General features: G+C 73.2%; 57 protein-coding genes (1 of these 57 only partly in view). 33 read left to right on the top strand and 24 right to left on the bottom strand.

Annotated features, from left to right (window positions below):
* Positions 1-126 precede the first annotated feature (126 nt).
* From ACFQ87_RS15705 to ACFQ87_RS15730, 6 genes are all read left to right on the top strand, one after another.
* Complete coding sequence (locus ACFQ87_RS15705; RefSeq protein ID WP_218200151.1) at positions 127-399, top strand: phosphoribosyl-ATP diphosphatase; 273 nt, start codon at positions 127-129, stop codon at positions 397-399.
* A 60-nt stretch (positions 400-459) separates the two neighbouring features.
* Entirely contained in the window at positions 460-1,308 is an 849-nt protein-coding gene (hisG, locus tag ACFQ87_RS15710; RefSeq protein WP_380611313.1) for an ATP phosphoribosyltransferase, read from the top strand.
* A gap of 257 nt (positions 1,309-1,565) precedes the next feature.
* Positions 1,566-2,006: a PH domain-containing protein gene (locus ACFQ87_RS15715; RefSeq protein ID WP_380611314.1), complete on the top strand. Its 441-nt coding sequence runs from the start codon at positions 1,566-1,568 to the stop codon at positions 2,004-2,006.
* A 207-nt stretch (positions 2,007-2,213) separates the two neighbouring features.
* Positions 2,214-3,557 (top strand): hemolysin family protein, encoded by a 1,344-nt coding sequence (locus ACFQ87_RS15720; protein ID WP_380611316.1) that lies wholly within the window; start codon positions 2,214-2,216, stop codon positions 3,555-3,557.
* The gene (locus tag ACFQ87_RS15725) at positions 3,554-4,600 is read left to right on the top strand and encodes a hemolysin family protein (protein WP_380611318.1); all 1,047 of its coding nucleotides are present in this window, start codon (positions 3,554-3,556) and stop codon (positions 4,598-4,600) included. Before ACFQ87_RS15720 ends, ACFQ87_RS15725 begins: the two co-directional genes overlap by 4 nt.
* 98 nt (positions 4,601-4,698) lie before the next feature.
* Complete coding sequence (locus ACFQ87_RS15730) at positions 4,699-5,685, top strand: NAD-dependent epimerase/dehydratase family protein (protein ID WP_380611319.1); 987 nt, start codon at positions 4,699-4,701, stop codon at positions 5,683-5,685.
* A 49-nt stretch (positions 5,686-5,734) separates the two neighbouring features.
* On the opposite strand, the gene ACFQ87_RS15735 is transcribed toward ACFQ87_RS15730, so the two are convergent.
* Positions 5,735-7,669 (bottom strand): AAA family ATPase, encoded by a 1,935-nt coding sequence (locus ACFQ87_RS15735; RefSeq protein WP_380611405.1) that lies wholly within the window; start codon positions 7,667-7,669, stop codon positions 5,735-5,737.
* Between the two features lie 421 nt (positions 7,670-8,090).
* The gene (locus ACFQ87_RS15740; protein ID WP_380611320.1) at positions 8,091-8,723 is read right to left on the bottom strand and encodes a uridine kinase; all 633 of its coding nucleotides are present in this window, start codon (positions 8,721-8,723) and stop codon (positions 8,091-8,093) included.
* 213 nt (positions 8,724-8,936) lie between these two features.
* Here ACFQ87_RS15740 and ACFQ87_RS15745 point away from each other — a divergent pair, with 213 nt between their 5' ends.
* Positions 8,937-10,100 carry an acyl-CoA dehydrogenase family protein gene (locus ACFQ87_RS15745; RefSeq protein WP_380611321.1) on the top strand — a complete coding sequence of 388 codons (1,164 nt, stop codon included), beginning with the start codon at positions 8,937-8,939 and terminating at the stop codon, positions 10,098-10,100.
* A 101-nt stretch (positions 10,101-10,201) separates the two neighbouring features.
* Here the strand turns inward: ACFQ87_RS15745 and ACFQ87_RS15750 are convergent, their stop codons facing one another.
* Positions 10,202-10,666, bottom strand: coding sequence for a hypothetical protein (locus ACFQ87_RS15750; protein ID WP_380611322.1), 465 nt, complete (start codon positions 10,664-10,666; stop codon positions 10,202-10,204).
* A 380-nt stretch (positions 10,667-11,046) separates the two neighbouring features.
* Here ACFQ87_RS15750 and ACFQ87_RS15755 point away from each other — a divergent pair, with 380 nt between their 5' ends.
* The 5 genes from ACFQ87_RS15755 (at position 11,047) to fxsA (ending at position 16,092) form a co-directional block, all read left to right on the top strand.
* Positions 11,047-11,487 carry an Lrp/AsnC family transcriptional regulator gene (locus ACFQ87_RS15755; protein WP_045694655.1) on the top strand — a complete coding sequence of 147 codons (441 nt, stop codon included), beginning with the start codon at positions 11,047-11,049 and terminating at the stop codon, positions 11,485-11,487.
* Positions 11,488-11,518: 31 nt separating this feature from the next.
* Complete coding sequence (locus ACFQ87_RS15760) at positions 11,519-13,126, top strand: amidohydrolase (protein WP_380611323.1); 1,608 nt, start codon at positions 11,519-11,521, stop codon at positions 13,124-13,126.
* 42 nt (positions 13,127-13,168) lie between these two features.
* Positions 13,169-13,627, top strand: a complete 459-nt coding sequence (locus ACFQ87_RS15765; RefSeq protein ID WP_380611324.1) for an N-acetyltransferase — start codon at positions 13,169-13,171, stop codon at positions 13,625-13,627.
* Between the two features lie 181 nt (positions 13,628-13,808).
* A complete protein-coding gene (lnt, locus tag ACFQ87_RS15770; protein ID WP_380611406.1) occupies positions 13,809-15,458 on the top strand; it encodes an apolipoprotein N-acyltransferase in 1,650 nt (549 codons plus the stop codon).
* A 55-nt stretch (positions 15,459-15,513) separates the two neighbouring features.
* Entirely contained in the window at positions 15,514-16,092 is a 579-nt protein-coding gene (gene fxsA / locus ACFQ87_RS15775; protein ID WP_380611325.1) for an FxsA family membrane protein, read from the top strand.
* 174 nt (positions 16,093-16,266) lie between these two features.
* On the opposite strand, the gene ACFQ87_RS15780 is transcribed toward fxsA, so the two are convergent.
* From ACFQ87_RS15780 to ACFQ87_RS15790, 3 genes are all read right to left on the bottom strand, one after another.
* A complete protein-coding gene (locus ACFQ87_RS15780; RefSeq protein WP_355365562.1) occupies positions 16,267-16,641 on the bottom strand; it encodes an RNA polymerase-binding protein RbpA in 375 nt (124 codons plus the stop codon).
* Between the two features lie 276 nt (positions 16,642-16,917).
* Positions 16,918-18,549 carry a hypothetical protein gene (locus tag ACFQ87_RS15785; protein WP_380611326.1) on the bottom strand — a complete coding sequence of 544 codons (1,632 nt, stop codon included), beginning with the start codon at positions 18,547-18,549 and terminating at the stop codon, positions 16,918-16,920.
* Positions 18,550-18,658: 109 nt separating this feature from the next.
* A complete protein-coding gene (locus ACFQ87_RS15790; RefSeq protein ID WP_355669189.1) occupies positions 18,659-18,853 on the bottom strand; it encodes a hypothetical protein in 195 nt (64 codons plus the stop codon).
* A 384-nt stretch (positions 18,854-19,237) separates the two neighbouring features.
* On the opposite strand from ACFQ87_RS15790, the gene ACFQ87_RS15795 reads away from it, so the two are divergent.
* The 4 genes from ACFQ87_RS15795 (at position 19,238) to ACFQ87_RS15810 (ending at position 21,888) form a co-directional block, all read left to right on the top strand.
* Positions 19,238-19,630, top strand: a complete 393-nt coding sequence (locus tag ACFQ87_RS15795; protein WP_380611328.1) for an ankyrin repeat domain-containing protein — start codon at positions 19,238-19,240, stop codon at positions 19,628-19,630.
* 24 nt (positions 19,631-19,654) lie between these two features.
* Positions 19,655-20,170, top strand: coding sequence for a GNAT family N-acetyltransferase (locus tag ACFQ87_RS15800; protein WP_380611329.1), 516 nt, complete (start codon positions 19,655-19,657; stop codon positions 20,168-20,170).
* A gap of 29 nt (positions 20,171-20,199) precedes the next feature.
* Entirely contained in the window at positions 20,200-21,273 is a 1,074-nt protein-coding gene (locus tag ACFQ87_RS15805; RefSeq protein ID WP_380611330.1) for a serine hydrolase domain-containing protein, read from the top strand.
* Between the two features lie 114 nt (positions 21,274-21,387).
* Positions 21,388-21,888 carry an NUDIX domain-containing protein gene (locus ACFQ87_RS15810; RefSeq protein WP_380611331.1) on the top strand — a complete coding sequence of 167 codons (501 nt, stop codon included), beginning with the start codon at positions 21,388-21,390 and terminating at the stop codon, positions 21,886-21,888.
* 7 nt (positions 21,889-21,895) lie between these two features.
* Here ACFQ87_RS15810 and ACFQ87_RS15815 read toward each other — a convergent pair whose 3' ends face one another.
* The 3 genes from ACFQ87_RS15815 to ACFQ87_RS15825 form a co-directional block, all read right to left on the bottom strand.
* Positions 21,896-22,555 carry a vitamin K epoxide reductase family protein gene (locus ACFQ87_RS15815; RefSeq protein ID WP_380611332.1) on the bottom strand — a complete coding sequence of 220 codons (660 nt, stop codon included), beginning with the start codon at positions 22,553-22,555 and terminating at the stop codon, positions 21,896-21,898.
* 82 nt (positions 22,556-22,637) lie between these two features.
* Positions 22,638-23,453: a DsbA family protein gene (locus ACFQ87_RS15820; protein WP_380611333.1), complete on the bottom strand. Its 816-nt coding sequence runs from the start codon at positions 23,451-23,453 to the stop codon at positions 22,638-22,640.
* A gap of 145 nt (positions 23,454-23,598) precedes the next feature.
* On the bottom strand, positions 23,599-24,273 hold the full coding sequence (locus tag ACFQ87_RS15825) for a hypothetical protein (RefSeq protein WP_380611335.1): 675 nt from the start codon (positions 24,271-24,273) through the stop codon (positions 23,599-23,601).
* Between the two features lie 159 nt (positions 24,274-24,432).
* On the opposite strand from ACFQ87_RS15825, the gene ACFQ87_RS15830 reads away from it, so the two are divergent.
* Positions 24,433-25,311 (top strand): CHAD domain-containing protein, encoded by an 879-nt coding sequence (locus tag ACFQ87_RS15830; protein ID WP_380611336.1) that lies wholly within the window; start codon positions 24,433-24,435, stop codon positions 25,309-25,311.
* A 47-nt stretch (positions 25,312-25,358) separates the two neighbouring features.
* On the opposite strand, the gene ACFQ87_RS15835 is transcribed toward ACFQ87_RS15830, so the two are convergent.
* Positions 25,359-26,132 carry a uracil-DNA glycosylase gene (locus ACFQ87_RS15835; RefSeq protein WP_380611337.1) on the bottom strand — a complete coding sequence of 258 codons (774 nt, stop codon included), beginning with the start codon at positions 26,130-26,132 and terminating at the stop codon, positions 25,359-25,361.
* A 162-nt stretch (positions 26,133-26,294) separates the two neighbouring features.
* Between ACFQ87_RS15835 and ACFQ87_RS15840 the strand changes: the two genes are divergently transcribed.
* Together ACFQ87_RS15840 and ACFQ87_RS15845 are read left to right on the top strand one after the other, a co-directional pair.
* Positions 26,295-27,305: a slipin family protein gene (locus tag ACFQ87_RS15840; RefSeq protein WP_380611339.1), complete on the top strand. Its 1,011-nt coding sequence runs from the start codon at positions 26,295-26,297 to the stop codon at positions 27,303-27,305.
* A 74-nt stretch (positions 27,306-27,379) separates the two neighbouring features.
* Positions 27,380-27,832, top strand: coding sequence for a CBS domain-containing protein (locus tag ACFQ87_RS15845; protein WP_380611341.1), 453 nt, complete (start codon positions 27,380-27,382; stop codon positions 27,830-27,832).
* A gap of 85 nt (positions 27,833-27,917) precedes the next feature.
* Here the strand turns inward: ACFQ87_RS15845 and ACFQ87_RS15850 are convergent, their stop codons facing one another.
* Together ACFQ87_RS15850 and ACFQ87_RS15855 are read right to left on the bottom strand one after the other, a co-directional pair.
* The gene (locus ACFQ87_RS15850) at positions 27,918-28,328 is read right to left on the bottom strand and encodes a PaaI family thioesterase (protein ID WP_380611342.1); all 411 of its coding nucleotides are present in this window, start codon (positions 28,326-28,328) and stop codon (positions 27,918-27,920) included.
* Positions 28,329-28,360: 32 nt separating this feature from the next.
* Positions 28,361-28,981: a TetR/AcrR family transcriptional regulator gene (locus ACFQ87_RS15855; protein ID WP_380611343.1), complete on the bottom strand. Its 621-nt coding sequence runs from the start codon at positions 28,979-28,981 to the stop codon at positions 28,361-28,363.
* 73 nt (positions 28,982-29,054) lie between these two features.
* On the opposite strand from ACFQ87_RS15855, the gene ACFQ87_RS15860 reads away from it, so the two are divergent.
* Positions 29,055-29,567, top strand: a complete 513-nt coding sequence (locus ACFQ87_RS15860; protein ID WP_380611344.1) for a DUF1453 domain-containing protein — start codon at positions 29,055-29,057, stop codon at positions 29,565-29,567.
* A gap of 42 nt (positions 29,568-29,609) precedes the next feature.
* Positions 29,610-30,116 carry a hypothetical protein gene (locus ACFQ87_RS15865; protein WP_380611346.1) on the top strand — a complete coding sequence of 169 codons (507 nt, stop codon included), beginning with the start codon at positions 29,610-29,612 and terminating at the stop codon, positions 30,114-30,116.
* Between the two features lie 12 nt (positions 30,117-30,128).
* Here the strand turns inward: ACFQ87_RS15865 and ACFQ87_RS15870 are convergent, their stop codons facing one another.
* Positions 30,129-33,020, bottom strand: coding sequence for an FAD-binding and (Fe-S)-binding domain-containing protein (locus ACFQ87_RS15870; protein WP_380611347.1), 2,892 nt, complete (start codon positions 33,018-33,020; stop codon positions 30,129-30,131).
* Between the two features lie 120 nt (positions 33,021-33,140).
* Between ACFQ87_RS15870 and ACFQ87_RS15875 the strand changes: the two genes are divergently transcribed.
* Positions 33,141-33,767, top strand: a complete 627-nt coding sequence (locus ACFQ87_RS15875; RefSeq protein WP_380611349.1) for an HIT family protein — start codon at positions 33,141-33,143, stop codon at positions 33,765-33,767.
* Positions 33,768-33,773: 6 nt separating this feature from the next.
* On the opposite strand, the gene ACFQ87_RS15880 is transcribed toward ACFQ87_RS15875, so the two are convergent.
* From ACFQ87_RS15880 to ACFQ87_RS15895, 4 genes are all read right to left on the bottom strand, one after another.
* Positions 33,774-34,778 carry a glycosyltransferase family 2 protein gene (locus ACFQ87_RS15880; RefSeq protein ID WP_380611350.1) on the bottom strand — a complete coding sequence of 335 codons (1,005 nt, stop codon included), beginning with the start codon at positions 34,776-34,778 and terminating at the stop codon, positions 33,774-33,776.
* A gap of 200 nt (positions 34,779-34,978) precedes the next feature.
* Positions 34,979-35,656, bottom strand: coding sequence for a lytic transglycosylase domain-containing protein (locus ACFQ87_RS15885; RefSeq protein WP_380611351.1), 678 nt, complete (start codon positions 35,654-35,656; stop codon positions 34,979-34,981).
* A gap of 838 nt (positions 35,657-36,494) precedes the next feature.
* A complete protein-coding gene (locus tag ACFQ87_RS15890; protein ID WP_380611352.1) occupies positions 36,495-37,934 on the bottom strand; it encodes an amino acid permease in 1,440 nt (479 codons plus the stop codon).
* A gap of 251 nt (positions 37,935-38,185) precedes the next feature.
* Complete coding sequence (locus ACFQ87_RS15895; protein WP_380611353.1) at positions 38,186-38,407, bottom strand: hypothetical protein; 222 nt, start codon at positions 38,405-38,407, stop codon at positions 38,186-38,188.
* A 117-nt stretch (positions 38,408-38,524) separates the two neighbouring features.
* On the opposite strand from ACFQ87_RS15895, the gene ACFQ87_RS15900 reads away from it, so the two are divergent.
* Both ACFQ87_RS15900 and ACFQ87_RS15905 read left to right on the top strand, forming a co-directional pair.
* Positions 38,525-39,457, top strand: coding sequence for a Ku protein (locus ACFQ87_RS15900; protein WP_380611354.1), 933 nt, complete (start codon positions 38,525-38,527; stop codon positions 39,455-39,457).
* 47 nt (positions 39,458-39,504) lie between these two features.
* The gene (locus ACFQ87_RS15905) at positions 39,505-39,789 is read left to right on the top strand and encodes a hypothetical protein (RefSeq protein ID WP_380611355.1); all 285 of its coding nucleotides are present in this window, start codon (positions 39,505-39,507) and stop codon (positions 39,787-39,789) included.
* A 30-nt stretch (positions 39,790-39,819) separates the two neighbouring features.
* Here the strand turns inward: ACFQ87_RS15905 and ACFQ87_RS15910 are convergent, their stop codons facing one another.
* Both ACFQ87_RS15910 and ACFQ87_RS15915 read right to left on the bottom strand, forming a co-directional pair.
* Positions 39,820-41,208 carry an NADP-dependent succinic semialdehyde dehydrogenase gene (locus tag ACFQ87_RS15910; RefSeq protein ID WP_380611357.1) on the bottom strand — a complete coding sequence of 463 codons (1,389 nt, stop codon included), beginning with the start codon at positions 41,206-41,208 and terminating at the stop codon, positions 39,820-39,822.
* Positions 41,209-41,325: 117 nt separating this feature from the next.
* Positions 41,326-41,607, bottom strand: a complete 282-nt coding sequence (locus ACFQ87_RS15915; RefSeq protein ID WP_380611358.1) for a DUF6158 family protein — start codon at positions 41,605-41,607, stop codon at positions 41,326-41,328.
* Positions 41,608-41,759: 152 nt separating this feature from the next.
* On the opposite strand from ACFQ87_RS15915, the gene ACFQ87_RS15920 reads away from it, so the two are divergent.
* The 3 genes from ACFQ87_RS15920 to ACFQ87_RS15930 all read left to right on the top strand — a co-directional run bounded on the left by ACFQ87_RS15920 (position 41,760) and on the right by ACFQ87_RS15930 (position 44,708).
* Entirely contained in the window at positions 41,760-42,353 is a 594-nt protein-coding gene (locus tag ACFQ87_RS15920; RefSeq protein WP_380611359.1) for an ArsR/SmtB family transcription factor, read from the top strand.
* Positions 42,354-42,406: 53 nt separating this feature from the next.
* The gene (locus ACFQ87_RS15925; RefSeq protein WP_380611360.1) at positions 42,407-43,645 is read left to right on the top strand and encodes an MFS transporter; all 1,239 of its coding nucleotides are present in this window, start codon (positions 42,407-42,409) and stop codon (positions 43,643-43,645) included.
* Between the two features lie 64 nt (positions 43,646-43,709).
* A complete protein-coding gene (locus ACFQ87_RS15930; protein WP_380611361.1) occupies positions 43,710-44,708 on the top strand; it encodes an adenosine deaminase in 999 nt (332 codons plus the stop codon).
* Positions 44,709-44,776: 68 nt separating this feature from the next.
* Here the strand turns inward: ACFQ87_RS15930 and ACFQ87_RS15935 are convergent, their stop codons facing one another.
* The 4 genes from ACFQ87_RS15935 to ACFQ87_RS15950 form a co-directional block, all read right to left on the bottom strand.
* Positions 44,777-45,409, bottom strand: coding sequence for a vitamin K epoxide reductase family protein (locus tag ACFQ87_RS15935; RefSeq protein WP_380611362.1), 633 nt, complete (start codon positions 45,407-45,409; stop codon positions 44,777-44,779).
* The gene (locus ACFQ87_RS15940; RefSeq protein WP_380611363.1) at positions 45,406-46,200 is read right to left on the bottom strand and encodes a DsbA family protein; all 795 of its coding nucleotides are present in this window, start codon (positions 46,198-46,200) and stop codon (positions 45,406-45,408) included. The genes ACFQ87_RS15935 and ACFQ87_RS15940 overlap by 4 nt, the downstream gene beginning before the upstream one ends.
* Before the next feature lie 108 nt (positions 46,201-46,308).
* A complete protein-coding gene (locus ACFQ87_RS15945) occupies positions 46,309-46,968 on the bottom strand; it encodes a hypothetical protein (protein ID WP_380611364.1) in 660 nt (219 codons plus the stop codon).
* Between the two features lie 98 nt (positions 46,969-47,066).
* Positions 47,067-47,540, bottom strand: coding sequence for an SRPBCC family protein (locus ACFQ87_RS15950; protein WP_380611365.1), 474 nt, complete (start codon positions 47,538-47,540; stop codon positions 47,067-47,069).
* Positions 47,541-47,766: 226 nt separating this feature from the next.
* Between ACFQ87_RS15950 and ACFQ87_RS15955 the strand changes: the two genes are divergently transcribed.
* A complete protein-coding gene (locus ACFQ87_RS15955; protein ID WP_380611366.1) occupies positions 47,767-48,636 on the top strand; it encodes an Fpg/Nei family DNA glycosylase in 870 nt (289 codons plus the stop codon).
* Between the two features lie 58 nt (positions 48,637-48,694).
* Here ACFQ87_RS15955 and ACFQ87_RS15960 read toward each other — a convergent pair whose 3' ends face one another.
* Complete coding sequence (locus tag ACFQ87_RS15960) at positions 48,695-49,555, bottom strand: SAM-dependent methyltransferase (protein ID WP_380611367.1); 861 nt, start codon at positions 49,553-49,555, stop codon at positions 48,695-48,697.
* Positions 49,556-49,822: 267 nt separating this feature from the next.
* On the opposite strand from ACFQ87_RS15960, the gene ACFQ87_RS15965 reads away from it, so the two are divergent.
* The 5 genes from ACFQ87_RS15965 to ACFQ87_RS15985 form a co-directional block, all read left to right on the top strand.
* A complete protein-coding gene (locus tag ACFQ87_RS15965) occupies positions 49,823-50,680 on the top strand; it encodes a polysaccharide deacetylase family protein (protein WP_380611368.1) in 858 nt (285 codons plus the stop codon).
* Between the two features lie 188 nt (positions 50,681-50,868).
* Positions 50,869-51,195: a hypothetical protein gene (locus ACFQ87_RS15970; protein WP_380611369.1), complete on the top strand. Its 327-nt coding sequence runs from the start codon at positions 50,869-50,871 to the stop codon at positions 51,193-51,195.
* A gap of 147 nt (positions 51,196-51,342) precedes the next feature.
* Positions 51,343-52,425: a class I SAM-dependent methyltransferase gene (locus tag ACFQ87_RS15975; RefSeq protein WP_380611370.1), complete on the top strand. Its 1,083-nt coding sequence runs from the start codon at positions 51,343-51,345 to the stop codon at positions 52,423-52,425.
* Positions 52,426-52,598: 173 nt separating this feature from the next.
* Positions 52,599-53,471: a sulfurtransferase gene (locus tag ACFQ87_RS15980; protein ID WP_380611371.1), complete on the top strand. Its 873-nt coding sequence runs from the start codon at positions 52,599-52,601 to the stop codon at positions 53,469-53,471.
* Positions 53,472-53,684: 213 nt separating this feature from the next.
* Positions 53,685-54,288, top strand: partial view of a M1 family metallopeptidase gene (locus tag ACFQ87_RS15985; protein ID WP_380611372.1) — the 5' end (the start) only. 923 nt of this gene lie beyond the right edge of the window; the window shows 604 of its 1,527 coding nt (coding positions 1-604); it begins with the start codon at positions 53,685-53,687; its stop codon lies off the right edge, out of view.

Consider the following 54,288-nt stretch of genomic DNA (forward strand, 5'->3'; position numbering starts at 1 on the left):
GCCTCCCTCCACCCCACCCCCTACCCCACACCCAACCCCTCCCGACCTGCGCCCCCCCCCCCCCCCCCCCACGCCCCGGGACCGTTTACCGCCGGTCTGCCCGCACGCCGTATGGTGAGACCCATCATGGCTTCGAAGACATTCGAGGAGCTCTTCGCCGAGCTCCAGCAGAAGGCCGCCACCGGCGACCCCTCGTCCTCCCGTACCGCGCAGCTCGTCCAGCAGGGCGTCCATGCGATCGGAAAGAAGGTCGTCGAGGAGGCCGCCGAGGTCTGGATGGCCGCCGAGTTCCAGTCGGACGAGCAGACGGCGGAGGAGATCTCCCAGCTCCTTTACCACCTTCAGGTGATGATGGTCGCCCGCGGGCTGACGCTCGACGACGTCTACAAGTACCTCTGAACCCGACCCCCAAGCTCCCCGAGCACACCCACCTCCCAACAGGTAAGGAAGCAACCTCCCATGCTGCGCATCGCCGTCCCCAACAAGGGTTCGCTCTCGGGTCCCGCGGCGGAGATGCTCCATGAGGCCGGCTACCGCCAGCGGAAGGACCCCAAGGAACTCGTCCTCGTCGACCCGAACAACGAGGTCGAGTTCTTCTTCCTGCGCCCGCGCGACATCGCCGTCTACGTCGGCTCCGGCCGCCTCGACGTCGGCATCACCGGCCGTGACCTGCTGCTGGACTCGCACTCCAACGCGGAGGAGGTGCTCGCCCTCGGCTTCGCCGGGTCGACCTTCCGCTTCGCCCGCCCCGAGGGCGTGGACGTCAAGGACGTGACGGGCCTGGAGGGTCTGCGGATCGCCACCTCCTACACCGGCCTGGTCGAGCAGCACCTGGCCGACCACGGCGTGAAGGCGACGGTCACCAAGCTGGACGGCGCGGTCGAGACCGCGGTGCAGCTGGGTGTCGCCGACGTCATCGCCGACGTGGTGGAGACCGGCACCAGCCTGCGCAACGCCGGCCTGGAGGTCTTCGGCGAGCCGATCCTGATCTCGGACGCCGTGGTGATCCGCCCCAAGGGCGCGGGCGAGGACCCGCGGGTGGAGCAGTTCCTGCGCCGCCTGCAGGGCGTGCTGGTGGCCCGCCGCTACGTGCTGATGGACTACGACATCCGCGCCGAGAAGGTCAGCGCCGCGGTGGCGCTCACCCCCGGCCTGGAGTCGCCGACCGTCTCCCCGCTGCACACCGAGGGCTGGGTGGCCGTCCGCTCGATGGTGCTCCGCAAGGAGGCCCAGCAGATCATGGACGACCTCTGGAGCATCGGCGCCCGGGCCATCCTGGTCACCAACATCCACGCCTGCCGCCTCTGACCTGCTCGAACGGCCTGCTCGAACGGCCTGCTCGAACGGCCTGCCTGAACGGTCTGCTCGAACGGTCGGCCCGAGGCCTGATCTCCGGACCGCGGGCAGTGACCCGCCCGGCAGGCCGCGAGTGAAGAACGGTTCAATAGGGGCGGGGACGCCGACCGGTGTCCCCGCCCTTCGCCGTCAGCACCCCCGCTGTCAGCATCCTGGCCGTCAGCACCCGGCGCGCCGCACGCCGCCACCAGAACCACCGGAGACCCCACGTGTCCACGCCGCCCGTCCAGTTCCCCGTCACCTGGGCGCCCCGCCGCACCCGCGCGGTGCTGCTGCCGGTCTGCGCCCTGCTGGTGGTGCTGTTCGCCGTGCTGGCCTTCCTGCTGCCGGAGAACTGGCAGCTCAACGACCGGATCATGATGATCGGCAGCGGTGTGCTGTTCGCCTGCGTGGGCCTCATGCTGGCCCGCCCCCGGGTGCGTGCGGACGCGGAGGGCGTGACGGTGGTCAACTTCGTCCGCAGCCGCCGGCTCGCCTGGGCAGAGATCGTCCGGGTCAACTTCCGCCAGGGCGACCCGTGGGCCACCCTCGACCTCGCCGACGGCACCTCGCTCGCCGCGGTCGGCATCCAGTCCGGCGTCGGCAAGTCCCAGGCGATCGCGGACGCCCGCGCGCTGCGCGACCTGGTCGAGAGCCACGCCCAGGTCTGAGCGGGCCGCGGCCTGGCGGGTCCCGAACACGCTTCCTACCGTCGCACCGGTATGGTCTACGCTGGTAAAAGCAGGGCAAAGCTTCAGTCCTGCCCGAAAGCGACCTGAGTCGAACCGACCTGAGGAGTGACTCCCCCCCTCGATGGACGATCCGTCCAGTAGTACCTGCGCCGCCTCGCTTCCGAACCCCGGAAGGCAGGCGGCACTGTGATCACCGCCTGGCTGCTGTTGTTCGCAGCCGTTCTCCTGATCCTCGCCAACGGCCTCTTCGTGGCCGCCGAGTTCGCCTTCGTGACCGCCGACCGCGGCGCGGTGGAACGTTCCGCCGCGGCCGGCGACGCCAAGTCCGGCCGGGTCGCCAGGGCCCTGCGGCACCTCTCCTTCGAACTCTCCGGCGCCCAGCTGGGCATCACCGTCACCTCGCTGGTGGTCGGCATGCTCGCCGAGCCGGCCCTGTCGACCCTGCTCCGGCCCGTGATGGCGGGCATCGGCGTGCCCGACCCGGCCGCCCGCGGCGCCGCCGTGGTGATCGGCATGGCGCTGGCCACCTTCGTCCAGATGGTGATCGGCGAGCTGGTCCCGAAGAACTGGGCGATCTCGCGCCCGCTCCAGGTGGGCCGCGCGGTCGCCGCCCCGCACATGGCCTTCTCCTTCGTCTGCCGTCCGCTGATCAGCTTCCTGAACGGCACCGCCGACAAGACCGTCCGGGCCTTCGGCATCGAGCCGCAGGAGGAGCTGGAGCACGCCCGGACCCCGGCCGAGCTGGTCTCGCTGGCCCGTCACTCGGCCAAGGCCGGTGCGATAGACGAGGAGTCGGCGGCCCTGTTCGTCCGCACCCTGGGCCTCGGCGAGCTGACCGCGGAGTCCGTGATGACCCCGCGGGTCGACGTCTCCGCCCTCCAGCGCGACGCCACCGCCTCCGACGTGATCAACCTGACCCGGGCCACCGGCCTGTCCCGCTTCCCGGTCTACAGCGACAGCCTGGACGAGGTCACCGGCATCGTGACGCTCAAGGACGCCCTGGCCGTTCCGGCCGCCCGGCGCGGCCTGGTGCGGGTGGCCGAGCTGACCTCGCCGCCGCTGCTGGTGCCCGAGACCCTGCCCGCCGAACGGCTGCTCGACCAGCTGCGCCGCCTCCAGCCGATGGCCATCGTGGTCGACGAGTACGGCGGCACCGCCGGCGTCGTCACCGTCGAGGACATCGTCGAGGAGATCGTCGGCGAGGTGCAGGACGAGCACGACCCGGCCGACCGGCCCGAGCTGCTCCCGCTGCCGGCCGTCGACGGCCTGCCCGCCTGGGAGGCGGACGGCCGCGCCCGGGTGGACCAGCTGGAGGCCATCGGCCTGAACGCCCCCGACGGCCCGTACGAGACCCTGGCCGGCCTGGTCGCCGACCTGCTCGGCAAGCTCCCCGAGGTGGGCGAGCAGGCCGAGCTCCCCGGCTGGCGGTTCACCGTGACCGGCGTCGACCGGCACCGCACCAGTCAGGTCCGGGTGGAGCGCACCTCCGCGCCCGCGCTGTTCGACGAGGACGAGGAGGGGGCCCGGTGACCGTGCTGCAACTGGGCCTCGCCCTCCTGCTGCTGCTCGGCAACGCCTTCTTCGTCGGCGCCGAGTTCGCCGTCGTCTCGGTGCGCCGCAGCCAGATCGAGCCGCTCGCCGAGGCCGGACACAAGCGCGCCCGCGTCGTGCTGCACGCGCTGTCCAACGTCTCCGCGATGCTGGCCGCCGCCCAGCTCGGCATCACCGTCTGCTCGCTGGGCCTCGGTGCGCTCGCCGAGCCGACCATCGCCGCCCTGCTGGAGGGCCCGTTCCACGCGATCGGCGTCCCGTCCGGCCTGATGCACGCGCTCTCCTACGGGATCTCGCTCGCCGTCGTGGTCTTCCTCCACATGGTGATGGGCGAAATGGTGCCGAAGAACATGGCCATGGCCGGCCCGGAGAAGGCCGCGCTCTGGCTCGGCCCGCCGCTGGACCGGCTGGCCCGCTGGCTCGCCCCGGTGATCCGGCTGCTCAACGCCTGCGCCAACGGCGTGCTGAGGCTGTTCCGGGTCGAGGCCAAGGACGAGGTCGAGTCGGTCTTCACCACCGAGCAGCTGATGTACCTGCTGGTCGACTCCCGGGACGCCGGCCTGCTCGACGAGGATCGGCAGGAGCGCCTGGAGGACGCTCTGGAGATGGGCCGGCGACCGGTCACCGACGTGCTGCTGCGGCCCGAGGAACTGGTCACGGTGGACCCCAAGGTGACCGCCGCCGAGGTCGAGGCGCTCGCCCTGCGCACCGGCTTCTCGCGCTTCCCGGTCACCGACGGCGACCCGGCAGGCCACGGCTACCTCGGGTACCTCCACCTCAAGGACATCCTCGACGTGGAGGACCCGTCGGTGCCCGTCCCGGCCCGCCTGTGGCGGCCGATCACGGTGCTGCGCGGCGGCCTCCCGCTGGACGACGCCCTCGGCGCGATGCGCCGGGCCACCTGCCACCTGGCCGCCGTGCTGGACCAGGACGGCCGCACGATGGGCGTGGTGATGCTGGAGGACGTGCTGGAGGAGCTGGTCGGCGAGATGCACGACCCCGACCACCGCACCACCGCCTGAGGTTCCCGCTTTCGCTGACGGCGTGTCCGCCCGCGGCGATTCCGCCCAGAGCGTTCAGCGGTTCCCATGCCGGCCACCCTCGGAGCAGGGTGGTCGGCATGAGACTTCTGCTGCTGGGTGGAACCGAGTTCGTCGGACGCGCCGTCGCCGAGGAGGCCGTGGCCAGGGGCTGGGAGGTGACGGCCCTCAACCGCGGCACGCAGCCCGCGCCCGAGGGCGTGCGGGTGCTGGCGGGCGACCGCACGACCGAGGACGGCCTCGCGGCGCTCGCCACGGGGGAGTGGGACGCGGTGGTGGACACCTGGTCCTGGGCCCCGGCGGCGGTGCGCGACAGCGCCCGGCAGCTGTCCGGCCGGGTCGGCCATTACGCGTACATCTCCAGCCGGTCGGTGTACGACTACCCGCTGCGGGCCGGGGCGGACGAGACGGCGCCGGTGGTCCCCTCCTCCCCGGACCTGACCGGCGAGGTGGCCTACGCGGAGGCCAAGCGCGGCGCCGAACTGGCCCTGGAGGCGGAGTACGGCGGGCGCGCCCTGCTGGCCCGCGCCGGGCTGATCCTCGGCCCGTACGAGAACATCGGTCGACTGCCCTGGTGGCTGAACCGGATCGCCCGCGGCGGCCCGGTGCTCGCCCCCGGCCCGCGCGACGCGGCGCTGCAGTACATCGACGCCCGCGACCTCGCGATCTGGACCCTGGACGCGGTGGCGGCCCGCCTGGGCGGCCCGTACAACGTGGTCAGCCCGGCCGGCCACACCACCATGGGCGAACTGCTGGCGGCCTGCGTCCGGGCCACCGGCTCGGACGCCGAACTGCGCTGGACCGACCCGGAGCGGATCCTCGCGGCGGGCGTCGAGCCGTGGACCGAGCTGCCGATCTGGCTCGCGCCCGGCGAGCTGTACGACTTCCTGCACGGCGCCTCGGTCGCCCGCGCGGTCGACGCCGGGCTGCACTGCCGCCCGGTCGCCGAGACGGTCGAGGACACCTGGGCCTGGCTGCGCTCCATCGGCGGCGACGCCCCCCAGCGCGCCGACCGGCCGAACGTCGGGCTCGACCCGGAGCGCGAGGCGAAGCTGCTCCAAGGGTGAGGTCGTAGGGGGAGCGGGTGAGGGAGCCAGTCGTAGGGGGAGCCGGTCGTCAGCCCCGGCCGTCGATCAGCTCCCCGTAGGCCTGCACCAGGTCCGGGAGCCGCAGCGTCGCCAGGTCCTCCCGGCCCGGCGGCTCGCGCAGCAGCGACAGCCGCAGGTCCCGGTAGGCGCAGGACTTCTCGTACAGGGTGCGGATGAACCGGCCGTTGCCCAGTTCGTCGATCCAGCCCTCGCGCACCACGTGGGTGCAGATGCTGGCCAGCTCCTCGGCCGCGTCCTCGTCCCAGCCGTCGCCGTCCCGGCCGGCCAGTGCCGCGCCGATCGCGGTCAGTTCGTTCGGGCGGTAGCTGGGGAAGTCGACCCGGGTGGTGAAGCGGGAGTTGAGGCCGGGGTTGGTGGCGAGCAGCCGGTTCATCCCCTCGGGGTAGCCGGCCAGGATCACCACCAGCCGGTCCCGGTTGTCCTCGGCCCGCTTCAGCAGCACCTGCAGCGCCTCGTCGCCGTACGCGTCGCCCTTGGTGTAGCCGGAGTTGGAGAGGCTGTACGCCTCGTCGATGAACAGCACGCCGTCCAGCGCGGAGTCGATCAGGTCGTTCGCCTTGACGGCCGTCTGGCCGAGGAACTCCCCGACCAGGTCGGCTCTTTGGGCCTCCACCAGGTGGTCGCCGGAGAGCAGGCCGAGGGCGTGGAAGACCCGGCCGAGGATCCGCGCCACGGTGGTCTTGCCGGTGCCGGAGGGACCGGAGAAGACGAAGTGCCGCTTCGGTGGCTGGACCGGCAGGCCCTGTTCGGCGCGCAGCCGACTCATTCTCAACTGGGCTGAGAGCGCCCGTACTTGGCGTTTCACCGGCTCCAGGCCCACCATCAGTGAGAGTTCGGCCAGTGCCGCGTCCAACTCCCGTTCGTCGCCCTCCGGTTGGTCGGGCGCGGCCGAGGGCGAGGGCGTGACCCGGGGCTGCACCTCGCCGCGGACCGGCAACGGCACGGGTGCGGCGGGGCCGATGGGGCCGGCCGGGAGGCCCGAGCCGGACCGCTCCCCGGCCGCCTGCGGCGCGCTGCCGCCCGTCGGCCCGGCCGGGGCGCCGTCCGCCACACCGTCGGTGACGCCGTCCACCAGGCTCGCGTCGACCGAGGGACCGCCGCCAGGCGAGGCCGTCCCGGTCCCGAACTCCTCATCGTAGAGCGGCCCTTCGGAGTACCCGGTGTCGTCCCGGTACCCCGGTCCGGCCGTCTCCACCCCGCCCGAGCGCCCGCCCGCCAGCAGCCCGTCCGCGAGCGCGTCCTCCGCCGCGATGGCCGCCAGCCGGGTCGCGGTGTCCATGAACGCCGGATCCGCCCGGTGCACCGCCCGGTACAGCGGCAGTGCCGCCGCACTGCGTCCGGCCCCCTCGTACGCCCGGGCCAGCCAGTACCGCAGCTCCTTGCGCTGCGGCTGCTCGGAGCGGCAGCGCGCCAGCGAGGCGGCCAGCGGCGCCTGCGCCTGGGCGCACATGTCGAGGCGGACCCGCGCCATCCCGGCGAACAGCCCGGCCTCTATGCCCAGCAGCGGGTCGTCCAGGAGGTGGTCGGTGTCCCGGATCAGCTGCTCCCAGTCCTTGAGCAGATAGGAGCGGCAGGCGTACAGGAACCGGGCGGAGGGGTCCTCGCTGGGTGCCGGGCACTGCTCCAACGCCCGGTCCAGCTCGGCCAGGTGGCGGCCGTCCAGCCAGTGCGAGGCGTGCGCCAGCGCGAGGTCGCGGGCGTCCTCCAGGACGGGTTGCACCCACCATCCCAGCCAGTACCAGGAGCTGAGCGGGCGCCGGTGCAGCCGCCGCTGCTCGCCGAAGCGCTTCTGGTGGCGGTACATGGCCAGCAGTGCCGCCGAGGTGTCGCTGCGCAGGGCGTGCAGGCCGAGCCAGGCGTCGGCCATGCCCGGGTCCAGCCGGACGGCGGCCCGGAACTCCTCCTCGGCGCGGGCGTAGGCGCCCGCCGTGTAGGCGTCCATGGCACGCAGCCAGGCGCGGTCGGCGAGCCGGTCCGGGCCGCCCGCCGTGCTGTCGGAACTGTCCACCGTCGTCACTCACGCCCCCCGCGGTGTGGCCCGGGGCTCGGCCGGCGGTTCGCCTCAGCGTTGCCGGGCCGGTGGTCGGAAGCCCCCGGGGCGCATATGCGCCTGCCAGGAATCGTACCGGCGCGGGGCTGATCCGGAAGGGTGTCGCACGGGGTCAAATGGGATCGCGCACGCGGTCGTTGAGCGGTCGGATGGCTGAAAAGCCGGGCAGTACCGACGGCGGGACGCGACGTGGGCGGGGGCCGGACGACGCCCCCGGCTCACGGGGGAACAAGCCGGGGACGCCGGGTCCGAGGCGGCCGGAACGCTGTGTTCCGGCGGCTGATGAGAACCTAGATCCTGGTGATGTCGCAGGTCAAGGGCTTGTTGAAGATTCACCGACGGTGCTCGGCAGGATCCGTCCGGTCACCCCGTCCACGCGCGTGGCGGCGTACGGGCGGCTCGGGTCGGCGGCGAAGTGCGCCGCCTCCGCCCGCGCCCAGCCGGCCCAGAACTCGGCCAGTTCCGGACCGTCCCGCTCCTCGCCGCGCCGCCGGGCCGCGACGGCGTCCAGCTCCATCCAGACCACCCGGGCCAGCCGGGGGCGCACCTCCCGGCGCCCCGCGCCGACCCCCTCCACCAGCACCACCGGGGCGGCCGGCACCGCGGCGGTGGTCGCGAAGCGGCGCAGCGTCCAGTCGTACACCCGGTACGCGGCGTCCCGGCCGGCCGCGAGCGGCTCCAGCACCTGCTCGCGCAGCCGCCCGGTCCACTCGAAGAACTCGGTGTGGGTGGCCAGGTCGTCGAGGTGGACCACCGGCGCCCCGTCGAGTGCCGCCGCCAGCCGCCCGGCGAAGGTGGTCTTGCCGGAGCCCGCGTGCCCGTCCACCGCGACCAGCCGCACCGGTCCGCAGGAGGGCGGCAGCGCGCGCAGCTCGGCGGCGAGCGAGGTCAGCGGATCGACGGTCGCCGACGTACGGGGGGAGGGGAGGGTTCCGGAAACAGCCACAACGTCAACCCTACGGTGCCGTAGCCCACCACTGCGGACAGTTCATCTGTGCTGGTCGTGACGGCGGCGTGGGTTTCGGGCATACTCGCCTTCGCCACGCCTGTGAACGGCCGTTCACCGCAACCCGGTGCCGGTCGGGCAGACCTGCCACACCCCGCGCCGGACCAGCCGACACCCTCGGTCCTGCGCCCGATCGAGGAGGCGACCGCCGCCATGACCCCCTCCCCCGTGAAAGCCGTGGAGCGCCAGCTGCCGAGCGAGGAGGCCCACGAGCTGCTGAGCCTCACCCGGGACCTGGTCCAGCGCGAGCTGCAGCCGCGCGCGGCGGAGGACGAGGCCGCCGGCCGATTCCCCCGGGAGGTCTTCCGCACCCTCGGCGAGGCCGGCCTGCTGTCCCTCCCGTACGACGAGAAGTACGGCGGCGGCGAGCAGCCGTACGAGGTGTACCTGCAGGTGCTGGAGGAGCTCGCGGCCGGCTGGCTGGCCGTAGGCCTCGGTGTCAGCGTGCACACCCTGTCCTGCCACGCGCTGGCCACCTTCGGCAGCGATGAGCAGCGCGAGCAGTGGCTGCCCGGCATGCTCGCCGGCGAGCAGCTCGGCGCCTACTGCCTCTCCGAGCCGCAGTCCGGCTCGGACGCGGCCGCCCTGCGCACCCGCGCCGACCTGGACGGCGAGGAGTACGTGGTCAACGGCACCAAGGCGTGGATCACCCACGGCGGGCAGGCCGACTTCTACAGCGCCCTGGTGCGCACCGGCGTCGAGGGTCCCAAGGGCATCAGCTGCCTGCTCGTCCCCGGCGCCCAGCAGGGCCTGTCGGCCGCTCCGCCGGAGCACAAGATGGGCATGCGCTCCTCGCCGACCGCCCAGCTGCACTTCGACGGTGCCCGGGTCTCCCGCGACCGACTGATCGGCGAGGAGGGCCAGGGCTTCCAGATCGCGCTCGCCGCGCTGGACTCCGGCCGTCTCGGCATCGCCGCCTGCGCGATCGGCGTCGCCCAGGCCGCGCTCGACCTCGCGGTGGACTACGCCCGCACCCGGCGCCAGTTCGGCCGCCCGATCGCCGAGTTCCAGGGCCTGTCCTTCATGCTCGCCGACATGGCCACCCAGATCGAGGCCGGGCGCGCGCTCTACCTGTCCGCCGCGCGGCTGCGGGACGCGGGCCGGCCGTTCTCCAAGGAGGCGGCGATGGCCAAGCTGTTCTGCACCGACACGGTGATGCGGGTGACCACCGACGCCGTCCAGGTGCTCGGCGGCTACGGCTACACCCAGGACTTCCCGGCCGAGCGCTTCATGCGCGAGGCCAAGGTGCTGCAGATCGTCGAGGGCACCAACCAGATCCAGCGGCTGGTGATCGGCCGCCACCTCACGAAGGCCTGACGAACCTTCCCCGATACGGCCTGCGGCCGTCACTCCAGGGTGCGGAGTGACGGCCGCAGGCGTTCTCGACGGAGCGTCAATTCACGTACGGCGGGCGGCGGTCAGCGCCGCACCAGCCGTCGGCGCTGCTCCGGGATGACCGGCCGTGCGGCCTGGGCCGGACCGGCCGCGCCCCGCGCCGGACGGTGCACCAGCGCGTGCGAGAACGGCTGGGTGCGCCAGTCGAGCTCGCTCGGCAGCTTGAACAGCGCGTTGAACCCGGCCGACTCGGCGTCCTCCGCGGCCTCGACCTCCGCCAGGTCGTCGGTCGGCGCGCCCGAACCCGGGCAGATCGCGGGGGCGAAGGGGTTCCAGGCGGTGGGGAGCAGGGCGTGCTGCGGCAGCCGTTCCTCGTCCGCCACCAGGGCGATCGGACGGCGGCACTCGGGGCAGTGCACCCGGAAGATGTCCCAGGTCTCGACCTCGACGAGGTCGCTGCCCGGCGCGTGGTCGACCGCGAGGTCGTCGCGGCCGGTCACATCGTCGGTCTCGTCGGCGTCCAGCACACGCTGGTCAGTAGCAGGCATGAGGATCCCCCTAGGATCGGGCCCGGCGTGGTCGCTCAGGGCCACAACCAGCACTTCCCTGCGATTCGGGCTCATAACCCTGCGGTGATGTGCACCGTGATGCACCGGGTGTGTCCTTGGCCACATCGCGCGCCACATTCATCCGGCACTTGCCCGCCTGACACCTGCAGTCCCCCAGCGATCCGCCCGCTCGCCTCCGTGCGCCCTTGACCCGGCGCCGACGTGCGCCCTCCTGCCCGCCTTCGGGCAGGAGGGGCCCGCCCTCCGGCGCTCGTTCCTCGCTCGTCGCTCGGCGCATTCGGCGCCGGCGCGCCCTTCGGCTCGGGCCGGTGTGCCACCGCGTGCGCTCCCGTGCCCCCGGGCGGGTAGGTTTGCGCACTGTGGAGGATCTCGACCAACGCATCGTCCAGCTGCTCCTAGAGGACGGCCGGATGAGCTACACGGACCTGGGCAAGGCCACCGGCCTGTCCACCTCGGCGGTGCACCAGCGGGTGCGCCGCCTCGAACAGCGAGGGGTGATCCGCGGCTACACCGCGATCATCGACCCCGACGCCGTCGACCTGGCGCTGACCGCGTTCATCTCGGTCAAACCCTTCGACCCCAGCGCCCCGGACGACACCCCGGAGAGACTGGCAGGCCTGCCCGAGATCGAGGCCTGCCACAGCGTCGCCGGCGACGAGAACTACATCCTCAAGGTGCGCGTCGGCGCCCCCGGCGACCTGGAGGACCTGCTCGCCCGCATCCGCAGCGCCGCCGGCGTCTCCACCCGCACCACCGTCGTGCTCTCCACCCCCTACGAGGCCCGACCCCCGAAGCTCTGAGGCCGAACCGGTGGGGTGCAGACTTAGCGGCATGACCGAACGCACCCCCCGGACCGTCCTGCTGCGCGGCGGCGCCGTCTACAGCCCCGCCGACCCCTTCGCCACCGCGATGCTCGTGGAGGGCGAGCACATCGCCTGGGTCGGGAGCGACGGCGCCGCCGAGGCGTACGCCGCCACCGCGGACGAGATCGTCGAGCTGGACGGCGCCCTGGTCACCCCCGCCTTCGTGGACGCCCACGTCCACGCCACCTCCACCGGGCTGGCGCTCACCGGCCTCGACCTCACCGGCAGCCCCTCGCTGGCCGCCACCCTGGCGGCCGTCACCGCCTACGTCGAAGCCCGGCCCGAGTCCGGCGGGGTGCTGATCGGCCACGGCTGGGACGAGAGCGGCTGGCCCGAGGGCCGCCCGCCCACGCTCGCCGAGCTCGACGCCGCGGCCCATGGCGCCGCGCTCTACCTCTCCCGCACCGACGTGCACTCCGCGCTCGCCACCACCGCGCTGCGCACCCTCACCGACGGCCTCGCCGAGCGGCCGGGCTTCGACGCGGAGGGTCCGCTCACCAAGGACGCCCACCACGCCGTCCGACAGACCGCGCTCGGCCACCTCACCCCCGAGCAGCGCCGCAGCGCCCAGCGCGCCACCCTCGCCCGCGCCGCCGAACTCGGCATCGGCGCCATGCACGAGTGCGCGGGCCCGGAGATCTCCTCGGAGGCCGACCTGGCCGCCCTGCTGGAGCTGGCCGCTGACCACGAGGGCCCCGAAGTCTTCGGCTACTGGGGCGAGTTGGGCGGCGTCGAGACCGCCCGCCGACTCGGCGCGGTGGGCGTCGGCGGCGACCTCTTCGTGGACGGCGCGCTCGGCTCGCGCACCGCCTGCCTGCACACCCCGTACGCCGACGCCGAGCACACCGGCACCGCCTACCTGAGCGCCGAGCAGGTCGCCGACCACGTCGCCGCCTGCACCAAGGCCGGGCTGCAGGCCGGTTTCCACGCCATCGGCGACGCCGCCGTGGCGGCGGTCGTCGAGGGCGTCCGCGCGGCCGGCGAACGGGTTGGCGCCAGCCGGGTCAAGGCCCTGCGCCACCGCGTCGAGCACGCCGAGGCCCTGGACGACAAGGCCATCGCCGCCTTCGCCGAGCTCGGCCTCACCGCCTCCGTCCAGCCCGCCTTCGACGCCGCCTGGGGCGGCCCGGACGGCATGTACGTGCAGCGCCTGGGCGCCGAGCGGGCCGCCGCGCTCAATCCCTTCGCCGCCCTGCTGCGGGCCGGCGTGCCGCTGGCCTTCGGCTCGGACGCCCCGGTCACCCCGCTCGACCCCTGGGGCACCATCCGCGCGGCGGCCTTCCACCAGACGCTGGAGCACCGGATCTCGGTCCGCGCCGCCTTCACCGCCCACACCCGTGGCGGCTGGCGCGCGATCGGCCGCGACCAGGACGGCGTGCTGGTCCCCGGCGCGGTCGCCAGCTACGCGATCTGGGCCGCCGAGGAACTGGTCGTCCAGGCCCCCGACGCCCGGGTGGCCGGCTGGTCCACCGACCCGCGCTCCGGCACCCCCGGCCTGCCCGACCTCACCCCGGGCCGCGAGCTGCCCACCTGCCTGCGCACCGTGGTCCGCGGCCGCACCGTGCACCAGCGCTAAATCGGATGAGACGGCGGGCCCGGCGCGCTTAGGTTGATCGTCATGACGACCGACCCCCTGGTGCCCGCCGACTTCACCGTCCCGCGCGAGCTGCTCGCTCCGGAGTTCCGCCTGGAACCCCTGGGCGAGCAGCACAACGACTCCGACCACGCCGCGTGGACCGGCAGCATCGACCACATCCGCGCCACCCCCGGCTGGGCAGGCCGCGGCTGGCCGCCCGCGGGCGGAATGCCGCTCGACCGCAACCTCGACGACCTGCGCCGCCACGCCGCCGACTTCGAGGCCCGCACCGGCTTCACCTACACCGTCCTGGAACCGGACCGGGACGAGGTGATCGGCTGCGTCTACATCTACCCGGACCGCGAGGACCCGTCCGTGGTCTCGGTCAGCTCCTGGGTCCGGGCCGACCGTGCCGAGCTGGACGCCCCGCTGTACCGGGCCGTCTCCGGCTGGCTCGCCGAGCACTGGCCGCTGCGCGAATTCCGCTACGCCGAACGCTGACGCGAGCGTGGGCGGGCCGGGGGAGAGGGCCTGGGGAGAGGGCGGGGAAGAGCGCCGGGGGAGCGGGCCGGCGACGGGGTCGGCCGTACCACCCTGACCTCACGCGACACCGACGTTCCGGGGTACCTTCTTCGGACAGCGTCCGAACAGCAAGCCCCAGGAAGATGGTGCGCCGGTGGCCATTCCCGTCACCCAGGAGCGGTCCGGGACCGCTCCGGAGCCGCAGGACCCGGCCCCCACACCAGGCAAGCCCGGCCGCGCCGCCCGCGCGCTCGCCAAGGTCCGCTCCGGGCTGCCCCGGACCGGCCTCGCCGCACTGGCCGGCCTGCTGCTCGCGCTCGCCTTCCCGCCCTACGACCTCTGGCCGCTGTCGCTGCTCGGCGTCGCCGCCCTCTCGCTGCTCACCCGCGGCCGCACCTTCCGCCAGGGCCTGTGGACGGGCTTCGCCTTCGGCCTGCCGTTCTTCCTGATGCTGCTCAGCTGGCTGCGGGTGGTCGGCTGGGACGCCACGGTCGGCCTGTCCGTCGTCGAGGCGCTGTTCCTGGCCCTGCTCGGCGGCGCGCTGGCGCTCACCTCCCGGCTGCCCGGCTGGCCGCTCTGGGCGGCCTGCCTGTGGATCACCCAGGAGTGGGCGCGCGACCGGCTGCCGCTCGGCGGCTTCCCCTGGGGCCGGCTCGCCTTCGCCAACACCGCCACCCCGTACACCCCGCTGGCAGCGATCGGCGGCGCGCCGCTGGTGACCTTCGCCGTCGCCCTGTCCGGTGCCCTGCTGGCGTGGGCCGCGCTGCGTCTGCGCGGGCCGCGCAAGGCCCCCAGGGCGGCCGCGCTGGCGTCGCTCGGCGCGGTGGCCGCGCTGCTGGCCGGTTACCTCGTGCCGGTGCCGACCGCCGCGAACGACACCGTCAAGGTCGCCATCGTCCAGGGCAACGTGCCCAACCCGGGCATGGACTTCCTGGGCCGCCCGATGATGGTCCTCAACAACCACGCCTCGGCCACCGAGCGCCTGGCCGCCGACATCCAGGCCGGCAAGCTCCCGCGCCCCGACGTCGTGATCTGGCCGGAGAACTCCTCCGACCTGGACCCGTTCAGCGACCCGCTGGCCCGCCAGCGCATCGACGAGGCGGTCCAGGCCGTCGGCGTGCCCACCCTGGTCGGCACCCTGGTGGACGGCCCGGACGCCCAGCACGTCCAGAACGAGGGCATCGTCTGGGACCCGGTCACCGGCCCCGGCGCCTCCTACACCAAGCAGCACCCCGTCCCCTTCGGCGAGTACGTGCCCTTCCGCGCCCAGCTGATGAAGGTGATCACCCGCCTCCAGCGGGTCGCCCGCGACTTCTACCCGGGCGACCACAACGGCGTGATGCAGCTCGGCCCGGCGAAGATCGGCGACGTGATCTGCTTCGAGGTGGCCTACGACGAGATCGTCCGGGACACCGTGGACAGCGGCGCCCGCGTCCTGGTGGTGCAGACCAACAACGCGACCTACGCCGAGACCGGCCAGCCCGAGCAGCAGCTCGCGATGAGCCGGCTGCGCGCGGTCGAGCACGGCCGGGCCGTCCTGATCGCCGCCACCAGCGGGATCAGCGCGGTGATCGCCCCGGACGGCACGGTCGAGCAGCGCACCCAGGAGCTGACCCCGGCGGAGCTGTCCGCGACCGTCCCGCTGCGTGACGGCACCACGGTGGCCGACGAGGTCGGCGCCGCCCCGGAGTGGACGCTGGCGATCGGCGGCCTGCTGGCCTGCGGCGCTGCCGTGCTGGTCGGCCGCCGCAAGAAGGCCGCCGTCGGAACACCCGCCACCGGGGAATCGTTGGACCAGGTGGTGCCGTAGCCGACCCGGACCTCCCGTGCGGCGCGCAGAGCACCGCTTGGAGTGGATTCGTACCGTGACCCAGCAAGCTACCCCCACCCGTCCGGCCCCGCGTAGCAGGATCCGACGGGTGCTGCCGCTGCTGATCACCGCCTGGCTGGTGCTGGAGATCTGGCTGCTGGTCCTGGTGGGCTCGTGGCTGGGCGGCTTCGCCGTCCTGCTGCTGCTCATCGCCGGCGGGGTGATCGGCGGCTCGCTGATCAAGCGGGCCGGGATGAAGGCGCTGTCGGCGGCCATCGAACAGAGCAAGAACCCGCAGTCCCAGCAGCCGCAGACCGGTACCAGCATGACCGTGCTGGCCGGGCTGCTGCTGATCATCCCCGGCTTCCTGTCGGACCTGGTCGCCCTGAGCCTGCTGTTCCCGCCCACCCGGGCACTGTGGCGGGCCGCCGGGCGCCGGGTCGCGGACAAGGCGCTGCGCAGCACCTCCACCGTCGGCGCCGACCCGTTCGCGGACGCGATGCGGCTGCAGGAGCAGATGCGCATCCACCGCCCGGACGGCAAGGTGATCCAGGGCGAGGTGGTCGAGCCGGGCGCCGGCCCGCGCGGCCCGCAGGGCCCGGACACCACCTACCGCCCGCCGATCACGGGCTGAGCCGGCCGAGCCGGCCGCGCCGCACCTACCGACACGGGCCGCCCGACCGGGCGGCCCGTTGCCGTTCCCAGGCCCGTACCGGTTCCCCCGTACCGCTCCGGACAACGCGAAAGGGACCCTGGTGACCAGGGTCCCTTTTCGCGTCCTCCCGCCCAGCGGCGGGAGAGAGGTGTGTCAGGCGCTCTTACGGGTGTCCCGCGGGTGCACCGCGAGGTTCATCCCACCGGAGCGGAGCACGGCCAGCCGCTCGGCCAGCACCTCCTCCAGCTCCTCGCGCGTCCGGCGCTCCATCAGCATGTCCCAATGGGTGCGCGTGGGCTTGACCTTCTTCTCCTCCGGCTCGTCACCGTCGAGAAGTGCCGCCTCCTGCCCACAGAAGCGGCATTCCCAGGTCGCGGGGATCTCCGCCTCGACCGAGAAAGGAACCTCGAAACGGTGTCCGTTCTGACATGCGTACTCGACGGTCTGGCGGGGAGCCAGATCGATACCACGGTCGGTCTCGTAGCTAGTGGCCCCGAGTCGCGTGCCGCGGAGAGCTCGCTCGCTCATGAATCGTGCCTCCCGGGCTTATGGCCCACAGGACTAGTGGTCGCTGTTCTTCGTCGTTCGGTCAACGCTCGGCTTCCGACGAAGATTCCCGTCCCGGGACATGCGTCGTCTGTCGTGCCGCCCCTGTTTGTACCCACCAGCGCCCGATTTGTCACATCTGGCCGGCGATATCACTCCAGGTGTCACCTATTTCACATCTGGTGATCGGTCGGCCTTTCCGTGTCGAGCGTACCGGGGCGGGATTCGACGGCGGTCGCCGCCCCCTCTTTCCCGTGTTCAGGAGATCGGTCGGGAACGGATCATCGGCTCGGCCTTGCCGAGGTCGACCGGGTGGACCGGGTGGACCGGGTGGGCTTCGGGCGCGCCGTCGGCCGGGACCGCCGGCGGGTGCTCCGGGCGGGGCGGCGTGCCCGGGGCGGCCTCGGTCCTGCTGTCGCGGTGCGGCAGCAGGGCGATCACCGCGTCCCGCAGCTGCGGCGGGGCCTCGTCGTCCAGCGGGTCGACGGTGGCGGGCACCTGGAGGCGGACCGGGGAGCCGTTGCCGATCCGGGCGTAGCCGCGGCCGGTCGGGGCGTGTGCGGCGGGCACGATGTCCAACGCTGCGCCGAGCGCGGCGAGGCCCTCCTCGGGCCCGGCCGGGCCGAGCAGCACCCGGGCCCGGGTGGTGGTCCGGACGGTCGGGGTGAGCCGCTCCCGGGCCTCGATGTCGTCGGCGATCACCACGGTGACCCGGGCGGCCCGGCCGTGCCGCAGCGGCAGCTCCAGCAGGTCCTGCGGGTCGGGGCGGCCCTCGGCGTGGGCGAGCTCGCTCAGCTCGGTCGGGTGGTCCAGCACCAGCCACAGCGGCCGGGTGGCGTCCTCCGGCGGGGTGGTCCCGGCGTGCCGGGCGGCGTTCAGCACGGCGAGCCGGCGGTCGGTCTCCTTGGCGGCCCACTCCAGCGCGGCCAGCGCGCCGTGCAGGCTGGTCTCCACGGTGTGCACGCCGGGCCGGTTCACCAGGCAGGCGTGCTCCCCGGTGCCGGCGCCGTCGATCACCACCAGGTCGGCGTACGGGAGGGCCTGGAGCGCGAGCGAGCGCAGCAGGCTGGAGGTGCCGTAGCCGGCGACCCCGAGGGCCAGCAGGTGTGGCTCGGAGGAGCGCGGGCCGGTGCGCCAGACCACCGGCGGCTGCTGGGCGATGGTGCCGCCCTGGCTGACCGGGATGGTGCGGGCGGTGCCGTCCTCGTCGGTGAAGCCGAGCACGATCTCGCCCGGGGCGGCCACGAACCGCTGGGCGACGATGTCGGTGGCCAGCGGGGCCATCGCGGCGATGCGCAGCCGGTTGGACTCCTCGTCCCAGTCGAACCGGTACTCCCGGGCCCGCCCGGCCTTGCCCTGGACCACCTGCTCGATCCGCGCCCGGGCGGCCGGCTCGGTGTCGGTGAAGTACGCCGGGTAGCTCAGCTCCAGCCGGGAGAGCCGGCCCTCGCCGTCGAACTCCCAGGAGCTGAAGGCGCTCTTGTAGCTGCCCTCGAAGTGGTACAGCGGGTTGGCGTCCTCGGGCCCGCACAGGTACGGGGTGAGCGCCGAGTAGAGGGCGCTCAGCTTGATCTCGGCGATGTCGGGCGCGGGCGGGGCGGGAGCGGCTTTGGGGGGCCGGCCGGCCCAGGCGGAGCTGGCCATCAGGGCGATCAGTGCGAACAGCAGGCCGTGCGGCAGCAGGTAGATGCCGATCAACGTCGCGGCGGTCAGGAACAGGGTCGGGCCGCGGCGATCCGGCGGGGTGGCCTGCCAGCGGGTCCTGGCCCAGTCGGCGTGGTGACGCAGGCCCCGGCCGATCACGGCGAGCGGGGCGAACATGTCGGAGGCGTGGTCCCCGGCGGTTCGGGCGATCTCGCGGCCCTTGGTGAGATGGCGATGGAGCGGCATTCCGTGACTCCCCGGGCGAGTGGGACGGGTGGGGTGAGGGGACTGCTCGGGTACGACGGGGCCCGGGGCGGTGGGATCCGCGCCCGGGCCCGTACGGGGAGTGGCGGTCCTAGAACTTGATGCCGCCGAGCAGGCTCGCCAGGCTGGCTCCGCCCGCTGTGATGCTCGGGGCGATCGAGGAACCGGCGATGTAGAAGCCGAAGAGGGCGCAGACGATGGCGTGCGACATCTTCAGGCCGTCTCTGCGGAAAAACAGAAAGGCAACGGTGCCGAACAGGACGAGCGCGGAGACATTGAGGATCACGTTCTGCTCCTCGGGGAGGGGGCGGGGACAGTGTTACTTAAAGTGCCCTAATCGTGACAAAAAGTAATAGCTGATGGAACGGTGCAAACGGGTGGTTCTGCCGTTCAATGCCGCCCGGGAGAACGGACGGGGGTATGCGAACCGGCCGGGATGGGGGCCTTGTGTCGCACGGATTCGGTGCGGGAGGCATTCCCGGGGAGTGGGCGGGAGGTTTCCGGGGGCTCCGGAAAGTTCGCTCGAACGGCTGCGCAACCCGTGCGGCCGCGCGTCCCACCGGTGCCGCCGTCATCCGGAATCCGGACACCGGCTGGCCCGGGTTCGCGCCGGCCGATACGGTGCGGTACGCACCGCCCCCTCGCCAGTTCCCAGGAAAGGCAGCCCGCCATGACCGATGCCCCCGACGCCGAGGTGATCGCGCTCGCCGGGAAGCTCTTCGACGCCGCCCGGGCCGGAGACACCGACACCCTGACCGTCGCTCTCGACGCGGGCGTCTCCGCGGACCTCACCAACGGCAGCGGCGACACCCTGGTCATGCTCGCCGCCTACCACGGCCACACCGCCACCGTCGAGGCGCTGCTCGCGCGCGGCGCCGACCCGAACCGTGCCAACGACAAGGGCCAGACCCCGCTGGCCGGAGCTGTCTTCAAGGGCACCACGGACGTCGTGGACGCCCTGCTGGCCGGCGGCGCCGACCCGAAGGCCGGCTACCCCTCCGCCGTCGAGGCCGCCGCGATGTTCGGCAAGGCCGAGCTGCTCGCCCGGTTCGAGGGGCGCTGAGGCGGGGTCGTAGGCTTTCAAATCATGGAGAGCACCGCCACCAAGGACACCGGCACCGTCGAGTTCCGCGTCACCGGTTACGCCCACCCCGACGCCCAGGCCCTGTCGACGGAGGTGCAGCAGGAGTACGTCCGCCGCTACGGCGACCCGGACGAGACCGTGATGCACCCCGAGGACTTCGAATCGCCGGCCGGACTCTTCATGATCGCGTACCTGGACGGCCGCCCGGTCGCCTGCGGCGGTTGGCGGGCCAAGCAAGCCGGGCCGGACGGGCTGCGCGACGGCGACGCCGAGCTGAAGCGGATGTTCGTGATACCCGACGCCCGCGGTCGCGGCCTGGCCCGGGCGGTGCTGCGCCGCCTGGAGCGGACCGCCGTCGAGGCCGGGCGCACCCGCTTCATCCTGGAGACCGGCACCGAGCAGCCCGAGGCCATCGCGCTGTACGAGTCCGAGGGCTACGTCGCGATCCGGAAGTTCGGCATCTACAAGGACCACCCGCTGAGCGTCTGCCTCGGCAAGGAGCTCGCCGAGGCGGTCTGAGCGGCCGCCGCGCCGGGTAGACACCCGTGGTGAGCCACCGACCACCCGAAGCCGAACGGTTCCCCGCCCTGGCCGAGCCCGGCGGGGAGGTGGACCGGCTGCTCCGGGACGGCGTGCGCACCGTGGGCGCGGGCGCCGTCTGGGCCGTTGGTGACGCCGGCGGCACGCTCGGCGGGGGCGGCCACGGTGTGCTCGGGCAAGGCCCGTACGCGGAGCTCGTACCCGGGCCGGACACGCTGTACGACCTCGCCAGCCTCACCAAGATCGTCGCGCTCTGGCCCTGTGCGGGCGTGCTGCGGCAGTCCGGGCGGCTGCTGCTGGACGAACCGCTCGGCCGCTGGTGGCAGCCCGCCGCGGGGCACCCGTCCGGGACCGTGACGGTGCGCCAACTCCTCGCACACACCGCCGGAATGCTCCCGCGCACCCGCTTCGAGCGGCGCTACGGGCGGGACCTCGCGGCGATCCGGGCCGGGGTGATCGCCGCCCCGCTGCACCGCGAACCGGGCGCCGCCGTCGAGTACACCGACCGCGCCGCCGTGCTGCTCGCCTACGTGGTCGAGGACCTCGGCGGCGCGCCGCTGGACCGACTCGCCGCGCGCTGGGTCTGGCGGCCGCTGGGCATGGCCGACACCCGGTACGGCCCGCTCGACGCCGCGGCGACCGCCCGTACCGCGCCCACCGAGTACGAGGAGTCGCTCGGCGCCCATCTGCGCGGTGTGGTGCACGACCCCTCCGCCCGGTTGCTCGGCGGGGTCTCCGGCAACGCCGGGGCCTTCTCCAGCGCCGACGACCTCGCCCGCTTCCTCACCGCCCTGCTCGCCCCGCCGCCCCAACTACCCTGGGGCGAACCGTGGATCACCGAATCGCTGCGCGAGCAGACCGGCGGCCTGGCCCCCGCCCGCGGGCTGTCCTGGCTGTACGCCCCCGGCACCGAACCCGCCGAGGGCACCTTCGTCCACTACGGCTTCACCGGCACCGGCATCTGGGTCTCCCGGCGGCTCGGCCGCTGGGCGCTGCTGCTCACCAACAAGGTGCACTACGACCGGACCACCCAGCCGCTCACCGACCTGCGCAACGCCTTCCGGCGCGCGGTGTTCGGCTAGGACCCAGGAGACGGGCCCCGGCACCCGATCGGGTGGATTAGCTACGAACCGCCTTTGGCACGGCGGTGATCGGGCACTGTGGCGGCGACAGGAGCACCCGGCGGAGGAGGCGCGATGACGGAGACCTGGGCACTCTCGGAGGAGGAGTGGCTCGCCCGGATAGTGCGCGCCTACATCGGGTGCAGCGTGCTGCTCACCGACGAGGAGGGCAAGGTCCTGCTGCTGCAGGCCAGTTACCGCGACCAGTGGCAGTTCCCCGGTGGCGGGATGGACCCGGGGGAGGCGCCCGCCGAGTGCGCCGCGCGGGAACTGCTGGAGGAGACGGGGCTGGTGGCGGGCGAGCTGCGGCTGCTGGTGGTGGAGTGGCGCGAGGCGATCCCCGACCAGGGCCGACACGCCCACCCGGCCGTGCACTTCATGTTCGACGGCGGCACGGTCGAGACGAACGCGGTGGTCCGTCTCCAGACCGAGGAGATCGCCGACCACGGCTACTTCACCCCCGCCCGGGCCGTCGCCCTGCTGCACCCCTGCGCGGCGCGCCGGCTCACCGGGGCCCTGGAGGCCCGGCGGACCGGCGTCGCCGCACTGCTGCACTCGGCGGGGTACGTGGGGTGAGCGGGTCTCAGACCAGGGTGCTCCAGTAGTACCAGAACCGGTTGAGGACCAGCAGCGCGATCACCGCCGCCCACAGCACCGGCAGCGCCCAGTGGTAGCGCGCCGCCTCCCGGACGACCACCCGCATCCTCGGCCCGACCGGGATCACGCCCGTCCGCAGGTTGTGCAGGGTGGTGTACCAGAACAGCGCCACCACCGTCGCCCACACCACCATGCAGTACGGGCACAGCGCGCCGATGTCGTACAGCGCCTGGACTATCAGCCAGTGCGTGAACACGAGACCCAGCACCGTCCCGCCGTGCAGGCCCAGCCAGAACCAGCGCCGGTACGCCGCACCGGCCAGCAGCCCCGCGCCGATCGCCGCCAGCGCGCCGAAGGCCGCCAGGCCGAGCAGCGGGTTGGGGAAGCCGAACACCGAGGCCTGCTCGGTGCGCATCACCGAACCGCAGCTGATCACCGGGTTGATGTTGCAGCTGGGGACGTAGGACGGGTTCTCCAGGATGCGGAGCTTGTCGAAGGTCAGGACGGCCGAGGCGGCCAGCCCGATCAGCCCGCCGAAGAACAGCAGGATCGCGAAGGCCCGGCTCGCGCCGATCGCGGCCCGGCCGGCGGCGTCGGGGGCGTCGGGGGCGGGTTGGGACAGGTGCACGGTGGTCGCGGCGGTCATGGCAGCACAACTCCGGTGGCTGGCTTGGAGGGGCCGGCCCGGCCGGGAGTTCGGCCGGGCCGGTGGTGCCGTGCGGTGCGGCTTACTGGAGGCCGGCGGCCTGCTTGACCTGCGCGGTGAACTGCTCCGGAGTGGCGGCGGCGTTGCCGGCGAACAGGTTGATCGGCTTGCCGTCCACCTTGACCGTCGGAGTGCCCGTCACCCCGCTGTCGTTGAACGCGTCGGCGACCTTCGCCGCCCACGGCGCGTAGGTCTTGTCGGTGACGGCCTTCACGAAGGCGTCCGTCTTCAGCCCGGGCACCTGGCCGGCCAGGTCCAGCAGGTGGTTGACGTCGCCGAAGCCGTCCTCGCGCTCGTCCGGCTGGTTGGCGTACAGCACGTCGTGGAACGCCTTGAACTTGTCCACGCCCTCGTTCAGCGCGGCGCCGGCCGCCGCCAGCGCGGTGCGCGAGCCCTTGCCGCCGAGGTTCTTGTCGAGGAAGGCGGCCAGGTGGAACTCCACCTTGATCTGGCCCTCCTGGGTGATCTCCTTGACGGTCTGGCCGTTCGCCGCCTCGAAGTGCTTGCAGACCGGGCAGCGGAAGTCCTCGTACACCTCCATGGTGTGCGGGGCGTCGGCCTTGCCGTAGGTGATCACCGTGCCGTCCGGGCCGGAGGCGTTGGCCGGGACGACCAGCGGGGCGGCGGAGGAGGCCGCGGAGGCCTTGTCGTCCTTCTTCGAGCCGGTGTTGATCGCGAGCGCGACACCGCCCGCGAGGGCGAGGACGACGACGGCGGAGACGGTCACGACGATCCGCTGACGGCGCTTGGCCGCCTGCTGCTCGCGGCGCTGTGCCTCCTGGATCCGGTCACGGGCGCTGATGCGTTTGGCCTGCTTCTTGCTGGGGTCCTGAGCCATGGGGAAGTCAACTCCTGTACGCGGCGCGCGGGTGCGCGCGGGGAGCCGCACACACGGGTGCGGCGGGGTCGGTGAACGCGGGAGTCGTGCGCACTGCCTGCGGGCGTACGGGGTGTACGGGTTGGAACCTCGGTGCGTGACCGGGTCAGCAGGCAGGCGCGAAGGAGGGCGGACCGCGCCGGGGCGCCGGGCTCAGCACCACGTCCTCGCGGCGCGGCCGCTCACGGTCCGACACCGGCAGCGGCACCCGCAGCACCGGGCGCGCCGGGGCGGGAAGCAGCAGGACGACCAGCGCCCGCAGCGGGCGGGTCAGCGACTGGCGCAGCGCGCGCAGCGCCCGGGCCAGGCCCGACAGCGCCGCGTCGCCCAGCCGCAGCCAGGCCGAGGCGGCCAGCGCGATCGCCAGGTGCACCACCAGGAGCAGCAGCTGGGTCGCGGCGGGCGCCAACTGCCCGGCGTGGCCCAGCGGGCCGCCCAGCAGCGAGCCGTCCACCGAACCGCCGCCGCAGACCAGCAGGTTCACCCCGCGCGCGGACACGTGCTCGGACAGGACCGGCCCACAGCCGGTCTGGCCCAGGTTGAAGGTGGTGTTGAGCAGCAGCTCGACCGGCACCATCACACCGGAGATGTGCAGCAGTCGCCGCTCCCCGCCGGCCAGCGCGGCCGCGACCAGGAAGACGACGACGCTCGCCGTGGCCACCAGCGACAGCGGCAGCGGGCGGCCGGTGATGACCACCTGGCCCAACGCGGCCATCGGCACGGCGAGCGCGGTGAACACCGCGGCCCGCAGGGCCCTGGTCGCATGGGTGGAGGTCGTCACGCTCGGGAGTATGCCATGGCACTGACGCCCGGCACGAGGGCGCGTGGTCGCTCGCGCTCGGATGACGTCCCCTCAGCGGCCCGAGCGGGTTCGACAGCGGCAGCTACCCGACTAGCCTGGAAGGCGTTCCCGGCGACCCCGACAAGGGGGTGGACGCACATGGCGAGGCCCGAAACCACGGTGGGACAGGTGCTGCTCGACCGCATCGAGGCCCAGGCCGTGGTGCTGGCCGGACTGGACGAGGCCGTCCGCGCGGACGAGCCCGACGCGGTCCACCGGATGCGGGTGGCCTGCCGGCGGCTGCGCAGCGCCCTGCGGACCTTCCGCCGGCTCCTCGCCCCCGGCACCACCGACGGTGTCGTCGCCGACCTGCGCTGGCTGGGCGCCGCCCTGGGCCGCGCCCGGGACCGCGAGGTGCTCGCCGAGCGGCTGGCCACTCAGGCCCGCGAGCTGCCCGCCGAGTGCGGCCCGGAGCGGGTCGCGGGCACGCTGGAGCGGTGGGGCGAGGCCGAGTACCGCCGGGTCCGGCCCGAGGTGGTCGCGGCCCTGGACAGCCCCCGTCGCCGCGCTCTGGCCGAGGCCCTGACCACCCTGCTCGCCGACCCGCCGCTGCGGCGGCGGGCAGCCCGTGCGGCCGTCCCCGAGCTGTCCCGGGTCGCGGCCCGCGAGCAGCGCCGGACGGCCGAGCGGGTCCACGCCGCCCTCACCGCCGGCCCGGAGGAGCGCGACCGGGCGCTGCACGAGGCCCGCAAGTCCGCCAAACGGGCCCGCTACGCCGGCGAGGCCGCCGTCCCTGCGGTCGGCCCGGCGGCCGAGTTGTACGCGGAGCGGATGAAGGCCGTCCAGGAGGTCCTGGGCGAGCACCAGGACGCGGTGGTCGCCGCCGCGGCCCTCGCCGCCCAGGCGGACGCGGGCGGCGAGCCCTTCGGCTACGGCGCCCTGTACGCCCGCCAGCTCGCGGCGGCGGAGGCCGCGCGCGGCCGGCTGGCGGAGGTGTGGGCGCCGGCGGGGACGCGGAAGCTGGCGCGGTTCGGGTAGGGCCCGTCACCCGGGTGCGGCCGGACCGGCCGCGGTGTCGGGGTGGGCTACCGGGGGCTGAGCCCCGCCGAGCGGGCGGCGTCGCGGAGCAGCTCGCGGAGCATCGCCCTGGTCAGGCGGCCGGTGTTGGTGTTGCGTGGGCTCACGTGGTAGCAGCCGTAGAGCCGCAGGTCGGGGCCGCCGTCACGGGCGGGGAGGGTGACCTGGGCGGCGTGGCCGAAGGCCGGGCGGGGGCGGGGGACCTGCCAGCCGGCGTCGGCGATCACCGGGAGCACGGCCTGCCAGGCGAAGCCGCCGAGGGCGACGACGGTTCGTACGGTGGGGCGCAGCAGTTGCAGTTCGCGGGTGATCCAGGGGCGGCAGGTGTCGCGTTCGGCGGTGCTGGGCTTGTTGTCGGGCGGGGCGCAGCGGACCGGGTCGGTGATCCGTACGCCGTACAGTTCCAGGCCGTCGCCGTAGCGGACGGACTCGGGGCGGTTGGCGAGCCCGAGGTCGTAGAGGGCGGCGTAGAGGAGGTCGCCGGAGGGGTCGCCGGTGAAGATCCGGCCGGTGCGGTTGGCGCCGTGGGCGGCGGGGGCGAGGCCGACCAGGACGAGCGGGGCGTCGGGCGGGCCGAAGCCGGGGATGGGGCGGGCCCAGTAGTCCCAGTCCTGGTAGGCGCGGCGCTTGGTGCGGGCGGTCTCCTCACGCCATTCGACCAGGCGGGGGCAGGCCCGGCAGCCGGTGACGACGCGGTCCAGCGCGGTGAGTCCGGCGGCCCGGGCGGCGGCCTCGGCGGGGTGGCGGGGGTGGCCGGGGTCGTCGGCGGGAGACTGCGGCATGGCCCGATCCTAGGGTCTCCGGTCCGAGGAGCTGCAGGACGTCCGTTCCGGCGTCAGCCGGGCAGGCGTAGCGTGGAACCAGTTGCTCCGGTGGCCCCCGGCCGGGCCGGGTCGGCGGTGGCCGGGGGCGCCGGTGTGCGCGGAGGCCGCGAGGAGGCCGCGATGATCGTCGATGCGGTGCTGGGGGCGCTCGGGGGGCTGGTCGGGCTGGGGGCGGTCTGGGCGGGCCTGAGCATCCGGGTGGTCCAGCAGTTCCAGAAGGGCGTGGTGTTCCGCTTCGGGCGGGTGCGCGAGGAGGTCCGCCAGCCGGGGCTGGTCGCGCTGATACCGGTCGCGGACCGGCTGCGCCGGGTGAACGTGCAGATCATCACGATGCCGATCCCGGCGCAGGAGGGCATCACCCGGGACAACGTGACCGTGCGGGTCGACGCGGTGGTCTACTTCCGGGTGCTGGACCCGGTGAAGGCGACGGTCAACGTCCAGGACTACAACTTCGCGATCTCCCAGGTCGCGCAGACCTCGTTGCGGTCGATCATCGGCAAGAGCGAGCTGGACGACCTGCTGGCGAACCGCGAACCGATCAACCAGGGGTTGGAGTTGATGATCGACAGCCCGGCGCTGGGCTGGGGCATCCAGATCGACCGGGTGGAGATCAAGGACGTCGCGCTGCCGGAGTCGATGAAGCGCTCGATCGCGCGCCAGGCGGAGGCCGAGCGTGAGCGGCGGGCCCGGATCATCACGGCGGACGGCGAGTACCAGGCCTCGGCCCGGCTGTCGGAGGCGGCCGCGGTGATGAGCGCGACCCCGGCGGCCCTGCAACTGCGGCTGCTGCAGACCGTGGTGGAGGTTGCGGCGGAGAAGAACTCGACGCTGGTGCTGCCGTTCCCGGTGGAGCTGCTGCGGTTCCTGGACAGCGCGACGGAGTCCCAGCAGCGCGATCTGCTGGCGGCCGCCGCGGTCGCCGCCGCCGCGAAGTCCGCGGAGGAGGCGGTGGAGAGCGGCGAGGTCCCGGAGGCGGAGCTCGGCCGCGAACCGGCCACGCACGAACTCCCGCCGCTGGAGGAGCTGTTGTCCCACTCGCCGCTGGAGAGCGCCGACCTGGAGCGCGGACGCGCGGAGGCGGACGGTCAGGCCGGGGCGGAGGAACGCACGGAGCCGAAGGCGGCGTCCTGACGGGTGCCCGGTGGCGTGCGCCATCGGCGCGGACCAGGATGGATGAGGGAGCAAGCCAGGTCAGGAGGCGGACCATGACCAGAGCCAGCGACATCATGCACCCAGGCGCGGAGTGCATCCGCGAGCACGAGACGCTCGCGGCCGCCGCCCGGATCATGCGGGAACGGCATGTGGGCGCGCTGCCCATCTGCGGGGAGAACGACAAGCTGCTGGGGATCGTGACCGACCGCGACATCGTGCTGCGCTGCGTCGCGGAGGGGCGCGACCCGGCGCAGGTGACGGCGGGTGACCTGGCGCTGGGGCGGCCGATGACGGTGGAGGCGGACGAGGACTGCGAGCAGGTGCTGCGCGTGATGGAGCAGTACCAGGTCCGCCGGCTGCCGGTGATCAACCACCCGGAGCACAAGCTGGTCGGCATGATCAGCGAGGCGGACATCGCGCGCGGGCTGCCGCAGGCGCGGCTCGCGGAGTTCGTGTCGGCGGTGTGCGCGGAGGAGCCGCCCAAGAGGGAGGCGTTGCAGGCCTGACCCGGTTGATCAGAGAGTCGACCGGCCCCGGCGGGGCGTCCGTACGCGCCACCGGGGCCGGTCGCACCTTGACGCCGGGCGGGTGTCAGCCCAGGGCGTAGACGGAGGTGGCCTGGGCGGCGGGCTCCTCGGCGCCCTCGGCGGTGAGGGTGACGTCGAGGAAGGCGATCCGCCGCCCGAGCTTGGTCACCCGGGCGAGCACCAGGACGTCCTGGCCGGTGACCGCGCGCTGGAAGCTGGTGGACTGCTGGACGGTGGTCATCGGCGCGAAGCCGCCGCGGGCCGCCGAGAGGGCGACCACGCACGCGGTGTCGGCCGCTGCCATCATCGCCTGTCCGGACAACCCGCCGCCCTCGCGGGCGAGTTGGTCGGACCAGGGCAGCCGCAGGACGGCGTGGCGCTCGCCGGTCTCGGTGGTGGTCAGGCCGAGGGCCTGCACCCAGGGGGCGAAGTTCTCGGCCAGGATCTTGTCCGCCTCGGCGGAGGTGAGGGTCATCGCGCCATTCTGGCAAGACCGTTGGGGTGCTGTCAGGCAGTGGCCAGGGTGTCGAGGTGGCGGCGGAGCACCGTGCGCAGCTCGACCGGGCCGACCAGGTCGGGGTGCTGGACGGCCTGCAGGGTGAGGCCGTCCAGCAGGGCGGAGAGGCGGCGGGTCTCGATGTCGAGGTTGAGGCCGGGGGTCAGGCCGCCGGCGCGTTCGATCTCGACCAGGACGTGCCGGACCAGCGCGTCCAGGCCGGTCTGCAGCTCGGCGGCGCGGGGCCGCAGTTCGGGCCGGGTGCGGGCGGCGGTGACGAAGGAGAGCCAGAGCGCGGACTCCTCCCGGCGCTCGGCGTCCAGCGGGAGGGTCTCGGCGAGCAGCCGCACGGTCTGTTCGCGCCGGTCGGTGCCGGGAGGCTGATCCGGGTCGAGCAGGGTGCGGGCGTGGGTGCGGATGCGGGCGTCGATCCGGCGGGCCAGCTCCTGCATCGCGAAGATCATCAGCTCGGAGCTGCCGGCGAAGTAGTGCCGCACCGAGCCGATCGCGAGCCCTGCCTCGTCGGCGACGTTGCGCAGCGAGGCGTGCTCCAGGCCCTCTCTGGCCGCGACGCGCAGGACGGCGTCCGCGACGGCCTGGCGGCGTTCCACGGGGTCGACGATCTTCGGCATGTTGCCGTTATAGCACGGGCGAGCTAAATTGCTGATTTAGCACGGTCGAGCTATAAAAATTCGGGGAGCGGGAATGAACAACTGGGTGCGCGTGGGGCTGATCGCGGCGGTGGTCGTCGTGGTCCTGGTCCGGCGGCTGCGCGGCGAGCCGCTGAACGCCCGGGACCTCTTCGGGCCGCCGGTGGTGCTCACCGGCCTCGGCCTGTGGGCGCTGGCGCAGCACCACGGCCTCGGTCCGAGGGACTACGTCTGGGTGGGTGTGGGTGTCGCGCTCGGCACCGCGTTCGGAGCGGTCCGCGGCGCCACCATCCGGGTCTACGAGCGCGAGGGGGTGCTGTGGCAGCGCTACACCGGCTGGACCTTCCTGGTGGCGGCGATCTCACTGGCGGTGATGGCGGGCTTCGCGGCGCTCGCCGAGCACAACGGGCTGGCTCCGGACGCCCGGCCGGTGCAGTTGTCGATCGGGGTCGGCTTCCTGGGGGAGGCGCTGGTGGTGGGCCATCGGGCGCTCTCCTCCGGGACCCCGTTCGCGCCCGAGCGACGGGATGCGAACGCGTTGCTCGGGTCGGACCGGTTCCGTCGGTAACTTTGGTTGTCGAGATGGCGTTAGGTAACTATGGTTGTCACCATGACTGCTGTGGAGATCACCGCCGAGGAGCGAGCCGAGCTGGCCGCGGCCCTCCTGGATGCGCTCAACCCCCTCGCCACCGCCGTGCGATCCCGGGCGACCGGGCTGCCCGAGGAGCGGATGTGGCACGCCGACCCGGCCGAGGTCGCCCTCTCGGTGCTGTCCGCCTGGAAGCTGGTGGACGCCGAGGTCAAGCGGCTCACCGCGACCGCGGCCGCCACCGCCGGCTCGTACGGCGCCAGCTACGAACAGCTGGGCGCTGCCTGGGGCATCACCCGGCAGGGCGCCCGGAAGAAGTGGCCGGAGGCCGTCAGCCGTCCGGCGGCCCGGCCCGGTGCGCTCGAACTGTTCGGCGGCACTGCCGAGTTGGTGTGGGACGAGGCCTCCGGGGGCTGGCTCTGGACGGCCACCGGTGCCGACGGCGAAACCGGCCGGTCGGCGGTCGGCCACCCGACCCGGGAGCAGGCCGCGGCGCACGCCGGGGCCTTCCTCGCCGGGCACGCGTAGCCGTTCCGGCGGCTACTCCGGCGTCCGCAGCTCCCGGGCGATCAGCTCCGCCAGGTGCAGGGCCCTTCGCCCGTCCGCGAGTTGGGCGATCTGGGTGCGGCAGCTGAAGCCGTCCGCCAGTACCACCGTCTCAGGTCCTGCCGCCCGGACCTCCGGCAACAGGGCCCGTTCGGCGATCGCCTCGGACACCTCGAAGTGCCCGCTCTCGAAACCGAAGTTGCCCGCCAGGCCGCAGCAGCCGGAGTCCAACACCCGGTTGCGCAGGCCAAGTCGGGCCTCGATCCGGCGGTCCGCGGCGCTGCCGAGCACCGCGTGCTGGTGGCAGTGGGTCTGGGTGACGGCGTCCAGCGGGATCCGGGGGAGCGGGGCGTCGGGGGCGTACTCGTCGATGAACTCGGCGAAGGTGCGGGTGCGTTCGGCGAGCGGGCGGCCGTCCGTGCCGAGCAGCCGGGGCAGGTCCTCGCGCAGGGTGGCGGTGCAGCTGGGGTCCAGGCCGACCACGGGGGTGTCGGCCGGGATCCCGGCGTCCGCCAGCGTGCGCAGGCTGCGCCGCAACACCCGGCGGGCGGTGCCGAGTTGGCCGGTGGAGTACCAGGTGAGGCCGCAGCAGACCGGGCCGTCGGGCAGTCGGACGTCGAAGCCCAGGTGCTCCAGCACCTCGACGGCCGAGCGCAGCACGTTCGGCTGCAGGTGGTTCGAGAAGGTGTCCGGCCACAGCAGCACCGGTTGGGCGCCCGCCGGGGCCGGGTGGGCGGCGCGGTGCCGCCGGTACCAGCGGGTGAAGGTCTCCGGCGGGAAGACGGGCAGCACCCGGCGCCGGTCGATCCCGCCGAGCCGCTTGAGCAGGGCGCCGGCCGGGGAGCGGACCAGGGTGTTCGCCGCCGCGGGCGCGAGCGCCACCGCCCGCAGCCAGAGCGGCAGCCAGCCCATCGAGTAGTGCGCGAGCGGACGCGGCCGGTGCCGGTAGTGCTGGTACAGGAACTCGGTCTTGTAGGTCGCCATGTCGACGTGCACCGGGCAGTCGCTGGCGCAGCCCTTGCAGCTCAGACAGAGGTCCAGCGCCTCCCGGACCTCCGCCGAGCGCCAGCCGTCCGGGATCGCATCGCCGCGCAGCATCTCGGCGAGCAGCCGCGCCCGGCCCCGGGTGGAGTGCCGCTCCTCGGCGGTGGCCATGTAGCTCGGGCACATCACCCCGGTGGTCGGGTCCACGCACTTGGCGACGCCCACGCAGCGGTGCACCGCCTTGGCCAGGCTCCCGTCGTCCTGCTCGTACGGCAGGGCCAGCGGCAGCGGGCGGCGCGGGGCGGTGACGAAGCGCAGGTCGGCGTCGAGCGGGCGCGGGTCCACCAGTGCGCCCGGGTTGAGCAGGTTCCCCGGATCCCAGATCCGCTTGAACTCGCCGAACAGGTCGATGACTTCGGGTGGGTACATGCGCGGCAGCAGTTCGGAGCGGGCCTGCCCGTCGCCGTGCTCGCCGGAGAGCGAACCGCCGTACGACACCACCAGATCCGCCGCCTGCTCCAGGAACTCCCGGAACACCAGCACCCCTTGGGGCTCGTCCAGCGGGAAGTCGATCCGCAGGTGCACGCAGCCGTCGCCGAAGTGCCCGTACGGGACGCCGCGCAGGCTGTGCCGGCGCAGCAGGGTGCGCAGGTCCCGCAGGTAGTCGCCGAGCCGCTCGGGCGGGACGGCGGAGTCCTCCCAACCGGGCCAGGCCTCGCCGCCTCCCGGCAGCCGGGTGACGATCCCGGCGCCCGCCTCCCGGACCGCCCACAGCTGGCGCTGTTCGACGGGGTCGGTGACCAGGGCGACGGTGGCGGAGGGCTCGCGGCGCACCGCGTCGGCGAGCCGGCGGGCGGCCTGGTAGGCCTCCAGCGCCGTGGCGCCGCCGGTCTCCAGGAACAGCCAGCACTCGCCCGCGGGCAGCCGGTCCAGCGCGGGTGGGCGCGGGCCGGCGGCGAGCAGCGCGGCGATCAGGTCGGCCGCCATGCCCTCGGCGGTCAGCGGACCGAGCGGCAGCAGTGCCGGGACGGCGTCGGCGGCGGCGCCCTCGTCGGGGTAGCCGGCCACCACCAGGGCACGCGCCGGCGGGTCCTCGACGAGGCGGACGGTGGCGCCGAGCAGCAGCGCGCAGGTGCCCTCGGTGCCGGTCAGCGCCCGGGCCAGGTCGTGACCGTGCTCGGGCAGCAGCGCGTCCAGCGGGTAGCCGGAGGTGCGGCGCGGCAGCTGCGGCATGCCCTGCCGGATGGTGGCCAGGTTGCGGTCGGTGAACTCCTGGAGTTCACGGTGCAGTTGACCGACCCGCCCGGGTGCGGAGCGCAGTGCTGTCCGCTCGGCGGCGGTGAGCCGGCCGCCGACGGTCAGCTCGGTGCCGTCCGCGAGCAGCAGCTCCAGCCGCTCCACGTTGTCCGCGGTGCGGCCCCAGGCGAGCGAGTGGGAGCCGCAGGAGTCGTTGCCGATCATGCCGCCGATCGTGCAGCGGCTGTGCGTGGACGGGTCCGGGCCGAAGCGCAGCCCGTACGGCCTGGCGGCGCGCTGGAGGTCGTCCAGTACGGTGCCGGGCTGGACGCGCGCGGTGCGGGCCTGCGGGTCGATCTCCAGCACCGAGCCGAGGTGGCGGCGGAAGTCCAGCACCACCGCGCCCGGGCCGATCGCCTGCCCACCGATGCTGGTCCCCGCTCCGCGCGGCACCACCGGCACCCGGTACTCGCGGCACAGCGCCAGCGTCGTGCGCACGTCGTCCAGGTCGGCGGGTTTGACCACGCCGAGCGGCAACTGCCGGTAGTTGGAGGCGTCGTGGCTGTAGACGGTGCGCTCGGCGGCGCCGAAACGGACCTCCCCGCGCAGCACGGCGGCCAGCTCACGGGCCAGCGCGGCCCCGGGGACGGCGGACGGACGGCTCACCAGGGACCTCCGGGGCGGTGCGGCAGCGGCTCCGCCGATGATCGCAGCCGGGGCGCCGGACGGATACCGGGCACGACGGGGGTACCGCCGACGGGGTGTCATGTGGCACTCTCGGCGAACGTGATCAACGACTCCGCGGCCGAGGACCCGGCGGGCCCCGACGCCTACCTCGCCCGCCTGCCGATCGGCGAGCGCCCGCCGGTCCCGACGGACGGCGCGCCGTCCTGGGACATCTTCCCGTACGAGGGCGAACTGACCGTCCGGGTGCTGCAGCCGCCCGTCCTGCCCGAGCCGCCCCGCCACGGTGAGGACGGACCGGAGAGCTGCAAGCAGTGCGCCCGCCCGGACTCCGACTTCCTCTGGACCGACGAGCACTGGCGCCTCAGCACCATCGACGAGCCGACTGGCCTGCCCGCCGTCCTGCTGCTCCAGCCGCGCGCCCACCACGACCTGCTGGATCTGCCCGCCGAGCTGTCCGCCCGGCTCGGCCCGATGCTGCAGCGCGTCGAGCGCGCGGTGCTGTCGCTCGGCGGCATCGGCCGGGTCCACGTGAACCGCTGGGGCGACGGCGGCGCGCACCTGCACCTGTGGCTGATCGCCCGGCCCGAGGGCCTGACGCAGCTGCGCGGTTCCACCTTGCCGCTATGGATGGACGTGCTGCCGCCGCTGCCCGCCGAGGTGTGGGCCGAGCGCGCCCGTCGGATCGCCGTCGCGATGGCGGCCGAGGGCGGGACGGCGCACCGCTGAGGCCGGCTACTTCCGCCCGGTGATGGTGCCGCGCGCGATGTGCGAGAGCTTGGCAACCTCGAAGGCGGGGTAGGCGCCGCCGGCCAGCAGCGAGAACTTGATCCCCTCGCGCCCGCCCGGCTTGCGGTGGCCCGGGGGCTGGAAGCGGTGGTGGTGTTCGGCGGCCCGGTGGAAGAACTGCGGGCGCTCGGAGCGGGAGACACAGCCGGCCAGGTCGAAGACGAACAGGTAGTGCCGGATCATCCGGACGAACAGCGCGTCGCGCACGGCGTACAGGTGCGGCTTGTCCTCCAGCAGGGCGAAGCTGCGCTCGTACTGGTCGAACAGGTCGAAGACGCTGCTGCCGGGGCCACCGGCCGGGTGGACGGTCTCCCGGCGGCGCAGCTGGACGCACTCGCGCGGCAGTACGGCGGCCTTCTGTGCGCCGAGCAGCGCCGCGTGGACGACCGGGACCTCCTCGTACCTGCCGTCGGGGAAGGCGAGATTCAGCTCCTCCCAGTGGCTGCGGCGGATCAGCCGGTCCCAGATCAGCGGCGGCGCGCCGAACAGCGCGGGCTGGTCGAAGGGGGCGAACACCTCGGGGCCGGTCTCGGCGAGCAGCGCCTCGGCGGCGCCGGACCAGTCGCGGCCGTTGTGGCGCCGGGAGTGGCCGAACAGCAGCACGTCCACCGGGCCGGTCTGCTTGAGCCGGTCGGCGAGCGTCTGGAGGGCGTCCCGGGGCAGCAGGTGGTCGGCGTCGAGGAACAGCAGGTACTCGCCGCCGGCCCGTGCCGCGCCCGCGTTCCGGGCCACCCCGACCCCGACCGCCGCGTTCAGGTGCAGCGCCGACACCCGGGGGTGCTGCGCCGCGAACGCGTCGGCGAGCCCGCCCGGGGTCTCGGGGGAGCGGTCGGCGACCACGATCACCTCGACGTCCGCCAGGGTCTGGGCGAGCAGCGAGTCCAGGCAGTCGGCGAGCTGTCCGTGCTGGTCGTAGGCGGGGAGCACGACGCTGATCAGGGGTGAGGGCATGACGCCGGAGCGTAAGAGGGCGCGCGAACCGTGGCAAAGCCCTGACGGTGCGTAATTACGAACAATTAGCCGCAAACCGTACTAGCGCGCGCCATATCTTCACGCCGCCTTCTGGGCGTGCACACGCCGACCGGCGACGCGGCACGGCCCGCGACGCGGGGTGCACGTCGCGGGCCGGGGGTGCCGAGAGGGGGGTCGGCTCAGTACCAGTGGTGGGCCTGCCAGAACGACCAGGCGGAGCAGGGGCTGCCGTAGCGGCTGTTCATGTAGTCCAGGCCCCACTTGATCTGGGTGACCGGGTTGGTGCGCCAGTCGGCGCCGGCCGAGGCCATCTTGGAGCCGGGCAGCGCCTGGACCAGGCCGTAGGCGCCGGAGGAGGCGTTGACGGCCAGCGGGTTCCAGCTGCTCTCGCGGAACACGATGTTGCTGAAGCACTGCAGCTGGCCGGCCGGCACGATCTGCGCGGCGATCTGCTGCGGGGTGCCGGAGTAGCTGTTGAGGTCCTGACGCTGCTGGGAGCGGGAGGCGGCGGCGTCGGCCTGGGCCTTGGCGTCCGCCTGGGCCTTCGCCTCGGCCGCGGCCTGGGCCTGCGCGGCGGCCTGGGCCTGCGCCTGGGCGGCGGCGTCCGCCTCAGCCTTGGCCTGGGCGGCCTGGGCGGCCTGGGCGGCCTGGGCGGCCTGCTGGGCAGCGGCAGCGGTGTCAGCCTGGGCCTGGTCGGAGGCCGGCTTGCCGTCCGCCACGACGGCGGCCACCGGGGCCGCGGCCTCGGCGTTGTGCGCGGTCTGCGGGATGGCGAGGGCGGCCGTGGCGGCGCTCGCGACCACGAGGGTGGCGACGCCGGTGATCAGGGAGTTGCGGCGGGCATGGCTGAGCTGCATGAAGCGGGCAATCCTTTTCCGTCGGGGGCCGTGCCGGTGGCACTGGGCTCGGGCTTCGCGTGGGCTCCGGGTGAGCGGGGCCCGCGCGGCCGTCCGGGACGGCCGTGGCGCCCCGGCGGTGACGGCGGGGCGGGCGGGCTGCGCACGGCGGACGGGCCGGCCGGCGCTGCCTGGCGACGGGCCATTCTTGGCAGGGCCGAGGACGGGTGGCAAAGGGCTTATCTACTACGCCGAGTAGTGGGCGCGGGGAGGATGCGGCCGGGTGCGACGGGTGATTTGGGAAGATTTGTCCGAATTCGCCATCTGTGGGCCGAGGGTGGGAGGCGGCGGCGGAACGTGAGAGCGCGAGGGTGGGTGGCCTGCGTTCTTCGGGCCGGGGGTGGCGACGGCGGGTGTGGCCCGGATGCGGCCGGGGCGGCGGGACGGCCGGTGTGCCCGGCCCGTCCACTATCCAGGGCCGTAGATGCGAAACCCCCTGTGCGCGGGCTCACATGTTTGAGGAGCCGACTTCGGCGCAGCGTGATCGGGGCGTGACGCGCCCGGTGCACGGGGGGCGGAGTGGCCGATCGGCGCACTCCGTGTCGCGTGGGCACCGGCGCGGGGGTTCGCTGATACCGCGCCGCTCGGTCACAGAACGTGGCCGACGGTCACCGCATGCGTCTCGTTCCCGCGGTGCAGGCCCACGCCGCCAGCGGCAACACCCCGAACAACTGCGCCCCCTCCGGCTCCGTGCCGGGCTGCACCGGCTGAGCCGGCGAGGAGCCTCGCAAACAGAAACCGGGCCCGGGAGCCTCCGCAACGGCTCCCGGGCCCGGCGTTCGAGCGCGGCGCGGTCGGGTCAGGAGCCCGCCGCCACCGCCGCCCGCCGCCGACGGCCCACCACGGCCGAGGCGCCGAGCACGATCGCCGCGGCGACCAGCGACAGGTACATCTGCTTGCGCCCGTCCTCGGTGGTGAACATGTACGCCATCACGAACCCGATCATGCCCATCGCGGTCCAGGTCAGGTACGGGAACAGCCACATCCGCACGGTCAGGCGCTCGGGCGTCTCCCGCTCGATGATCCGGCGCATCCGCAGCTGGGTCGCGCAGATCACCAGCCAGACGAACAGCGCGACCGCGCCGGAGGAGTTGAGCAGGAAGGCGAACACCTGGTCCGGCGAGTAGTAGTTGAAGAAGACGGCGATGAAGCCGAAGACCACCGAGGAGAGGATGGCCACCCGCGGCACGCCGCGCGAGGTCACCGTGGCGAAGGCCTTCGGCGCGTCCCCGCGCTGGCCGAGCGAGAAGGCCATCCGGGAGGCGGTGTACATCCCGGAGTTGAGGCAGGACAGCACGGCCGTCAGCACGATCACGTCCATCACCTGGCCCGCGTGCGGGATGCCCACGTGGTTCAGGACCGCCACGTACGGGCTGGCCTTGACCTCGGCCGAGTCCCAGGGCAGCAGGGTCACCACGAGCAGGATCGAGCCCAGGTAGAAGACGCCGATGCGCCAGATCACGCTGTTGGTGGCCTTGGTGACCGCCTTCTGCGGGTCCTCCGATTCGCCGGCGGCGAGGGTGACGATCTCGCTGCCCATGAAGGCGAAGACGACGGTCAGCATGCCGGTGAACACCGCGCCCACGCCGTGCGGCAGGAAGCCGCCGTGGCCGGTCAGGTTGCTCATGCCGACCGCGTGGGTGTCCGGCAGCGCGCCGAAGACCGCGAGCGCGCCGATCACCAGGAACGCGGCGATCGCGACCACCTTGATGCCGGCGAACCAGAACTCGAACTCGCCGTAGGACGACACCGAGAAGAGGTTGGTGGCGGTCAGCACCGCCATCACGATCAGCGCCCAGCCCCACTGCGGCACGCCGGGCACCCAGTTGTTGAGGATCTTGGCGCCGGCGGTCGCCTCGACCGCGAGCACGACGACCCAGAAGAACCAGTACAGCCAGCCGATGGAGAATCCGGCCCAGCGGCCCAGCGCGCGGTCCGCGTACGCGGAGAAGGAGCCGCTCTGCGGGTCGGCCGCCGCCATCTCGCCGAGCATCCGCATCACCAGCACGACCAGCACGCCGGCCAGGGTGTAGGAGAGCAGGATGCCCGGGCCGGTGGACGCGATGCCCGCGCCGGAGCCGACGAACAGGCCGGCGCCGATCACGCCGCCGATGGCGATCATCGACAGGTGGCGGTTCTTGAGCCCGGCCTTCAGGTGGCCGTCGCCGCCGTGTCCGATCGGGCCCGACTGGTCGGGGGCCGAGTCGGCTACCGCCGGCTTGGTGGTCTTCGCACTCATCAAGGGTGCCCTGTGCCTTTCCGGCGCGGCATGACCCTCGGCTCGTCGCGCCGGAGGGTGGGGGACAGATCCGCGCATTGCGGTGAAACGTAACTTCTACGCCCGAGTATCGGAACAAGCTTTTGATAACTGTTCGCTCACCGGACACAAAGGGCCAGGTCAGGATGGGTGTAGAGGTGGCGGGAAAAGCTCAAATCTGACCAGTCATCAGGGTGGCGGAAGGTCGCCAGGCCCTGTGGGGGATCCGGAACTCAGGCCGGCCGCAGCCCCAGGACGGTGATCAGCTCGGCGTCCGCCGGCCGCCCGGTGAGGCGGGCGGCCAGGATCCGGGGGATGTCGGACTCCTGGGAGTACCCGGGCAGCAGCGTCACCTCGGCCCGCCGCACCACGGCCTCGCCGCGTACCGCGTACGCCACCCGGTACGTGGTCCGCTCCGGCGGCGGGGCCGGGTCGGTCCGGCGCGCGGGGGTCATCCGCATCGACCTCCTCCGGCCCATTGTGGGCGCGGTGTGGCCGATCTGCACGAACCCGGGCAGAGTGGGAGTCTCGGGGCAATCCCGACGCCGCTCGGCCGTTTCAGGAGCGACCCCATGCAGACCACCTGGAAGGGGACGATCAGCTTCGGGCTGGTCAGCATCCCCGTCCACCTCTACTCCGCGACCCAGGAGCACGACGTCCCGCTGCACCAGGTGCACGCCAAGGACGGCGGTCGGGTGCGGATGAAGCGGTACTGCGAGCAGGAGGAGAAGGAGGTCCCGTACGCCGAGATCGCCAAGGGCTACGAGTCGCCGGACGGCCGGACCGTCACCCTCACCGACGAGGACCTCGCGGACCTGCCGCTGCCCAGCAAGAAGATCATCGACGTGCTGGCCTTCGTGGACGCGGGCGAGATCGACCCGCTGATGTTCTCCAAGGCGTACTACGTGGGAGTCGCCGACCAGGCGGCCGCCAAGCCGTACGCCCTGCTGCGCGACGCGCTGGTGGACTCCGGGCAGATCGCGGTCACCAAGATCGCGCTGCGCACCCGGGAGTCGCCCGCCGTGTTGCGGGTGCACGACGGGACGCTGGTGCTGCAGACCTGCATCTGGCCCGACGAGGTGCGCCCGGCGGCCGGGATCGCGCCCGAGGGGAACGTCACCGTCCGGCCGCAGGAGCTGAAGATGGCGCGGTCGCTGATGGACACCCTCTCCGAGGACTTCGACCTGGCCCAGCTGCACGACGACTACCAGCAGGCGCTCCAGCAGGTGATCACCGCCCGGCTGGAGGGCGTCGAGCTCCCGCACGAGGAGGAGCCCGGCCCGGCGCCGGACAACGTGATCGACCTCATGGAGGCGCTGCGCAGCAGCCTCAAGCAGGCCAGGGGCGGGCGGGCGCCGGCCGCGGAGCCGGAGGAGAAGCCCGCGCCCCGCAAGCGCGCCCCGGCGAGGACGACCGCCGCGGCCGCCAAGAAGACCACCTCGGCGAAGAAGACACCCGCGAAGACACCCGCCCGTAAGTCCACGGCTCCGCGCAAGGCCTCCTGACCTCCGGGCCAGGCGTTCCGTCCCGTCCAGCATTGGAGGCGATCCCGATGGACCTGCTCACCTACAAGGAAGTCGAAACCGGCCCCGACGCCCCGCCGAACCCGAGCCTCGGGCACCGGGCGTGGCGCTGGCTGCTCAGCCTCAGCCCCACCGTCGTGACCTTCATGGTCGCGCTCTCGATCGGCCTGGCCATGGTCGGCGTCCAGGTGAGCTGGGCGCCGATGCTCGGCCTGATGGCCTTCTTCTGGTTCCTTACGTTCATCGCCCTGGCGGGCGTCGTCGCGCGCTGGGCGACGCCCGGCCGGGGCAGGCACCGGATGGCGGCCTCCTGACCCGGCCGGTGGAACGGTGTCCGGGAGGGCTCAGCCGATCCACACCGTGGTGACGTTGCAGAACTCCCGGATGCCGTGCCCGGACAGCTCCCGGCCGAAGCCCGAGCGCTTGACGCCGCCGAAGGGCAGCGCCGGGTGGGAGGCCGTCATGCCGTTGAAGAACACCCCGCCCGCCTGGATGTCGCGGACGAAGCGCTCCTGCTCGGCCTGGTCGGTGGTCCAGACGTTGGAGCTGAGCCCGAACGGGGTGTCGTTGGCGACGGCCACCGCCTCGTCCAGGTCGGCGACCCGGTAGACGGTGGCGACCGGGCCGAAGGTCTCCTCCAGGTGGATCCGCATCGCAGGGGTGATGCCGGTCAGCACGGTCGGCTCGTAGAAGTAGCCGGTGTCCCAGCCCATCGGGCGGCCGCCGCCGCACTCGACCCGGGCGCCGTGGGTGCGGGCGTCCTCGACCAGCTCCTCCAAGTCGTCCCGGCCCTGACGGCTGGCCAGCGGGCCGACGTCGGTGGCCTCGTCCATCGGATCGCCGACCCGCAGTGAGCGCATCGCCTCGGTGAAGGCCGCGGTGAAGCGGTCGTAGACGTCGGTGTGCACGATGAAGCGCTTGGCGGCGATGCAGGACTGGCCGTTGTTCTGCACCCGGGCCCGGACGGCGGTGCCCACCGCCGCCTCCAGGTCGGCGCTCGGCATGACCACGTACGGGTCGCTGCCGCCCAGCTCCAGCACCGCCTTCTTCACCTCGTCCGCCGCGGCGGCGGCGACCGCCCGCCCGGCCGGCTCGCTGCCGGTGAGGGTGACGGCGGCGACCCGGCGGTCCCGGACCACGCCCTCGACCGCACCCGAGCCGATCAGCAGGGTCTGGAAACAGCCCTCGGGGAAGCCGGCCCGCCGGAACAGCTCCTCGATCGCGAGCGCCGTCCGGGGCACGTTGGAGGCGTGCTTGAGCAGGCCCACGTTGCCCGCCATCAGGGCCGGCGCGGCGAAGCGGATCACCTGCCAGAACGGGAAGTTCCACGGCATCACGGCGAGGACGGGCCCCAGCGGGCGGTAGCGGACGTACGCGCGGGCGGCCCCGGAGTCGGCCACGTCGGCCTGGGCCGGGTGCTCGTCGGCGAGCAGCTCCTCGGCGTTCTCGGCGTACCAGCGCATCGCCCTGGCGCACTTGGCGGCCTCGGCCCGGGCGGCGGCGAGCGGCTTGCCCATCTCCTCGGTCATGGTGCGGGCGAGGGCCTCCCGGTCCTGGTCCAGCAGGTCGGCGGCGCGGCGCAGCAGCTCGGCGCGGGCGGCGAAGGAGGTGTTGCGATAGCTGTGGAAGGCGGCCTCGGCGCGGGCCAGCCGCCGCTCGATCCCGGCCGCGTCGAGCGGTTCGAAGGTCTGGACGGTCTCGCCGGTCGCGGGGTTGACGCTGGCGATGGGCATGCGGGGCTCCCTGATGGGTCCGGGTCCGGTGCGTCTGCCCTCACACCCTCCCCGACGGCCCGCCCCGGGCGCGCCACCGCCGCCCGGCGTGTCCCGCCGGGGGTGGGGGCCGGTCCGTCATTCCGGCAGTGACTCCACTCGCGCCGCCGCCTCCCGGGCCCGGGCTCCGGCCCTGGTCCGGGCCGCGGTCACCTGCCGGTTGGGGAAGCGGTGCAGGTACTCGGCCTCCAGCTCCCCGGTGCGCAGCGTGTGGCGCTTCAGCGCCTCCTCCGAGCCGTAGAGGAAGGTCTCGTGGCGCGTGCGGTGCAGCTGCTCCAGCTCGTGCAGCAGGGTGTCGTTGCCCAGAGCGTGCGGGGAGATGCCCCCGGGCCGGATGTGCGGGTCGTTGGCGTGCCGCATCTCGGTACCTCCTCGACGGAAGCCCCCTTTACCGGGTGCCCGGTGGCCCCTGCCCGTACACCCGTGCTGGTGGGTGGGATGTGCTGGCGGATTGCACAAGGGAAATTGTAAAAGGGCTGTCGTACAAGAGTGCTTGTGGATATTCTCCGGCCGTGGACGACACGACGGACCAACCGCGCGGTACCCGGGAGATCTCCGACTCCCGGGTGCTCGCCGCCCTCACCCACCCGCTGCGCCGACGGCTGCTCGACCTGCTCAAGGTGCACGGCCCGGCCACCGTCGGGCAGCTCGCCGAGCGCAGCGAGCAGGCGGTCGGCAACGTCAGCCACCACCTGAAGGTGCTGGCCGAGAGCGGACTGATCGTGGAGGCGCCCGAACTCGCCCGGGACCGGCGCGAGCGCTGGTGGCGGCTCGCGGACCGGGAACTGAGCTGGGCCCGGGCCGACTTCGACGGCGACCCGGTCACCGAGGCCGTCGCGGACGCGGCCGGGTCGATCCTCCTGGAACGCCAGGTCGAGCTGGTCCGCGAATGGGCCGTGCGGCGCGGCGGGTACGGGCCCGACTGGCGGGACGGCTGCTCGGTGGCCACCCAGGCCTGGCTGCGGCTCACCCCGGAGGAGGCCCGGGAGCTGGCCGCGGACCTGCACGAGGTGATCCAGAAGTGGGCCGACCGACCGGTGCCCGAGGACGGGCGGGAGCGCGAGACCGTCCTCGCCTTCTCCCACAGCGTCCCGGCCAAGCCGTGACCGCCACCCTCGCCCCGTCGCCCGAAAACCCTCAAGTCCGGTCCCGTTGGGGCTTGTTCGCCCAGCGCGACTTCCGGCTGCTGTGGGCGGGGCAGACCGTCAGCCGGCTGGGCAGCAGCGTCACCACCGTCGCGCTGCCGCTGGTCGCGGTGCTCACCCTGGACGCCGGGCCGCTCGCCACCGGCCTGCTGACCAGTGCGATCTGGCTGCCGTGGCTGCTGTTCGGCCTGCCGGCCGGGGTGTGGGTCGGCCGGGTGTCCCGGCGGGCCGTGATGATCGGCTGCAACCTCGGCTCCGCCGCGCTGTTCGCGAGCGTGCCGGTGGCGGGCTGGTTCGGTGTGCTCACCATGGCGCACCTGCTGGCCGTGGCCTTCCTCGGCGGGGTCTGCTCGGTGTTCTTCGACGCCGCCGACCAGGCGTACCTGCCCGAGCTGGTGGCGCCGGAGGATCTGATCGAGGGCAACGCCAAGCTGACGGGCAGCGGCTCGGCGGCCGAGGTCGCCGGGCGCGGACTGGCCGGGCTGATCGTCCAACTCGTGGGCGCGGCAGCCGGGTTGCTCATCGACGCGGTGAGCTTCCTGATCGCGGCCGGCACCCTGCTGCGGATCCGTTCCCGGCCGGAGCCGGTGGTCCGCGAGCAGACGGGCATGCTCGGGCAGGTCCGGGAGGGGCTGTCCTTCCTGCTGGGCGACCCGTACCTGCGCGCCTTCCTGTGCTTCGGCGCCGCCGCGAACTTCGCGCTCATGGGCTACCAGTCGATCCTGGCGCTGTTCCTGGTCCGGGCGGCCGGGATCGCCCCCGGCTGGGTCGGCGCCCTCGCCTCCGCCGCCGCGGTCGGCGGAGTGCTCGGCTCGCTGGCGGCCCGCCCGCTGTGCCGCCCGCTCGGGACGGCGCGCGGGACGCGGATCGTGCTGCTCACCGTCGCACCGTTCGGGCTGCTGATGCCGCTGGCCGGGCCGGGCCTGGGGACGGCGCTGTACGTGCTCGGATCGCTCGCCGTCGTCGCGGCGGTGGTGCTCTGCAACATCGTGCTCGGCAGCTTCCGCCAGTCCTACACCCCGCCCGAGCTGCTCACCCGGGTGGCGGCCGGATCGATGTTCGCCGTCCACGCCACCATTCCGCTCGGCGCCCTGGCCGGCGGCGCGCTGGGCGCGGTGATCGGTCTGCGGGCGACGATGTGGGTGATGACCGGCCTGCTCACGCTGGCCGGCACGCTGCCGCTGTTCTCGCCGCTGCGTACCGTCCGGGAGTTGCCGACAGCGCCCCCGGGGACGGGAAAGATCGTAGGATGAATTCCTCCGTACCTTCAGGTTCGTCACCTTCAGGTTCGCCCCACTACCTCCGGACAGATCGCTGATGCCGCTTCCCAAGGCCGAACTCCACCTGCACATCGAAGGCACCCTGGAGCCCGAACTCGCCTTCGCCCTCGCCGAGCGCAACGCCGTCGCGCTCCCGTACGCCGACACCGAGGAGCTGCGGAAGGCGTACTCCTTCAGCGACCTGCAGTCCTTCCTGGACCTCTACTACGCGCTGATGGCCGTGCTGCGCACCGAGCAAGACTTCGCCGACCTCGCCGACGCGTACCTGGCCCGGGCCGCCGAGCAGGGCGTGCGGCACGCCGAGATCTTCTTCGACCCCCAGGCGCACACCGCCCGCGGGGTGCCGCTCGGAGTGGTGGTGGACGGGCTGACGCGGGCGCTGTCGAGCAGCGAGGAGCGGTACGGCATCAGCACCCAGCTCATCATGTGCTTCCTGCGCGACGAGTCCGCCGACTCGGCGCTGGAGACCTTCGAGGCCGCCCGCCCCTACTTCGACCGGATCTCGGGCATCGGCCTGGACTCGGCCGAGGTCGGCAACCCGCCGGCGAAGTTCCGCGAGGTCTACCGGCGGGCCGCCGAGGCCGGCCTGCGCCGCGTCGCCCACGCGGGCGAGGAGGGCCCGGCCTCGTACATCACCGAGGCGCTGGACGTCCTCGGCGTGGAGCGGATCGACCACGGCCTGCGCTGCCTGGAGGACGGCGAACTCGTCGCCCGCCTGGTCCGCGAGCAGATCCCGCTCACCCTCTGCCCGCTCTCCAACGTCCGCCTGCGCTGCATCGACACCCTCGCCGACCACCCGCTGCGCGAGATGCTCGACGCCGGCCTGCTGGTCACCGTCAACTCCGACGACCCGGCCTACTTCGGCGGCTACGTCGAGGACAACTTCCGCGCCGTCCGTCAGGCCCTCGCCCTCGACCAGGAGACCCTGCGCCGGCTGGCCGCCAACTCCTTCCGCGCCTCCTTCATCGACGACCAGCGCCGGGCCGAACTCCTCGCCGAGGTCGAGAAGTTCACCTTCGCCCCGGACGAGGGCTGACCAACCGCGCCGGGGCGGCGGGGACCACCGCCGCCCCGGCCGTGGCAGGTGGGGGCGGCGGAGGTGGATCAGATCAGGGTGCTCCAGTAGTACCAGAACCGGTTGAGGACCAGCAGCGCGATCACCGCGTACCACAGGGCCGGGACGACCCAGTGGTAGCGCGCGGCCTCCCGCACGACCACCCGCGCCTTCGGGCCCACCGGGATCACCCCGCTGCGCAGGTTGTGCAGGGTGGTGTACCAGAACAGCGGGATCACCGCCGCCCACACCACCATGCAGTACGGGCAGAGCGCGCCGATCCGGTACAGCGCCTGGTACATCAGCCAGCTGACGAAGCCGATCCCGAAGACCGTCCCCGCCTGCAGGCCGAGCCAGAACCAGCGCCGGTACGTCGCCCCGGCGAGCAGCCCGGCGCCGACCGCGACGACGACCCCGAAGCCGACCAGGCCGATCAGCGAGTTGGGGAAGCCGAAGGCCTCCGCCTGGTCGCTGCGCATGATCGAGCCGCAGCTGATGATCGGATTGATGTTGCAGTTGGGGACGTACGACGGGTCCTGCAGCAGCCGGATCTTGTCCAGGGTGAGGACCGTCGAGGCGAACAGCCCGACCAGGCCGCCGATCACCAGCAGCCAGGCGAACGGACGGCTCGCGCCGTGGGTCCGCGCGGCGTTCGCCTGCGCGGCGGGGGCGGCGGCCGTCACCCGGTCACCTGCTTGACCATCGCGGTGAACTGCTCGGGGGAGGCGGCCTTGCCGTTGCTGAGGACGTCCAGCTTCTTGCCGTCCAGCTTGACGGTCGGGGTGCCGGTCACGTCGCTCTTGTCGAACTCCTCGTTGACCTTGGCCGCCCAGGGCGCGTAGGTGCCGTCCTGGACGGCCTTGACGAAGGCGTCGGTCTTCAGACCGGGCACCTGGCCGGCCAGGTCGAGAAGGTGGTTGACGTCGCCGAAGGCGTCGCTGCGCTCGTCCGGCTGGTTGGCGTACAGCACGTCGTGGAACTGCTTGAACTTGTCCACGCCCTCGTTGAGCGCGGCACCCGCGGCGGCCAGTGCGGTGCGCGAGCCCTTGCCGCCGAGGTTCTTGTCCAGGAACGTCGCCAGGTGGTACTCGATCTTGTACGTGCCGTTGTCGGCGAGCTGCTGGACGGTCCTGCCGGTGGTGGTCTCCAGCTGCTCGCAGAACGGGCAGCGGAAGTCCTCGTAGACCTCCAGGGTGTGCGGGGCGTCGGCCTTGCCGTAGGTGATCACGGTGCCGTTGCTGCCGGTCGCGTTGGCCGGGACGACCAGCGGGCCGTTCGCGGCGGCGTCGGAGGAGGAGCCGGAGGAGCCGCCGACGGCGAAGGCCACGCCCGCCGCGAGGGCGAGCACGGCGGCGGAGGCGGCGCCGACCACGACCCGGCGGCGAATACGACCGGAGCGCTCGGCCTGGGCGCGGGCGGTGCGCATGCGCTCGGTGGCGGTGCTCTGCTTGTCGGTCTTACGGGTGTTGCTCATGGGGTGTCGTCCTGTGCTCTCGTGTGCTCTCGGACATGCGGAGGTGCGGGCGCGACGGATCGGCGTCCGCGCCGGGGAGAGAGAGGACCGGCCGAGCGGAGGGACTGCTCAGGCGGCCAGGGCGAACACCGGCGGACCACGCCGGACGGCCGGACGGACGGCCACGTCCTCGGCCGGGACCAGCGCGCGGCTGGCCCGGGGGAACGGCACCCGCGCCACCGGACGGGCCGGGACGGGCGTGGCGAGCAACAGCAGCCAGCGGGCGGCGGCCGGAAGGTAGCGCTGCAGGAACTCGCCCAGCATCCGGACCGCGCGGGCGAGCCCGGCCAGGGCGGCGTCCGCGCGGCGCAGCCAGAACGCGCCGGCCAGCGCGATCACCGTGTGCAGCAGCAGGAGCAGCAGGACGCCGGTCTGCTGGGAGACACCGTGGCCGAGCAGGAACCCGCCGAGAGAGCCGCCGCCGCACAGCAGCGGCTGGAAGCCGTGCGCGGCGCCGGGCGGCAGGGAGGGGCAGGTGCTCTGCGCGAGGTCGAACAGTGCGCTGACACCCAGCTCCAACGGCAGGAACACCGCCGCGATCGCCGGGAAGCCGCGCTCGCGGCCGGCCAGGGCGAAGGCGACGACGAACACGGCGACGCCGGCCAGACCCATCGTGCCGACCGGCAGCGCCCGGCCGGTGACCAGCACCTGGCCGAGCCCGGCGAGCACCACGACCAGCGCGGCGAAGACCGCCGCGCGGAGCGTCCTGGTGACCGGGCCGATGTCCATGGCATCCGAGTCTGCCACAGGCCGGACACGGAACGGTCGGCCGGACGGTGGGCTGTGAACAGCCTCACCGCCCGTCCTGAGCTGGGCTTATGTGTTTCTTACGGAGCGTCGTGGGAGTCGCGCCGGTGACCGTCGGCGGTACTCACCCGGGCCTCGACCAGCTCCCGGAAGTGCTCCAGGTCCTCGCGCACCGCCCGCTCGATCGCCCCGGCCTGAGCGAAGCCGCGCGGGCCGCCGAACTCCCGCTGCACCGCCTCCGGGTCGTACTCCACCCGGATCTGCAACCGGGTGTGCCGGGCGTCGAGCGGCAGCAGCGCGAAGGCACCGCGCAGATGGGCGGAGTTCAGCGTCCGCCAGGACATCACCCGGCCCCGGCCGAGATCGGTGATCTCGGTGTCGACCGAGTGCTCGGTACCGCTGACCCGCACCCCGAGATGCGCGAGGTTCCGGCCGTGCGGGTGCGCGCTGCGGACGCCGTCCACGAACTGCGGGTACTCGCGCACCCTGTGCAGCTGCTCCCAGGCGGCGAGGACGGGGGCGGCGATGTCGATCTGTTCCTCAAGAGTGCTCATGAGCCCTCCTCGCTGCGCTGGGCGGGCGTTTCGCACAACGCGCGCCCTTCGATGAATCTTCCCGGGCCTTCGGCCGGGGGACCCTCATGCTGCGCTCGCTCATTGCGGGTCCTCGGGTCCCAGCCTGCTCTTCGGGACAGGGGGAGGCAAAGGGGACTGGGTCAGGTGGTGGGGAGGGACGGTTGACGGAGAAGCGGTGCGGCGCGGGGTGGGGGAGACTGGGCGCATGCCGGAGCTGCCCGAGGTGGAGGCGCTGAGCGCCTTCCTGTCCGAGCGGCTGACCGGGCGGGTGATCGCCCGGGTGCAGCCGGTGGCGATCAGCGCGCTGAAGACGTACGACCCACCGGTGACGGCATTGGAGGGGCGGACGGTCGGGCCGGTGACCCGGCACGGCAAGTTCCTGGACATCGAGGTCGCCGGGCTGCACCTGGTCGTCCACCTGGCCCGGGCCGGCTGGCTGCGCTGGAGGGACAGCCTGCCCGCCGAGCCGCCGCGGCCGAGCCCGAGGAACCCGCTCGCCCTGCGGCTGCGCCTGGAGGGCGAGGCCGGGGACGGCTTCGACCTCACCGAAGCCGGGACGAAGAAGGGGCTCGCCGTCTACGTCGTGAGGGACCCGGCCGAGGTGCCGGGCGTGGCCGGGCTCGGCCCGGACCCGCTCGACCCCGGCTTCACCCTCGACGACTTCGCCGCCCTGATGCGGGGCGGCCGCCGCCGGCTCAAGGGAGTGCTGCGGGACCAGAGCGTGCTGGCGGGCGTGGGCAACGCCTACTCGGACGAGGTGCTGCACGCGGCCCGGATGTCGCCGTACAAGCTGGCGGCCAGTCTGACGGAGGAGGAGACGGCGCGGCTGTACGAGGCGCTCGGCAGCACGCTGCGCGACGCGGTGGAGCGCTCGCGCGGGCTGGCGGCGGGGGAGCTGAAGGCGGAGAAGAAGCTCGGGCTGCGGGTGCACGGGCGGACCGGCCAGCCCTGCCCGGTCTGTGGGGACACCGTGCGGGAGGTGTCCTTCGCGGACTCCTCGCTGCAGTACTGCCCGACCTGCCAGACCGGGGGCAAGCCGCTGGCGGACCGGCGGCTGTCGCGGCTGCTGAAGTGACGCCCCGGGCGGCACGGCGCGCGGCCGTCCCGCCCGGGGCGCTCAGCGCTCGACGGCGTCAGCGCTTGATGGCGACGCCGCCCCAGTAGTACGCCGCCTTCGGGTCGGCCGGCGGCGCGCCGTCCGGGCGCCAGGCGAGGACCGGGGCGACGCCCGGCTCGACCAGCTCCCAGCCGTCGAAGAAGCGGAGCACGTCGTCGTAGCCGCGCGGCACCAGGGTCATCCCGCCGGCCCGGGCCGCCTCGGCGACCTTGCCGACCGCCTCCGGGTCGAAGTCCGGGGTGGGGGTGGTGAGGGCGATGCAGCTGCCGACGGGCAGGGCGTCGCGCAGCGCGGCGACCCGGCCCCACGGGTCGTCCTCGTCGGCGATCAGCATCAGGACGGCGATCATCAGCAGGCCGACCGGCTGGGTGAGGTCCAGGGTGGAGGTGAGCGCCGGGTCGGCGAACAGCTCCGCGGGCTTGCGCAGGTCGGCGTGGATGTAGGTGGTGCGGCTGACCGGGCTGGAGACCATCAGGGCGCGGGCGTGGGCGAGCACGATCGGGTCGTTGTCGACGTAGACCACCCGGGTGCCGGGGCTGACCGCCTCGGCGATCTCGTGGGTGTTCGGCGAGGTGGGGATGCCGGTGCCGAGGTCGAGGAACTGGCGGATGCCGTGCTCCTGGGCCAGGTAGCGGACCGCCCGGCCCTGGAAGGCGCGGTTGGCCTTGGCCATCTCCTTGACGCTCGGCACGGCCTCCTCGATGGCCTGCCCCATGGCGCGGTCCGGCGGGAAGTTGGTCTTGCCGCCCAGCCAGTAGTCGTACACGCGCGCTGAGTGCGGAGTGGTGGTGTCGACGCCGAAACGTTCCCACTGGCTCGGCTCGGCGGCGTCCTCGTCCTGCGGGCCCTGCTGGGGGAAGTCCTGACTTGTCGTCATGGCCACGTCCTCTGATGGCAGATCATCACACCGGGGAGCACAGCGTAGCGGCCTCGGCGGGAAGCCGGGCGTCCGGTCGGGGAAGAGCCGGGGAAGGGTCGGCTGTGCGGGGTGTGCGGCCGGTCGCCTTGGGCCGTCGGAGTGGTGATCGGGTCCGTCGGAGTTGCCCTCGGAGATCGGCGGTGACCGGCGGGGGAAGCATCCAGAATGCTGTCAGATCGTCAGATTAAAGTCCCGGTGACGTCTCGGATCACCTCGCGTAGGTTGTTGCTGGTCGCCGCGGGGATGTCCCTGCTGGGCGCGGCCGCCGGTTGCAAGAGCCCCTGGAACGAGGGGGATCACGCGTCCTCGGCGGCTGGTCCGGAGACCGCGGCGGCGGGTGGGGCCGGCGCGCCGGTGCTCTCGGCCGCGCCGCTCGGAACACCATCGCCGTGGCCGTCCGTCTCGCCCGTCGTGCCCTCACCGGTGCCGCCCTCCGGCCCGGCCTCCGTGCCGGGCCTGGAGCCCATCCGCCGGGTGCTCACCGATGCGGAGAGCAAGCCGGTGTACGAGCTGGACCCGGGGCAGCGGGTGGTGGCGCTCACCATCGACGACGGCCCGGACCCCAGGTACACGCCCACCGTGCTGGAACTGCTCCAGCAGCACGGGATCCGGGCGACCTTCTTCCTGATCGGCGAGAACGTCGTCGAGCACCCGGGCCTGGTGAAGGAGATCGCGGACCGCGGCCATCACATCGCCAACCACACCTGGACCCATCCGGACCTGCGGCACATGTCCGAGGACAAGGTCCGGGACGAGTTGGAGCGCACCTCCGACCTGCTGCACCGGACCACCGGTCGGCAGCCCACCTGGTTCCGGGCGCCGGGCGGGGACTGGTCGCCGGTGTCACTCAAGGTGAGCGCCGATCTCGGGATGCGGAACCTGGGCTGGTCGGTGGACCCGCGGGACTGGGCCCAACCGGGCACCTCGGCGATCACCGACCGGATCCTCAAGGACGTCCGGCCCGGGTCGATCGTGCTCAACCACGACGGTGGCGGGGACCGGTCGCAGACGGTGGCGGCGCTGAGGATCTACCTCCCGGCGCTGATCGACTCCGGGTATTTCTTCACGGCGCCGCCGAACTGACGTGCGGGTTCCGGGAATCGGGCGTCTGATACGGGCAGGCATTGGCGGGTGCGGCGAGTAGCGGCTTTGCCGTTTAAACCACTCGAACGAGTGGATTGAGAGAACCGTTTCTGCGGATTTTGGGCCTCTAGGGTGATCTCGCACCAATTCCTTCGGTACCCCGCGTACCACCTGAAAGGCCCTCACCCATGCGTCTCCGCAATGCCGCGCTCTCCGTCGCCAGTGCCGTCGCCCTCGTCCTCGCCGTTCCGATGTCCGCCAACGCCGCCACCGGTGATTTCCTCTACAAGGTCGGCCCGGGCGTTCCGACCGGCCTCGCCGACCCGGAGAGCGGTAAGTGCGTCGACCTTCCGTTCACCACCGAGAAGGACCCGGGCTTCGCTCCGGAGAACTTCACCACCTCCACGGCGACGGTGTTCCTCGACTTCGGCTGCAACGGTGACACCTTCTACGTCATGAACCCCGGGAAGCGGCTCGGCGACCGGCTGAAGCTGCGCTCGGTGGTCTTCTCCTGACCCATTGACGCTTCTCCGATCCAGCCGGTCTCCGGCGACGTGCGGGGCAGTTCGGCGACCGTCCGGAATCGTCGGGCTGCCCGCCCGGACCGCATGCGCGTAGCGTGACAGGGAGGGGGTCGCCGTCCCGGCTACGGAGGAGGAGTGATGTCCGTACGGGAACTGGATGTGGCGAAGCAGGAGGACTTCGCCGGACGCGTGCTGGAGGTCCTGAACGACGCCTGCCTGGGACTCCTGACCAGCATCGGCCACCAGACCGGGCTCTTCGACGTGATGGCCGGGCTCGCGCCGTCGACCAGTGAGGAGATCGCCCGCGCCGCCGGGCTGAACGAGCGCTACGTGCGCGAGTGGCTGGGCGGCATGGTGGTCGCCGGGTTCGTCGAGTACGACCCGCGACAGCGCGCCTATACGCTGCCGCCCGAGCACGCGGCGTCACTGACCAGAGCGGCCGGCCCGGCGAACCTGGCGGGCATGATGCCGTTCCTCGCGATGATGGGTGAGGTCGAGCAGGAGCTGCTCGGCCACTTCCGCACCGGCGGCGGAATGCCGTACTCGGCCTACCCGCGCTTCCAGCAGCTGGAGGCCGAGGAGACCTCCCGGGTGTACGACCTGGCACTGGTGGACGCGATCGTGCCGATGGTGCCCGGGCTGACCGAGCGGCTGCGGGCCGGGATCGACGCGCTGGACGTCGGCACCGGGCAGGGGCACGCCGTCACCGTGCTCGCCAAGGCGTTCCCCGCGAGCCGGTTCACCGGGATCGACATCTCCGCCGCGGGCGTCGCCGCCGCCCGCGAATCGGCGGCCGAACTCGGCCTCCACAACGCCTGGTTCGAGGTCGCCGACTGCGCCGAGCTGACCGGCAGGTACGACCTGGTCACCGCGTTCGACGTGATCCACGACCTGGCCCGGCCGACCCGCACCCTGGCCGCGATCGCGGGCGCGCTGCGGCCCGACGGCGTCTTCCTGATGGGCGACATCGACGCCAGCAGCAAGCTGGAGGAGAACATCGACCACCCGTTGGCGCCCGCGCTGTACACCTTCTCGACCTTCTTCTGCATGACGGTCTCGCTCGGTGAGGACGGCGAGGGCCTCGGAACGGTCTGGGGCGAGCAGACGGCCCGGCGGATGCTGGCGGAGGCCGGGTTCCGGTTGGTGGACGTGAAGCGCGTCGAGGGGGACGTGCTGAACCTGTACTACCTGGCCCGGCTGGACGGCGGGGCGGGCGGCTGACGGGACCGGCGCGGTTCGGACCGGACGGGAGCGGGCCGGAGTGGACCGGGCCGGACGGTCGGCGTAGCTTCGAACTGTCCGGCCCGGTCGCCGGCGTCTCGCCGTGCCCAGCGCGGCCTGCCCCCGCCCGTGGTCGGGCGCCGCAGCCTGGGCAGAGCGAAGGAGGGCCTGGGATGACCGGCAACGGCTACGCACACCCCGAGGCGCTGGTGCACACCGAGTGGCTGGCCCACCACCTCGACGACGGGACGATCCGGGTCGTCGAGGTGGACGAGGACAGCACCGCCTACGACCGGGACCACATCCCCGGCGCGGTCGGCTGGAACTGGACCACCGACCTGCACAGCCAGGTCGGCCGCGACTACGTCGACCGCGATGGCGTCCAGCGCCTGCTGCGGGCGGCCGGGGTGGAGGACGACACCACCGTGGTGCTGTACGGCGGCAACAACAACTGGTTCGCCGCCTACGCCTACTGGCTGTTGCGGCTGCGCGGCTTCGGGCCGGTGCGGCTGCTCGACGGCGGGCGCAAGAAGTGGGAGCTGGAGGGGCGGGAGCTCACCCGGGAGGTGATGGACTACCAGCACACCGGCTACCGGCTGACCGGGCCGGAGCGGCCCGAACTGCGGGCGCTGCGGGACGAGGTGCTGGCGAAGGCCGAGGTGTTCGCCAAGCCCGGCGCGGACGCGGTGCTGGTGGACGTCCGCTCCCCGGCGGAGTTCCGGGGCGAGCTGATCGCACCGTCGCACCTGCCGCAGGAGCAGGCCCAGGTGCCGGGGCACATCCCCGGGGCGGTCAACGTGCCCTGGTCGCAGGCGGCCAACGACGACGGGTCGTTCCGCTCGGCCGAGGAGCTGCGGGCGCTGTACGGGGGCAAGGGCGTGGAGGCGGAGCGCGAGGTGATCGCCTACTGCCGGATCGGCGAGCGGTCCGCGCACACCTGGTTCGCGCTCACCGAGCTGCTGGGGTACCCACACGTGAAGAACTACGACGGCTCGTGGACGGAGTACGGCTCGTTGGTCCGGGCGCCGGTGGTGCTGGGGGCGTAGCGGAACGCCCGTGAGGTGGGGCGGCCGGCGGGGCGGCCGTTCGGGTGGGACGGCCGTGGGGCGTGGGTGACGGCCGGGACGGGTGACAGTGCTGCGGCGGCGTCATTTCGGCGCGTTTCTTTTCATGAACATCTCACAATCGGGGAGTGGACCCCGGGCCACCGGGACAAGGATCGATCCAACCAATCGTTCCGGTGATCCTGGAGGACCACGTTGCGCAAGAGGCTGATCGTCTCTGCTGCCAGTGCCCTGAGCCTGTTCCTGGCCGTCCCCGCTTCGGCTGCCGACTTCCAACCCGGCGCGGCCGGGGTCGGCGACCCCTACTACCCGACCTACGGCAACGGCGGCTACCGCGTCTCGCACTACGACATCCGGCTGAAGTACCAGCCCGCCACCGACGAACTGGAGGGCACCACCACCATCCTCGCCACGGCGACCCAGGACCTGTCCCGGTTCAACCTCGACTTCGCGCTGAACGTCTCGGAGGTCCGGGTCAACGGGCGGCCCGCGACCTTCGCCACCAGCGGCGAGCAGGAGCTGGAGGTCACCCCGTCCCGGCCGCTGGCCAAGGGCAGCCAGGCCACCGTGGTGGTCCGCTACAAGGGCGTGCCGTCCACCGTGAAGAAGTACGGCTTCACCGCCTGGCTGCGCACGCCGGACGGCGCGGTGGCGGCGGGCGAGCCCGAGTCCGCCTGGTGGTGGTTCCCGAGCAACGACCATCCGAGCGACAAGGCCACCTTCGACGTCTCGGTGCAGGTGCCGGACGGCAAACAGGTGATCAGCAACGGCATCCTGACCGGCACCACCTCACAGGCCG

The organism is Kitasatospora sp. NPDC056531, assembly GCF_042794375.1.
GTDB lineage: Bacteria > Actinomycetota > Actinomycetes > Streptomycetales > Streptomycetaceae > Kitasatospora.

Excerpts from the sequence above, each read along its gene's own strand:
- ACFQ87_RS15905 (WP_380611355.1), top strand. The coding sequence starts at position 39,505 with ATGGACCTGCTCACCTACAAGGAAGTCGAAACCGGCCCCGACGCCCCG.
- ACFQ87_RS15795 (WP_380611328.1), top strand. The coding sequence starts at position 19,238 with ATGACCGATGCCCCCGACGCCGAGGTGATCGCGCTCGCCGGGAAGCTC.
- ACFQ87_RS15745 (WP_380611321.1), top strand. The coding sequence starts at position 8,937 with ATGACCCCCTCCCCCGTGAAAGCCGTGGAGCGCCAGCTGCCGAGCGAG.
- ACFQ87_RS15730 (WP_380611319.1), top strand. The coding sequence starts at position 4,699 with ATGAGACTTCTGCTGCTGGGTGGAACCGAGTTCGTCGGACGCGCCGTC.
- ACFQ87_RS15815 (WP_380611332.1), bottom strand. The coding sequence starts at position 22,555 with ATGACCGCCGCGACCACCGTGCACCTGTCCCAACCCGCCCCCGACGCC.
- ACFQ87_RS15960 (WP_380611367.1), bottom strand. The coding sequence starts at position 49,555 with ATGACGACAAGTCAGGACTTCCCCCAGCAGGGCCCGCAGGACGAGGAC.
- ACFQ87_RS15955 (WP_380611366.1), top strand. The coding sequence starts at position 47,767 with ATGCCGGAGCTGCCCGAGGTGGAGGCGCTGAGCGCCTTCCTGTCCGAG.
- ACFQ87_RS15910 (WP_380611357.1), bottom strand. The coding sequence starts at position 41,208 with ATGCCCATCGCCAGCGTCAACCCCGCGACCGGCGAGACCGTCCAGACC.
- ACFQ87_RS15900 (WP_380611354.1), top strand. The coding sequence starts at position 38,525 with ATGCAGACCACCTGGAAGGGGACGATCAGCTTCGGGCTGGTCAGCATC.
- ACFQ87_RS15785 (WP_380611326.1), bottom strand. The coding sequence starts at position 18,549 with ATGCCGCTCCATCGCCATCTCACCAAGGGCCGCGAGATCGCCCGAACC.
- ACFQ87_RS15845 (WP_380611341.1), top strand. The coding sequence starts at position 27,380 with ATGACCAGAGCCAGCGACATCATGCACCCAGGCGCGGAGTGCATCCGC.
- ACFQ87_RS15915 (WP_380611358.1), bottom strand. The coding sequence starts at position 41,607 with ATGCGGCACGCCAACGACCCGCACATCCGGCCCGGGGGCATCTCCCCG.
- ACFQ87_RS15850 (WP_380611342.1), bottom strand. The coding sequence starts at position 28,328 with ATGACCCTCACCTCCGCCGAGGCGGACAAGATCCTGGCCGAGAACTTC.
- ACFQ87_RS15885 (WP_380611351.1), bottom strand. The coding sequence starts at position 35,656 with ATGCAGCTCAGCCATGCCCGCCGCAACTCCCTGATCACCGGCGTCGCC.
- ACFQ87_RS15705 (WP_218200151.1), top strand. The coding sequence starts at position 127 with ATGGCTTCGAAGACATTCGAGGAGCTCTTCGCCGAGCTCCAGCAGAAG.
- ACFQ87_RS15840 (WP_380611339.1), top strand. The coding sequence starts at position 26,295 with ATGATCGTCGATGCGGTGCTGGGGGCGCTCGGGGGGCTGGTCGGGCTG.
- ACFQ87_RS15810 (WP_380611331.1), top strand. The coding sequence starts at position 21,388 with ATGACGGAGACCTGGGCACTCTCGGAGGAGGAGTGGCTCGCCCGGATA.
- ACFQ87_RS15880 (WP_380611350.1), bottom strand. The coding sequence starts at position 34,778 with ATGCCCTCACCCCTGATCAGCGTCGTGCTCCCCGCCTACGACCAGCAC.
- ACFQ87_RS15975 (WP_380611370.1), top strand. The coding sequence starts at position 51,343 with ATGTCCGTACGGGAACTGGATGTGGCGAAGCAGGAGGACTTCGCCGGA.
- ACFQ87_RS15930 (WP_380611361.1), top strand. The coding sequence starts at position 43,710 with ATGCCGCTTCCCAAGGCCGAACTCCACCTGCACATCGAAGGCACCCTG.
- ACFQ87_RS15735 (WP_380611405.1), bottom strand. The coding sequence starts at position 7,669 with ATGGACGCCTACACGGCGGGCGCCTACGCCCGCGCCGAGGAGGAGTTC.
- ACFQ87_RS15950 (WP_380611365.1), bottom strand. The coding sequence starts at position 47,540 with ATGAGCACTCTTGAGGAACAGATCGACATCGCCGCCCCCGTCCTCGCC.
- ACFQ87_RS15890 (WP_380611352.1), bottom strand. The coding sequence starts at position 37,934 with ATGAGTGCGAAGACCACCAAGCCGGCGGTAGCCGACTCGGCCCCCGAC.
- ACFQ87_RS15980 (WP_380611371.1), top strand. The coding sequence starts at position 52,599 with ATGACCGGCAACGGCTACGCACACCCCGAGGCGCTGGTGCACACCGAG.
- ACFQ87_RS15945 (WP_380611364.1), bottom strand. The coding sequence starts at position 46,968 with ATGGACATCGGCCCGGTCACCAGGACGCTCCGCGCGGCGGTCTTCGCC.
- ACFQ87_RS15835 (WP_380611337.1), bottom strand. The coding sequence starts at position 26,132 with ATGCCGCAGTCTCCCGCCGACGACCCCGGCCACCCCCGCCACCCCGCC.
- hisG (WP_380611313.1), top strand. The coding sequence starts at position 460 with ATGCTGCGCATCGCCGTCCCCAACAAGGGTTCGCTCTCGGGTCCCGCG.
- ACFQ87_RS15970 (WP_380611369.1), top strand. The coding sequence starts at position 50,869 with ATGCGTCTCCGCAATGCCGCGCTCTCCGTCGCCAGTGCCGTCGCCCTC.
- ACFQ87_RS15800 (WP_380611329.1), top strand. The coding sequence starts at position 19,655 with ATGGAGAGCACCGCCACCAAGGACACCGGCACCGTCGAGTTCCGCGTC.
- ACFQ87_RS15940 (WP_380611363.1), bottom strand. The coding sequence starts at position 46,200 with ATGAGCAACACCCGTAAGACCGACAAGCAGAGCACCGCCACCGAGCGC.
- ACFQ87_RS15895 (WP_380611353.1), bottom strand. The coding sequence starts at position 38,407 with ATGACCCCCGCGCGCCGGACCGACCCGGCCCCGCCGCCGGAGCGGACC.
- ACFQ87_RS15750 (WP_380611322.1), bottom strand. The coding sequence starts at position 10,666 with ATGCCTGCTACTGACCAGCGTGTGCTGGACGCCGACGAGACCGACGAT.
- ACFQ87_RS15765 (WP_380611324.1), top strand. The coding sequence starts at position 13,169 with ATGACGACCGACCCCCTGGTGCCCGCCGACTTCACCGTCCCGCGCGAG.
- ACFQ87_RS15860 (WP_380611344.1), top strand. The coding sequence starts at position 29,055 with ATGAACAACTGGGTGCGCGTGGGGCTGATCGCGGCGGTGGTCGTCGTG.
- ACFQ87_RS15855 (WP_380611343.1), bottom strand. The coding sequence starts at position 28,981 with ATGCCGAAGATCGTCGACCCCGTGGAACGCCGCCAGGCCGTCGCGGAC.
- ACFQ87_RS15865 (WP_380611346.1), top strand. The coding sequence starts at position 29,610 with ATGACTGCTGTGGAGATCACCGCCGAGGAGCGAGCCGAGCTGGCCGCG.
- ACFQ87_RS15820 (WP_380611333.1), bottom strand. The coding sequence starts at position 23,453 with ATGGCTCAGGACCCCAGCAAGAAGCAGGCCAAACGCATCAGCGCCCGT.
- ACFQ87_RS15760 (WP_380611323.1), top strand. The coding sequence starts at position 11,519 with ATGACCGAACGCACCCCCCGGACCGTCCTGCTGCGCGGCGGCGCCGTC.
- ACFQ87_RS15830 (WP_380611336.1), top strand. The coding sequence starts at position 24,433 with ATGGCGAGGCCCGAAACCACGGTGGGACAGGTGCTGCTCGACCGCATC.
- ACFQ87_RS15780 (WP_355365562.1), bottom strand. The coding sequence starts at position 16,641 with ATGAGCGAGCGAGCTCTCCGCGGCACGCGACTCGGGGCCACTAGCTAC.